The organism is Vibrio sp. T3Y01 (assembly GCF_013114525.1).
Classification (GTDB): domain Bacteria; phylum Pseudomonadota; class Gammaproteobacteria; order Enterobacterales; family Vibrionaceae; genus Vibrio; species Vibrio chagasii_B.
Genome location: NZ_VTXJ01000005.1, coordinates 57,672 through 115,342 on the forward strand (window position 1 = coordinate 57,672; position 57,671 = coordinate 115,342).

General features: G+C 44.5%; 48 protein-coding genes (2 of these 48 cut by a window edge). 29 read left to right on the forward strand and 19 right to left on the reverse strand.

What is annotated here, in order from left to right; all coding sequences use genetic code 11:
* On the forward strand, positions 1-1,160 hold the 3' portion of the coding sequence (locus F0232_RS07165; protein ID WP_105057407.1) for an AsmA family protein. Its footprint begins 967 nt before the window's first position; 1,160 of the gene's 2,127 nt are visible here — the last part of the coding sequence; the start codon falls outside the window, past its left edge; its stop codon occupies positions 1,158-1,160.
* 219 nt (positions 1,161-1,379) lie between these two features.
* On the opposite strand, the gene cobO is transcribed toward F0232_RS07165, so the two are convergent.
* Positions 1,380-1,985: a cob(I)yrinic acid a,c-diamide adenosyltransferase gene (gene cobO, locus F0232_RS07170; RefSeq protein WP_048610567.1), complete on the reverse strand. Its 606-nt coding sequence runs from the start codon at positions 1,983-1,985 to the stop codon at positions 1,380-1,382.
* Between the two features lie 84 nt (positions 1,986-2,069).
* Here cobO and F0232_RS07175 point away from each other — a divergent pair, with 84 nt between their 5' ends.
* Positions 2,070-2,519, forward strand: a complete 450-nt coding sequence (locus F0232_RS07175; protein ID WP_105057406.1) for a low molecular weight protein-tyrosine-phosphatase — start codon at positions 2,070-2,072, stop codon at positions 2,517-2,519.
* Positions 2,520-2,621: 102 nt separating this feature from the next.
* Here the strand turns inward: F0232_RS07175 and F0232_RS07180 are convergent, their stop codons facing one another.
* Together F0232_RS07180 and rne are read right to left on the reverse strand one after the other, a co-directional pair.
* Positions 2,622-4,169: a SulP family inorganic anion transporter gene (locus tag F0232_RS07180; protein WP_008220276.1), complete on the reverse strand. Its 1,548-nt coding sequence runs from the start codon at positions 4,167-4,169 to the stop codon at positions 2,622-2,624.
* A 258-nt stretch (positions 4,170-4,427) separates the two neighbouring features.
* On the reverse strand, positions 4,428-7,589 hold the full coding sequence (gene rne, locus F0232_RS07185) for a ribonuclease E (RefSeq protein ID WP_105057405.1): 3,162 nt from the start codon (positions 7,587-7,589) through the stop codon (positions 4,428-4,430).
* Positions 7,590-8,208: 619 nt separating this feature from the next.
* Here rne and rluC point away from each other — a divergent pair.
* The gene (gene rluC / locus F0232_RS07190; protein ID WP_105057404.1) at positions 8,209-9,153 is read left to right on the forward strand and encodes a 23S rRNA pseudouridine(955/2504/2580) synthase RluC; all 945 of its coding nucleotides are present in this window, start codon (positions 8,209-8,211) and stop codon (positions 9,151-9,153) included.
* Positions 9,154-9,423: 270 nt separating this feature from the next.
* On the opposite strand, the gene F0232_RS07195 is transcribed toward rluC, so the two are convergent.
* Positions 9,424-10,005 (reverse strand): nucleoside triphosphate pyrophosphatase, encoded by a 582-nt coding sequence (locus F0232_RS07195; protein WP_105057403.1) that lies wholly within the window; start codon positions 10,003-10,005, stop codon positions 9,424-9,426.
* A 149-nt stretch (positions 10,006-10,154) separates the two neighbouring features.
* On the opposite strand from F0232_RS07195, the gene yceD reads away from it, so the two are divergent.
* The 15 genes from yceD to F0232_RS07270 all read left to right on the forward strand — a co-directional run bounded on the left by yceD (position 10,155) and on the right by F0232_RS07270 (position 23,221).
* Entirely contained in the window at positions 10,155-10,682 is a 528-nt protein-coding gene (yceD, locus tag F0232_RS07200; protein WP_017062153.1) for a 23S rRNA accumulation protein YceD, read from the forward strand.
* 35 nt (positions 10,683-10,717) lie between these two features.
* The gene (gene rpmF / locus F0232_RS07205) at positions 10,718-10,888 is read left to right on the forward strand and encodes a 50S ribosomal protein L32 (RefSeq protein WP_004737376.1); all 171 of its coding nucleotides are present in this window, start codon (positions 10,718-10,720) and stop codon (positions 10,886-10,888) included.
* A 9-nt stretch (positions 10,889-10,897) separates the two neighbouring features.
* The gene (gene plsX / locus F0232_RS07210) at positions 10,898-11,923 is read left to right on the forward strand and encodes a phosphate acyltransferase PlsX (RefSeq protein WP_017062152.1); all 1,026 of its coding nucleotides are present in this window, start codon (positions 10,898-10,900) and stop codon (positions 11,921-11,923) included.
* Between the two features lie 5 nt (positions 11,924-11,928).
* A complete protein-coding gene (locus tag F0232_RS07215; protein ID WP_061033777.1) occupies positions 11,929-12,879 on the forward strand; it encodes a beta-ketoacyl-ACP synthase III in 951 nt (316 codons plus the stop codon).
* Between the two features lie 80 nt (positions 12,880-12,959).
* Positions 12,960-13,883 carry an ACP S-malonyltransferase gene (gene fabD, locus F0232_RS07220; RefSeq protein ID WP_105057402.1) on the forward strand — a complete coding sequence of 308 codons (924 nt, stop codon included), beginning with the start codon at positions 12,960-12,962 and terminating at the stop codon, positions 13,881-13,883.
* 24 nt (positions 13,884-13,907) lie between these two features.
* Positions 13,908-14,642 carry a 3-oxoacyl-ACP reductase FabG gene (fabG, locus tag F0232_RS07225; protein WP_004737380.1) on the forward strand — a complete coding sequence of 245 codons (735 nt, stop codon included), beginning with the start codon at positions 13,908-13,910 and terminating at the stop codon, positions 14,640-14,642.
* 166 nt (positions 14,643-14,808) lie between these two features.
* The gene (gene acpP, locus F0232_RS07230; protein WP_004737381.1) at positions 14,809-15,042 is read left to right on the forward strand and encodes an acyl carrier protein; all 234 of its coding nucleotides are present in this window, start codon (positions 14,809-14,811) and stop codon (positions 15,040-15,042) included.
* 93 nt (positions 15,043-15,135) lie between these two features.
* Positions 15,136-16,380, forward strand: a complete 1,245-nt coding sequence (gene fabF / locus F0232_RS07235; RefSeq protein WP_004737382.1) for a beta-ketoacyl-ACP synthase II — start codon at positions 15,136-15,138, stop codon at positions 16,378-16,380.
* 102 nt (positions 16,381-16,482) lie between these two features.
* Positions 16,483-17,325, forward strand: coding sequence for an aminodeoxychorismate lyase (gene pabC, locus F0232_RS07240; RefSeq protein ID WP_105057401.1), 843 nt, complete (start codon positions 16,483-16,485; stop codon positions 17,323-17,325).
* Positions 17,322-18,338: an endolytic transglycosylase MltG gene (gene mltG, locus F0232_RS07245; protein ID WP_061033774.1), complete on the forward strand. Its 1,017-nt coding sequence runs from the start codon at positions 17,322-17,324 to the stop codon at positions 18,336-18,338. The genes pabC and mltG overlap by 4 nt, the downstream gene beginning before the upstream one ends.
* A 10-nt stretch (positions 18,339-18,348) precedes the next feature.
* Positions 18,349-18,981, forward strand: coding sequence for a dTMP kinase (gene tmk, locus F0232_RS07250; RefSeq protein WP_061033773.1), 633 nt, complete (start codon positions 18,349-18,351; stop codon positions 18,979-18,981).
* A gap of 6 nt (positions 18,982-18,987) precedes the next feature.
* Positions 18,988-19,953 (forward strand): DNA polymerase III subunit delta', encoded by a 966-nt coding sequence (locus F0232_RS07255; protein ID WP_061033772.1) that lies wholly within the window; start codon positions 18,988-18,990, stop codon positions 19,951-19,953.
* Positions 19,944-20,711 carry a TatD family hydrolase gene (locus F0232_RS07260; RefSeq protein WP_061033771.1) on the forward strand — a complete coding sequence of 256 codons (768 nt, stop codon included), beginning with the start codon at positions 19,944-19,946 and terminating at the stop codon, positions 20,709-20,711. The genes F0232_RS07255 and F0232_RS07260 overlap by 10 nt, the downstream gene beginning before the upstream one ends.
* 444 nt (positions 20,712-21,155) lie before the next feature.
* Positions 21,156-22,586 (forward strand): PTS glucose transporter subunit IIBC, encoded by a 1,431-nt coding sequence (gene ptsG, locus F0232_RS07265; protein ID WP_008223640.1) that lies wholly within the window; start codon positions 21,156-21,158, stop codon positions 22,584-22,586.
* A 230-nt stretch (positions 22,587-22,816) separates the two neighbouring features.
* A complete protein-coding gene (locus F0232_RS07270; RefSeq protein WP_105057400.1) occupies positions 22,817-23,221 on the forward strand; it encodes a hypothetical protein in 405 nt (134 codons plus the stop codon).
* 92 nt (positions 23,222-23,313) lie between these two features.
* On the opposite strand, the gene F0232_RS07275 is transcribed toward F0232_RS07270, so the two are convergent.
* Positions 23,314-23,907 (reverse strand): hypothetical protein, encoded by a 594-nt coding sequence (locus F0232_RS07275; RefSeq protein WP_105057399.1) that lies wholly within the window; start codon positions 23,905-23,907, stop codon positions 23,314-23,316.
* A 145-nt stretch (positions 23,908-24,052) separates the two neighbouring features.
* On the opposite strand from F0232_RS07275, the gene F0232_RS07280 reads away from it, so the two are divergent.
* Together F0232_RS07280 and F0232_RS07285 are read left to right on the forward strand one after the other, a co-directional pair.
* Positions 24,053-24,142, forward strand: coding sequence for a YnhF family membrane protein (locus tag F0232_RS07280; RefSeq protein WP_105057857.1), 90 nt, complete (start codon positions 24,053-24,055; stop codon positions 24,140-24,142).
* A gap of 41 nt (positions 24,143-24,183) precedes the next feature.
* The gene (locus F0232_RS07285) at positions 24,184-25,398 is read left to right on the forward strand and encodes a patatin family protein (RefSeq protein ID WP_105057398.1); all 1,215 of its coding nucleotides are present in this window, start codon (positions 24,184-24,186) and stop codon (positions 25,396-25,398) included.
* Positions 25,399-25,549: 151 nt separating this feature from the next.
* Here F0232_RS07285 and pyk read toward each other — a convergent pair whose 3' ends face one another.
* Entirely contained in the window at positions 25,550-26,995 is a 1,446-nt protein-coding gene (gene pyk / locus F0232_RS07290; protein WP_004737392.1) for a pyruvate kinase, read from the reverse strand.
* Between the two features lie 319 nt (positions 26,996-27,314).
* On the opposite strand from pyk, the gene F0232_RS07295 reads away from it, so the two are divergent.
* Entirely contained in the window at positions 27,315-28,532 is a 1,218-nt protein-coding gene (locus tag F0232_RS07295) for an ROK family protein (protein ID WP_061033767.1), read from the forward strand.
* 165 nt (positions 28,533-28,697) lie between these two features.
* Positions 28,698-29,639, forward strand: coding sequence for a chemotaxis protein CheV (locus F0232_RS07300; RefSeq protein ID WP_061033766.1), 942 nt, complete (start codon positions 28,698-28,700; stop codon positions 29,637-29,639).
* A gap of 312 nt (positions 29,640-29,951) precedes the next feature.
* Here F0232_RS07300 and F0232_RS07305 read toward each other — a convergent pair whose 3' ends face one another.
* The 4 genes from F0232_RS07305 to F0232_RS07320 form a co-directional block, all read right to left on the reverse strand.
* Complete coding sequence (locus F0232_RS07305) at positions 29,952-33,044, reverse strand: error-prone DNA polymerase (RefSeq protein ID WP_105057397.1); 3,093 nt, start codon at positions 33,042-33,044, stop codon at positions 29,952-29,954.
* A 116-nt stretch (positions 33,045-33,160) separates the two neighbouring features.
* Positions 33,161-34,633: a DNA polymerase Y family protein gene (locus F0232_RS07310; RefSeq protein WP_105057396.1), complete on the reverse strand. Its 1,473-nt coding sequence runs from the start codon at positions 34,631-34,633 to the stop codon at positions 33,161-33,163.
* 3 nt (positions 34,634-34,636) lie between these two features.
* Positions 34,637-35,344, reverse strand: a complete 708-nt coding sequence (imuA, locus tag F0232_RS07315) for a translesion DNA synthesis-associated protein ImuA (protein WP_105057395.1) — start codon at positions 35,342-35,344, stop codon at positions 34,637-34,639.
* A gap of 152 nt (positions 35,345-35,496) precedes the next feature.
* Complete coding sequence (locus tag F0232_RS07320) at positions 35,497-36,237, reverse strand: YciK family oxidoreductase (protein ID WP_017629695.1); 741 nt, start codon at positions 36,235-36,237, stop codon at positions 35,497-35,499.
* 137 nt (positions 36,238-36,374) lie between these two features.
* On the opposite strand from F0232_RS07320, the gene sohB reads away from it, so the two are divergent.
* A complete protein-coding gene (sohB, locus tag F0232_RS07325) occupies positions 36,375-37,442 on the forward strand; it encodes a protease SohB (protein WP_061034189.1) in 1,068 nt (355 codons plus the stop codon).
* Positions 37,443-37,617: 175 nt separating this feature from the next.
* Here sohB and F0232_RS07330 read toward each other — a convergent pair whose 3' ends face one another.
* The 3 genes from F0232_RS07330 to F0232_RS07340 form a co-directional block, all read right to left on the reverse strand.
* Positions 37,618-39,177: a SpoVR family protein gene (locus F0232_RS07330; protein WP_061034190.1), complete on the reverse strand. Its 1,560-nt coding sequence runs from the start codon at positions 39,175-39,177 to the stop codon at positions 37,618-37,620.
* 11 nt (positions 39,178-39,188) lie between these two features.
* Entirely contained in the window at positions 39,189-40,460 is a 1,272-nt protein-coding gene (locus F0232_RS07335) for a YeaH/YhbH family protein (protein WP_004737401.1), read from the reverse strand.
* Positions 40,461-40,561: 101 nt separating this feature from the next.
* Positions 40,562-42,496, reverse strand: coding sequence for a PrkA family serine protein kinase (locus F0232_RS07340; protein ID WP_004737402.1), 1,935 nt, complete (start codon positions 42,494-42,496; stop codon positions 40,562-40,564).
* A 396-nt stretch (positions 42,497-42,892) separates the two neighbouring features.
* Between F0232_RS07340 and F0232_RS07345 the strand changes: the two genes are divergently transcribed.
* Positions 42,893-43,606 (forward strand): MipA/OmpV family protein, encoded by a 714-nt coding sequence (locus tag F0232_RS07345; RefSeq protein WP_105057394.1) that lies wholly within the window; start codon positions 42,893-42,895, stop codon positions 43,604-43,606.
* A gap of 144 nt (positions 43,607-43,750) precedes the next feature.
* On the opposite strand, the gene F0232_RS07350 is transcribed toward F0232_RS07345, so the two are convergent.
* From F0232_RS07350 to F0232_RS07375, 6 genes are all read right to left on the reverse strand, one after another.
* Positions 43,751-44,320 (reverse strand): outer membrane protein, encoded by a 570-nt coding sequence (locus F0232_RS07350; RefSeq protein ID WP_061034192.1) that lies wholly within the window; start codon positions 44,318-44,320, stop codon positions 43,751-43,753.
* A 396-nt stretch (positions 44,321-44,716) separates the two neighbouring features.
* Positions 44,717-45,217 (reverse strand): YfbU family protein, encoded by a 501-nt coding sequence (locus F0232_RS07355; RefSeq protein ID WP_061034193.1) that lies wholly within the window; start codon positions 45,215-45,217, stop codon positions 44,717-44,719.
* A gap of 220 nt (positions 45,218-45,437) precedes the next feature.
* Positions 45,438-46,178, reverse strand: coding sequence for a pyruvate formate lyase 1-activating protein (pflA, locus tag F0232_RS07360; RefSeq protein ID WP_061034194.1), 741 nt, complete (start codon positions 46,176-46,178; stop codon positions 45,438-45,440).
* Between the two features lie 163 nt (positions 46,179-46,341).
* Complete coding sequence (locus F0232_RS07365) at positions 46,342-47,343, reverse strand: lipid A deacylase LpxR family protein (RefSeq protein ID WP_061034195.1); 1,002 nt, start codon at positions 47,341-47,343, stop codon at positions 46,342-46,344.
* A 201-nt stretch (positions 47,344-47,544) separates the two neighbouring features.
* Positions 47,545-49,821 carry a formate C-acetyltransferase gene (gene pflB, locus F0232_RS07370; RefSeq protein WP_061034197.1) on the reverse strand — a complete coding sequence of 759 codons (2,277 nt, stop codon included), beginning with the start codon at positions 49,819-49,821 and terminating at the stop codon, positions 47,545-47,547.
* 307 nt (positions 49,822-50,128) lie between these two features.
* Complete coding sequence (locus F0232_RS07375; RefSeq protein ID WP_008220142.1) at positions 50,129-51,670, reverse strand: DUF3360 family protein; 1,542 nt, start codon at positions 51,668-51,670, stop codon at positions 50,129-50,131.
* Between the two features lie 783 nt (positions 51,671-52,453).
* Between F0232_RS07375 and F0232_RS07380 the strand changes: the two genes are divergently transcribed.
* The 5 genes from F0232_RS07380 to F0232_RS07400 form a co-directional block, all read left to right on the forward strand.
* The gene (locus F0232_RS07380; protein ID WP_061034198.1) at positions 52,454-53,224 is read left to right on the forward strand and encodes an ABC transporter ATP-binding protein; all 771 of its coding nucleotides are present in this window, start codon (positions 52,454-52,456) and stop codon (positions 53,222-53,224) included.
* 136 nt (positions 53,225-53,360) lie between these two features.
* Positions 53,361-54,131, forward strand: a complete 771-nt coding sequence (locus F0232_RS07385; RefSeq protein WP_004737411.1) for an ABC transporter substrate-binding protein — start codon at positions 53,361-53,363, stop codon at positions 54,129-54,131.
* A gap of 79 nt (positions 54,132-54,210) precedes the next feature.
* A complete protein-coding gene (locus F0232_RS07390) occupies positions 54,211-54,951 on the forward strand; it encodes an ABC transporter permease (protein ID WP_008220137.1) in 741 nt (246 codons plus the stop codon).
* Positions 54,952-54,953: 2 nt separating this feature from the next.
* Positions 54,954-55,631, forward strand: coding sequence for an ABC transporter permease (locus F0232_RS07395; protein WP_102426428.1), 678 nt, complete (start codon positions 54,954-54,956; stop codon positions 55,629-55,631).
* A 220-nt stretch (positions 55,632-55,851) separates the two neighbouring features.
* Positions 55,852-57,671, forward strand: the 5' portion of a protein-coding gene (locus F0232_RS07400) for an ImpA family metalloprotease (protein WP_171750736.1). Its footprint extends 1,030 nt past the window's final position; only the first 1,820 of its 2,850 coding nucleotides appear in the window; it begins with the start codon at positions 55,852-55,854; its stop codon lies beyond the right edge, outside the window.

The window sequence follows — 57,671 nt, forward strand, 5'->3', positions numbered from 1 at the left end:
CAATGAAAGTCGACATGCTGTCTGACTTAAGCTTCGATCTGAACAAGAGCCACCTGAGCTTTGTGTTAGAGAAGCTACAAGCTAACGCTATTGCATTAGACGGTAAAGCAGACGTAACCCTATCTGAAATACCAAAGGTTCGTTTCTCTCTTCATAGCCCGAATATTGATTTAGATGAATTCCTAGGCTTAGGCAATACAACAGAAACCGCGAGCACAGCGCCTTCTGGTTCTGCTGGTGGCTCAACGTCAAACTCAGGTAGTTCAGCTCCTGCTCAAGAAGTGGAACCTGATCTGTCGGCTCTGAAAACGTTAGACGTGAAAGGTGACATCACGATTGATAAGTTCAAGGCGAACAACGCGAAGATGCAGAATGTTAAAACGGCATTTTCGGTTAACCGTGGTATCGCAGAGCTAACCTCATTCACCTCGAATCTTTACCAAGGTTCTATTTCTGCTACTGCAAAGTTAGACGCTCGTAAAACACCGGCGACTTACACGGCTAAGAAGAAAATTAAAGGCGTGAAAGTACAACCGTTACTGGTTGATGTTGCAGATAACGATATGCTGGAAGGTACCGGTAATATTGATGTCAACGTGAAAGGTAAGAGTCTGACTCCGACGGGTATCAAGAAAAACCTAGTCGGTACTATCGCGATTAACTTTGAAGATGGTGCAGTTAACGGCATCAACGTAGCTCAACTGATTCGAGAAAACTACGCTAAGATCAAGGGCGAGAAAGTTGAAAGCACAAATGAAGCTCAAAAAACGGACTTCAGTGCAATGAAAGCGACGCTGAAAGTGGATAAAGGTTGGGTTTCAACGAACGACTTATCAGCACAGTCGCCATTGTTACGTGTAACCGGTCAAGGTAAAGCGAACTTCATCAATGAAACCGTAGACTTCCTTGTTCGTACATCGATTGTGGGTTCACTTGAAGGTCAGGGCGGTAAGAGCATCGACGATCTGAAAGATGTGACGATCCCAATTAAGGTAACTGGCCAGTGGGCTGACCCGAAATTCGCACTTGTTTTTGATGATGTGTTGAAGCAGAAAGCACAGAAAGAAATTGACCGTGGTGTGAACAAGCTAACGGACAAGATCAAAGACGAGAAAACCAAAGAAGCCGTTGATGGTTTATTGAAAGGTTTCTTTAACTAAACGTTTTTAACTCGTATATAAAAGAAGCGCCATTCCTATTGTAGGAGTGGCGCTTTTGTTTGGGTGCTTATAATACTTTCGAGAGATTCCCTATGACACTCGTCCCTCGTTCTAGGGAATGACGATCGGTTTCGTCCTTTGTTCAAGGGCGTGACAGTCTAGTGGTCGTCATCCTTGAGAGGGAAGAATGACCGAGTCGTGATCTCTGGTTGAATGCTATTACCAATCCACGCCTTGAAGCGCTTTTACACCAGATTCGAAAGCGTGTTTAACGTTACGAACTTCAGACACGGTATCGGCCATGTCCGTTAAAGTGCGGTGCGCCCCACGACCAGTAATGATCACGGATTGCATTTTCGGACGATTATTCAGAGCTTCTACCACTTCATCCAGTTCAATGTAGCCGTAACTCACCATGTAAGTCAGCTCATCAAACAGAATTACATCAATCGACTCATCGGCTAGCATACGCTGACACTCTTTCCACACGCGCTGTGCGGCTTCGATATCTTGAGCCTTGTTTTGCGTTTCCCAAGTAAAGCCAGTACCCATCACTTGGAACTCTACATCAAGCTTTTGAAGAACGTTCTTTTCACCGTTATCCCAAGTTCCTTTTACAAACTGAGCAACGGCACACTTCTTACCATGACCAACGGCACGTGTAATCGTACCAAAACCGGATGTTGATTTACCTTTACCGTTACCAGTGATGACCAGCAATAGGCCTTTTACTTCTTGTGCTGCAGCGACACGAGCATCGACTTGTTCTTTTACTTTCTGTTGTCTTGCTTTGTGGCGTTGTTCTTTGTTGTCTTCAGTCGACATAACAAATCCTTTTAAGTTGTGATTGCGCCTATCATAGCCTAACTTAACGATAGCAAAAACCATCGGAAGAACAGGTGATTACGGATGAAAAAGATACTCGTGGTTTGTATGGGGAATATTTGTCGCTCGCCAACAGGTGAAGCGGTATTACGAAAGAAGGCACAGCAGCTCAATATTGATGTTCTAGTCGACTCTGCAGGGACGATTGGTTTCCATCAAGGCAATCCGCCGGATTCACGCTCTAAAGCGGCAGGAGAGAAGCGAGGCTATAGCTTTAAAGGCATTACTTCACGAAAAGTCGTCGCAAATGATTTTGAAGAGTTTGACTTAATACTCGCGGCAGATAGAGCTAACTTGACCGACTTAATGAGCCAATGTCCGGCACATTTGCAATACAAACTGTCGTTGTTTCTAAGCTTTGGTGAATCGCAGTATCAAGAGGTTCCTGATCCGTATTATGGAGAGGGTGATGGGTTCGAACTGGTTTTGGATTTAATCGAAGAGTCTAGCGAAGCGATATTAAGGTCGATTTGATATCGAGGATATAAAAGCAGTAGAACGCTTGCACGCGAAGTATAAAAAAGGCCGACATTGAATGTCGGCCTCTCTATATCTAGCGTAAAGTGATGCTTAGGATTACTTAGACATTACTTTGTAGATTGGGTCTTCAGCTACGTTAGCTTCTACTAAGCTGCCTGCTTTGTGCAGCATAGCAACACAGTCTTGGCTTAGGTGACGAAGGTGCAGCGTTTTACCTTGTGCTGCGTAACGCTCAGCAATGGTATCAATTGCTTCAATAGCTGAGTGGTCGGTTACGCGAGAGTTCGCGAAATCAACGATTACATCTTGTGGATCTTCATGAGCGTCAAATAACTCAAGGAAGTTCGCTGTTGAACCGAAGAAGATTGGACCGTTTACTTTGTACTCTTTTGAACCCGCTTCGTTGATGCAAGTATCTGCGTAGATGTGCTTAGCATGCTGCCATGCAAACATCAGTGCAGATGCAATAACACCCACAAATACAGCAACCGCTAGGTCAGTCATTACTGTCACAACCGTAACAAGAACGATAACGAAGAAGTCTTGCTTAGGTACGCGACGTGCAAGCTTGAAGGTTGCCCATTCGAATGTACCAATAACAACCATGAACATCACACCAACTAGCGCCGCTAGCGGGATCATTTCGATAAGTGCTGAACCGAATAGGATGAACATTAGCAATGCCACAGCAGCAACGATGCCCGATAGACGACCACGGCCACCAGAGTTTACGTTGATCATTGACTGACCAATCATCGCACAACCACCCATCGCGCCAAATACTGAACACGTCACGTTAGCCATACCTTGACCAACACATTCACGGTTAGATTGACCACGAGTGTTCGTCATCTCGTCTAGTACTGTTAGCGTTAGTAGTGATTCGATTAGACCAATCGCTGCAAGGATCACTGCGTAAGGCAGGATGATGTATAGCGTTTCTAGGTTAAACGGTACTGCTGGAATAGAAAAAGTCGGTAGAGAACCCGCCAGCGTTGCTGCTTCGTCACCAGACATAGTACGTAGGAAATCAACAACAGTACGAGTTTCAAGATCAAGACCTACAACCAATGCCGTCACCGTTACGATAGCAACCAATGAAGATGGTACTGCTGTCGTCAGTTTTGGTAGGAAGTGGATGATCGCCATAGTTAGTGCCACTAGGCCTAACATCAGAGTCATCTGGTCGCTTGGTAGCCAAGTTAATGCACCTGTTAGATCCGGTGCTTTGAATTGACCAAGTTGAGCTAGGAAAATAACGATAGCTAAGCCGTTCACGAAACCAATCATTACTGGGTGTGGAACGATGCGGATAAATTTACCTAGCTTGAAGACACCTGCTGCAATTTGCAGAAGGCCAGCTAGCATAATTGCCGCGAATAGGTATTGAACACCATGAGTTGCAACTAGGCTTACCATTACAACAGCCATTGCGCCAGTCGCACCAGAAATCATGCCTGGGCGGCCGCCGAAGATTGAAGTGATAAGACCTACGATGAATGCTGCGTACAGACCAACCATTGGGTCAACGCCAGCAACAAAGGCGAATGCTACAGCTTCAGGTACCAGAGCAAGTGCTACGGTAAGGCCTGACAGTACGTCATTCTTTACAGAGTGCTTAGAAAATTGTGGGAATTCGAACATGTGTGCTCAGCTATGCTTAAAATGGATTTACCGACACGAGTGTATTGCGTAGCTAAACAGTGATGAAAAAGAGCGGCAATAGCTAAGTGTCGAAAAGATAAGTGCGCGAATGCTACCCAAAATTGTGACTAAGTTCAAGGTAGAACCCAATTTTGAGTAATATATCTATTAATTTTTATTCGATTAGCAGATAAGAAAAAGGCTGCTTAAATAAGCAGCCTTTGATTCGATTTTCTAATGATTACTCAGTAGTAAACACTAGTAGTTTGGCTTAGTCATGCCTGCGCCAGCTTTGTTTGACGCTACCTGACTACCTGCACCTTTTGGTACAAAACGTTCAGTGCGGAACGGTGCTGCAACCACTTCAATCTCTTTGATCTCTTGAGGACCAGGAGCTTTAGTCATTGGTGAGCCCGCTTGCTTCTTCGCAACTGTTGCTTTTGGCATTTCTGCTTTTGCAACAGGCGCTTCTTCAACTTTCACTTCAGCTTTCGGTGCTTCAACGACTTTTGCTGGTTCAACGACAGCCGTTTCAGCTTCAACTGCTGGTGCTTCAGCAACTGCTTCCTCAGTTTTCACAGTCTCAACTGGTGCTTCAACTACTGGAGTTTCAACGACAGGTGCCTCAACTTTCGCTTCGGCAACCACTGGAGCTTCTTCAACAACAGCAGGAGCTTCAGTGACTTGAGCTTCAGCAACTGGTGCCTGAGTTACTGCAGTCTCTTCACGGCGGATAATCACTTTACCCATTGCCAGTTCAGGACATGCAAAACCGCCTGCCATTACAACGCTGCTTTGTGGAGCTGCCTCTTGAGCGACATTTTGCTCTTGAGTATTAACCACTGTTTGCGTTTCAACTGCTACTTCAGCCACTTCAGGTTTTGCCTGTTTGTGATGAGGTTTTGGAATGAAGCGAGGCATCACTTTACCCATAGCCATCTCTGGAGAAGCTACACCACCTTTACGTAGGCGGAATGGGTTAGGGCGACGATCACGACCGCGACGACGACGTTGACCACTTGCACGTAGGTGACGTGGAGAACGACGGTTACGACGTTGTTTCGGTTCTTCCTGTTCAGATTGCTCGCCATTTGCTTGAGTTGCTTCAACTTGCTCTGCAACTTTTTGCTCTTGCGCTACTGATTTGTTTTTCGCTGCTGCTTGCTCTTTAGAAACAGATGGTGCTTTTTGTTCCTTAGTTGAGTTTTCAGCCGCGTCTGCTTGAGCTTGCTGGTCTTTAACACGAACTTGCTTGTTCAGCTTACGACGTTGGCGACGCTCTTTGATCTTAGCAGCTTTCGCTTCAGGCTTAGCCTTTGGCGCATCTGACTTACCAGCTTGTGCGTCTGCCGCTAGCTGTAGGCCTTCTTCTGCTAATTTAGATGGTGCTTGCTCTTCGCGTTGCTTCTGCTCGTCACGCTGCTTGTTTCGGCGATCTTGCTTAGGCTTACGAGGTTGACGATTTTGCTGTGGAGCTGCATCTTTCTGCTCTTCAGGCTTCTCATCACGTGCAGGCTTGCGACGGCGTTTGTTGTCACGGTTATCGTTACGGTTGTCACCACGCTCACCACGTTGGTTACGGCGGCGGTTATCGTTACGGTCACGGCGTTGACGGTTTCCGTTGCGGTTGTTTTTAGGCTTCTCTTCAGTTTGTTTCTCTTCTTGCTTCTCTTCTTGAGTTGAAGAGCCAAATAGGAAACTACCGATAGCCTTAAAGAAGCGACCAATTAGGCCTGATTCTTGTGCTACTGGCTCAGCTTTCTTCTCTTGTGCCGCTTTTGGTGCTGGCGCTGGAGTCGGTGCTGATTGAGCTGGAGCAGCGAAGCCTTTCAGAGCTGGCTCTTCGATCTTCTTAGGACGAATTGCTTGTTCTGCAGGTTCTTTGCTTTCAGCTTCTTTCAGAGCATCTAGCTTCTTAGGAAGTAGGTAAGAAAGTAGATCGAACTCTTCGCCTTCACGAACACGGATAACCTCAAAGTGCGGTGTTTCCATGTCAGAGTTAGGAACAACAGTGATCTTAACTTCTTGGTTCTTCTCGATGTGGTTTACTGAGCGACGTTTTTCGTTCAGAAGGTAAGATGCGATAGGTACAGGCACAACAGCAAGTACTTGTGCTGTGTTGTCTTTCAGAGCTTCTTCTTCAATCAAACGTAGAACAGACAGTGCTAGAGATTCGTTATCACGAACAACACCAGTACCTGTACAACGAGGACAAATGTGGTGGCTTGCTTCTGCTAGTGATGGGCTCAAACGTTGACGAGACATCTCTAGAAGACCAAAGCGAGAAATACGGCCAATTTGTACACGAGCACGGTCTAGACGAACGGCATCACGTAGGCGGCTTTCAACTTCGCGTTGGTGGCGAACCGGAGTCATATCGATAAAGTCGATAACAACAAGACCACCTAGATCACGTAGACGTAATTGACGTGCAATTTCATCGGCTGCTTCTAGGTTAGTGTTAAGTGCTGTCTCTTCGATATCGCCGCCCTTTGTTGCACGAGCTGAGTTGATATCGATAGAAGTTAGCGCTTCTGTTGGATCGATTACGATAGAACCACCAGATGGAAGACGAACTTCACGTTGGAAAGCCGATTCGATCTGGCTTTCAATCTGGTAGTGACTGAATAGTGGTACTTCACCATCGTACTTCTTAACGCGATTCATGAAATCTGGGCGTATTAGTTGAATGTGCGCTTGAGCACGTTCAAAAATAGTGTTGCTGTCGATTAGAATCTCGCCGATGTCACGACGTAGGTAGTCACGAATTGCGCGAACAATAACGTTACTTTCTTGGTGAATTAGGAAAGGAGCTGCATTTGAATCTGAAGCTTGCTTGATAGCGCCCCAGTGATTCAATAGAACATTTAGGTCCCACTCTAGCTCTTCTGCGCTTTTGCCAACGCCCGCTGTACGCACGATTAAGCCCATACCTTGAGGAAGCTCAAGAGTGCTCAATGCTGCTTTCAGTTGGGTGCGCTCATCACCTTCGATACGACGAGAAATACCGCCTGCACGAGGGTTGTTTGGCATAAGAACTAAGTAACTACCTGCCAAAGAGATGAAAGTTGTCAGTGCAGCACCTTTGCTACCACGTTCTTCTTTCTCTACTTGTACGATTACTTCTTGGCCTTCTTTTAGCACTTCTTTAATGCTAGGACGGCCTTGGTATGTATAACCTTCAGGGAAGTATTCGCGGGCAATTTCTTTAAGAGGGAGGAAACCGTGACGTTCTGCGCCGTAATCAACGAATGCCGCTTCTAGGCTTGGTTCAATACGGGTAATACGTCCTTTGTAGATATTCGCTTTCTTTGACTCATGACCTGGACTTTCGATATCTAGATCGAATAGTCGCTGGCCGTCAACCAAAGCGACACGCAACTCTTCTTTTTGAGTTGCGTTAATTAACATTCTTTTCATTTAGAAATACTCGTTGTCTTTTCTTATTTTCATCATTGTTCTTATCGCTTTATTTCGTTTCTCATGGTGCCAGATCCCATGGCTTTATCGGTGCAGCCTCCCGGCTGGAGAGGGATGCTCTGGGGCACGTCAGTCATCATAGGGAGTTAGCCTATGATCCGCGATGTGGCGGTGAATACTCAACATGAGCGTACGTGAGTAGAGCGATAAGGGGACTCAGTTGACTGTGTCTTACGCCAATTGCAGCACTGTCTAATCTGAGTTATCTACTCATTTACTTGCTTATGAACGATTGTCTGTTTAAATTTTAGTCAAACCGTTGATAGCAGCTGTGAACTATAGCAGTGGTCGGTAAACACAGCAATCTGCTTTGTCGGAATGCTGTAAAAAAAACAGTTTTTGTTTGTGTTTTGATAGCTCTAACTCACTGTCTATAAATAATTTATCAATTGATATTTTAATTTGCAGGAATCTTGGTGCTTTTTTGTTCGAAGAATCAAAGAAATATAGAACTTCAGCGACCATTTGGTGGTAGATGATCAAGAATTAAGAGTAAATTAGTTCAGAATAGACCTAAGAAAATCTCAATTATCAAAAGTGACAGTGATACAATAGCGCAATGAGCGAAATTAGAACCCAAGTCCAATTTGTCGATATTGACGAAGATATGGCTGGTCAGCGTATTGATAACTTCTTACGCAACCAATTAAAAAACATCCCGAAAAGCATGATTTACCGAATCGTGCGTAAAGGCGAAGTCCGCGTAAACAAAAAACGCATCAAGGCTGAGTACAAACTAAAAGCTGGTGATTTAGTTCGTATCCCGCCAGTTACCATTGAAGAGAAAGTCGAAGAGAACGTGCCAAGCACGAAACTCAACAAGGTTTCAGAATTGGAACAGTGCATCATTTATGAAGATGATCACATGTTAATTCTTAACAAACCGTCTGGCACTGCTGTTCATGGTGGTAGCGGATTAAAGTTTGGCGCGATTGAAGCATTACGTGCTCTTCGCCCTGATGCTCGTTTTCTTGAATTAGTGCACCGTATTGATAGAGATACCTCTGGCATTTTGCTTGTTGCTAAGAAGCGCTCGGCGCTAAGACACCTTCAAGCACAGTTCCGTGAAAAAACGGTTCAAAAGTACTACTTCGCTTTAGTTATGGGCGAATGGAAGAACAGCTGTAAAGTCGTCAATGCACCTTTGTTAAAAAATGAAGTGAATAGCATTGTACGAGTGAACCCGAATGGTAAAGCTTCTGAAACCCGCTTTAAGGTTTTAGAAAAATTCCAAGAAGCGACGTTGATTCAAGCTAGTCCAATTACAGGCCGTACACACCAAATTCGTGTGCACGCTCAGTATACAGGTCACCCAATTGCTTGGGATGATCGCTACGGTGATCGTCGTTTTGACGCTTACACGGGCAAGGTTGGTCTTGATCGTCTGTTCCTACATGCAGCAAACATCAAGTTCACACACCCAGGTAGTGAAGAGAAGATGGATATCTCGGCGCCAATGGAAAGAAGGCTAGAGAAAGCCCTAACTGGTTTACGTAAGCTTTAAGAAGATACGAGATACGAGATACGAAGGTATAGAGTGCCTCTAAATTTGTTCTTCAGTATCCATAAATGAGAAAGGTTGACGAATATCGTCAACCTTTGTTGTTTTCATCTGTTGTAGAAAATCTCCAAGTTGCTCGTTCCTCGCTCTTGAGGATGACGACTTAAAATCACGTTCTATATCATTAGCTGGTTAGATAAAATTGCGTGTTCCGTCATTCCCTAGACTGACGAAGGAAGGAGTAGGGAATCTCTAACAAAGAGAGCGCATCCGTTACAGCACACTCATTCCTTGCGCTTCTAACATATCGACGAGATCGATCAGCGGTAAGCCGATCAAAGTATTCGGATCTTTTCCTTCCATCTCTTTAAACAACGCGATGCCTAACCCTTCACACATAAAACTGCCCGCGCAGTAATAAGGTTGTTCTTTCTCGACATAACTAATGATTTGCTGCTCGGTTAAATCGCGGAAATGCACAACAAAGGTGTCGAGACGCGTGTCAGCTTTATTGGTTTCGTTGTTCCAAACCGAAAGCCCAGTATAAAAAGTAATGCTCTTGCCGCTTTGACGAGATAACTGCTCGATCGCTTTTTCTCGAGTATGAGGCTTACCTATGATCTCTCCATCAATCACACAAACCTGATCAGAACCAATGACTAAGCTAGGTTGCTCCACAGCACAAGACTTAGCTTTGGTCTCAGCAAGGCGCATCACCAACTGTTGTGGCGTCTCTTCTGAAAGCGGCGTTTCATCGCAGTCTGGCTTGGCTGTAATGAAGCTTAACTGTAGTTTTTTGAGGATCTCTTGCCTAAATGGTGATGTAGAGGCTAAAACTAGTTGGTAATTTCTCATTTTAATTTACAATTCAAGGAAGCATTTATCTCAGGATAACGTAACTTGTCCTGCTATTCATAATGCTCTGAATAGGAAAGGCAGGAAAGTACATTTTTTTTGCCATTTCCTTTGACTAAACACGATTTGGAAGATAAGATTCGCGCCCTATGCAAAAGGAAAAAATACCGCGTACAGTTGATCCGGCAAGAACGGCTCAAAAACGACTCGATATGGATGGTATCATTCAGGTCAGTCTTTTGAAGCGTTTAACTGAAGCAACTGAAGGCGTAAAACGTGACGCGCAAGTCTCAATGTCATTTGGGCTTGATGAACAACGATTAGTCGTTATCTCTGGTAAAGCTAACGTCGAAGTCGATTTAGAGTGTCAACGTTGTAATGAGGTTTTCGCACATGAGTGCGATGTCCAATTTACTTATACTCCTGTTTACAGTGAGAAAAGTGAAGAGGAAGCACCGGAAGAGTACGATTTGGTAGATCTGAACGAGTACGGTGAGTTAGACCTGATTCAATTAGTTGAAGACGAGTTCATCCTTGGATTGCCACAAATAGCAATGCACGACGATGCGAAATGTAGCGTTAACTCAAATAACTTGGTGTTTGGTGAACTTCCTGAAGAAATTGAGGAAGACAAAAAGCCGAATCCATTTGATGTTTTAAAAAGCTTAAAGAAGTAATTGCTTCTTTAAGAATTTACATAGGAGTAGGGTCAATGGCCGTACAAAAGAGCAAGAAATCACGTTCAATGCGTGGCATGCGTCGTTCACACGATGCGCTAACTACAGCTGCACTTTCTGTAGACGCAACTTCAGGTGAAACTCACCTACGTCACAACGTGACTGCCGAAGGTTTCTACCGCGGCAAAAAGGTTATCAACAAGTAAGGTTGACCTTTGCAAAATCTAACCGTTGCGCTTGATGCAATGGGCGGGGACTTCGGTCCTCGTGTAACAGTGCCTGCCGCCGTGCAGGCACTGTCGTATTTCCCAGAGCTAAAAGTCATTCTAATAGGTGATCGAAACGCGATCACATCTCAATTATCTTCATTAGGTCGAATGCCTGATTCTCGTTTGAGTATCCAGCATTGTGATCGAGTCATTTCCAATTCTGAAAAACCTTCACTAGCCTTACGTAATAGTCAGGGTAGCTCTATGCGTGCCGCTATCGATCTGGTTGCCGAATCACAGGCTGATGCTTGTGTGAGTGGTGGTAACACTGGCGCACTGATGGCTTTGTCCCGTTTCCGACTTAAGCTCCTTCCTGGTATTGATAGGCCTGCATTGGTTTCAGCTTTGCCTACCGCCTCAGGAAATCGCACATGGATGCTTGATTTAGGGGCAAATGTGTCTAGTGATGCAGATTCGCTTTTCCAATTTGCTGTAATGGGCAGTGCATTAGCGGAACAACATTTAGGCCGCGCTCCACGTGTCGCTATTTTAAATATCGGTGCCGAAGAAATTAAAGGTAATGACCTTGTAAAACGATGCGCTGAAATGTTGTCGAATACTCAGTCTGTGAACTTCATAGGCTATATTGAAGGTAATCAACTCCTGCAAGATGCTGCTGATGTCGTCGTATGTGATGGTTTTGTGGGCAATGTCTGCTTAAAAACGTGCGAAGGTACGGCTCAGCTCTTTATTGATAAGCTAAAAACGCGCATGATGGCTTCAACAATAAAGGGTTGGATAGCCAGAATGTTGTTTTCTGAGCTATTTACTGAATTAAAAACCTTGAACCCCGACCAGTATAACGGCGCAAGTTTGTTAGGATTGCGCGGCATTGTCATTAAAAGTCATGGAAGTGCTGATGTATCTGCAGTTGTCAACGCGATTGGCGAGGCAGTACACGAGGTCAAACGACAAGTCCCCAGCCGCATTAGCGATCGTTTGGAAGCGGTTTTACTCGAGAGGCATTATTAGTCTTCATGTATAGCAAAATTTTAGGTACTGGCAGCTACTTGCCATCTCAGGTGCGTACTAACGCAGACTTAGAGAAAATGGTAGAGACTAGCGATGAGTGGATCGTTGCTAGAACAGGTATTAAAGAGCGTCGTATTTCAGCGGAGAACGAAACCGTTGCAGATATGGCGTTTTACGCTGCTGAAAATGCCATTGAAATGGCGGGTATCGACAAAGAAGATATTGATTTAATCATCGTTGCGACCACCAGTAGTAGCCACACATTCCCGTCTTCGGCGTGTCAAGTACAAGGTAAGCTTGGTATTAAAGGCTGCCCTGCGTTTGATTTGGCTGCAGCGTGTTCTGGTTTTGTCTATGCTTTGTCTGTTGCTGATCAGCACATCAAATCAGGCATGTGTAAGAACGTTTTGGTGATTGGTGCCGATGCACTGTCAAAAACCTGTGATCCGACTGACCGCTCTACGATCATCTTATTTGGTGATGCAGCAGGCGCGGTGGTTGTAGGCGCAAGCGAAGAGCCAGGTATTTTGTCGACTCACATTTACTCTGATGGTAAATACGGTGAGCTACTAAGCCTTGAAGTACCAGAGCGTGGCGGTGATGCGGATAAATGGCTGCACATGGCGGGCAACGAAGTATTCAAAGTGGCGGTAACTCAGCTATCTAAGCTGGTTAAAGACACATTAGCTGCAAATAACATGGATAAGTCAGAGCTTGATTGGTTAGTTCCACACCAAGCGAACTACCGTATTATTTCAGCAACGGCGAAAAAGCTGACAATGTCACTTGATCAAGTGGTGATTACCCTTGATAAGCACGGCAACACGTCAGCGGCTACCGTACCAACAGCCTTAGATGAGGCTGTTCGTGACGGACGAATTAAACGCGGCCAAACGCTTCTATTGGAAGCATTTGGCGGTGGCTTCACTTGGGGTTCTGCGTTAGTTAAATTCTAACCCTAAGCGAAAACCTACAAACAAGGCACATAACTTATGTGCCTTATTCAATTTTTTGCTTTGCTTAAAGGAAAATTACAATGAGCAAGTTTGCTATCGTATTCCCAGGCCAAGGCTCTCAAGCTATCGGTATGCTTGCAGACCTAGGCGAACAGTATGATGTTGTTAAACAAACATTTGCTGAAGCTTCAGAAGCACTTGGTTACGATCTATGGGCATTAGTTCAAGATGGCCCAGTAGAAAATCTAAATGAAACTTTCCGCACTCAACCGGCTCTACTAACAGCGTCTGTTGCAATTTGGCGTGTATGGCAAGAGCTTGGCATAGAGCAACCTGCAAACTTAGCGGGTCACAGCTTAGGTGAATATTCTGCACTAGTATGTGCTGGCGTTATCGACTTTAAAGAAGCGATCAAGCTAGTTGAACTACGTGGCCAGCTAATGCAAGAAGCGGTTCCTGCAGGCGTTGGTGCAATGTACGCAATCATCGGTCTAGATGATGAAGCGATTGCTAAAGCGTGTGAAGAAGCGGCACAGGGTGAAGTTGTTTCTCCAGTGAACTTCAACTCTCCTGGCCAAGTTGTTATCGCGGGTAACAAAGCGGCAGTAGAGCGTGCTGGTGCACTATGTAAAGAAGCGGGCGCTAAGCGTGCACTTCCTCTACCAGTATCTGTACCGTCTCACTGTGCGCTAATGAAACCTGCAGCAGACAAGCTAGCGGTAGCTCTAGAAGCTCTAGAATTCAACACGCCAGCATTGCCTGTTATCAACAACGTTGATGTTGTTGCTGAAACAGACCCTGCAAAAATTAAAGATGCGCTTGTTCGTCAACTTTACAGCCCAGTTCGTTGGACTGAAGGCGTACAAGCGATGAACGAGCAAGGCGTTGAGAAGCTACTTGAATTAGGTCCTGGTAAAGTTCTTACTGGCCTAACAAAACGAATCGTAAAAACTATGACAGCTGCTGCAGTTAATGACACTGCATCACTAGAAGCTGCTAAGTAATAACCACTTAATAGAGAAGTTATGATGAATTTAGAAGGCAAAGTTGCACTAGTTACAGGCGCAAGCCGTGGTATCGGTCGTGCAATCGCTGAACTTTTAGTTGAGCGTGGTGCTAAAGTTATCGGTACTGCTACATCTGAAGGCGGCGCTGCTGCAATCAGTGAGTACCTTGGCGAGAACGGTAAAGGTCTTGCTCTTAACGTAACTGATGTTGACTCAATTGCTGCTACACTGAAAACCATCAACGATGAATTCGGTGCGATTGACATTCTAGTTAACAACGCAGGTATCACTCGTGACAACCTACTAATGCGTATGAAAGACGACGAATGGAATGACATCATCGACACTAACCTAACACCTATCTTCCGCATGTCTAAAGCTGTACTGCGTGGCATGATGAAGAAGCGTGAAGGTCGTATCGTTAACGTTGGTTCTGTAGTGGGTACTATGGGTAACGCTGGTCAAGCAAACTACGCAGCAGCTAAAGCTGGCGTAATTGGCTTTACTAAATCAATGGCTCGTGAAGTTGCGTCTCGTGGCGTTACAGTGAACACTGTTGCTCCTGGTTTCATCGAAACTGACATGACTAAAGCGCTAAATGATGACCAACGTGCAGCAACTTTGGCGAATGTACCAGCAGGTCGACTAGGTGACCCTCGCGAAATCGCTGAAGCTGTGGTATTTTTGGCGTCGCCTGCGGCAGCTTATATCACAGGTGAAACACTTCACGTCAATGGCGGTATGTACATGGTTTAAATTATGTGCAACATTTGTGCATGATTTAAGTCAAGATCATACGTAATTTCGGTTAAAATCGTGAAAATTGTGGTTTGACCAGAAAAGTTGACCTTGCAACTTTCAATAGATTGAATAAACTACGGAAAACATCGCATAAAGCGAACTCTGTAAAGGAAAAGAAAAAATGAGCAACCTCGAAGAACGCGTAAAGAAAATCATTGTTGAACAGCTAGGTGTAGACGAAGCTGAAGTTAAAAACGAAGCTTCTTTCGTTGATGACCTAGGTGCAGATTCTCTAGACACAGTTGAGCTAGTAATGGCTCTAGAAGAAGAATTCGACACTGAAATCCCAGATGAAGAAGCTGAGAAAATTACTACTGTTCAAGCAGCTATCGATTACGTAACTAGCGCTCAGTAATAATCTCTCCCAGGCGGTCACCTCGACCGCCTGTGTTTTCTCTAACTCATCTATCCTCATCTTAAATCACCTCAATCTCCGGAGTGTAAAATCGTGTCCAAGCGTCGTGTAGTTGTCACTGGCATGGGTATGTTGTCACCGGTAGGCAACACTGTAGAATCTTCTTGGAAAGCCCTGCTAGCTGGTCAAAGTGGTATCGTGAATATCGAGCACTTTGATGCAACCAATTTCTCAACTCGTTTTGCAGGTCTAGTTAAAGACTTTAACTGCGAAGAGTACATGTCTAAAAAAGATGCTCGTAAAATGGATCTATTCATCCAATACGGCGTCGCAGCAGGTGTTCAGGCACTTGATGATTCTGGTCTAACTGTTACTGATGAGAACGCACCACGTATTGGTGTGGCTATCGGTTCTGGTATCGGTGGTCTTGGTTTGATCGAAGCAGGTCACCAAGCGCTTACTGAAAAAGGCCCTCGTAAAATTAGCCCATTCTTTGTTCCGTCAACGATCGTGAACATGATTGCTGGTCACATGTCTATCATGCGTGGTCTACGCGGTCCTAACATCGCTATTTCTACTGCATGTACAACTGGCCTACATAACATTGGTCACGCGGCACGTATGATTGCATACGGCGATGCTGACGCAATGCTAGCGGGTGGTGCTGAAAAAGCATCTACACCACTAGGTATGGGTGGTTTTGGTGCAGCTAAAGCACTATCTACTCGCAACGACGAGCCTCAAAAAGCTTCTCGTCCATGGGACAAAGGCCGTGACGGCTTCGTTCTTGGTGACGGTGCTGGCATGATGGTTCTAGAAGAGTACGAACACGCTAAAGCTCGTGGCGCTAAGATTTACTGTGAGCTAGTTGGCTTCGGTATGTCGGGTGACGCTTACCACATGACATCTCCAAGTGAAGATGGTTCTGGTGGCGCACTAGCAATGGAAGCGGCTATGCGTGATGCTGGCATTACTGGTGAACAAATCGGTTATGTTAACGCACACGGTACATCGACTCCTGCAGGCGACGTAGCAGAAGTTAAGGGCATCAAACGTGCTCTTGGCGAAGCTGGTAGCAAGCAAGTATTGGTTTCTTCTACGAAATCAATGACAGGTCACCTTCTAGGTGCCGCTGGTTCTGCTGAAGCTATCATCACGGCTATGTCTCTGGTTGACCAAATTGTTCCACCAACAATCAACCTAGATGATCCTGAAGAAGGCTTAGACATTGACTTAGTACCTCACACTGCTCGTAAAGTTAGCAACATGGAATATGCTGCATGTAACTCTTTCGGTTTCGGTGGCACAAACGGCTGTTTGATCTTCAAAAAGATTTAATCATCTTATAAAAGACCTAAACGTCGTAGATAGTCATAATTAGACTTGTTTTTAAACGGCTTGATGCTTAGCATTGAGCCGTTTCTTTTTATGGGGAAAAACATGTTTTGGGTTGACGGACAAAGCCAGCAAACTATCGACATCTTAGATCGTTCGTTTCAATACGGAGACGGCTGTTTTACGACAATGCTTGTCCAAAATGGTCAGATCCAGCATTTTCAGGACCATCAACAGCGTGTCGATGAATGTCTAAAAGCGTTACGTATTTCTGCATTAGATTGGAATGTGGTTAACGTTTGGCTCAATAGCGCAATTCAACACATCCAAAACTGCCACCTCGAAAGTGCAAATAAGTTCAATAGTAGAAAAGCCGGAATAAAGCTGCATGTTAGCCGCGGTGCTGGCGGCAGAGGCTACAGCACTAAGAACATTGCTAAGCCAACCATTACCATTAGTACGTTTGATTACCCAAGCCATTATGAGGCATGGCAAGATACCGGAGTTGAACTCGGGATTTGTCGCCAAGCTTTAGGGCTGAGTCCATTGCTTGCTGGTCACAAGCATAACAATCGTCTTGAGCAGGTACTGATGAAAGACGAGATAGATCAAGCTGGTGAAGTTGACGGTTTGGTTCTTGATATCTCTGGCAATGTGATTGAAACCACCATGGCCAATCTGTTTTGGCGCCAAGGTGAGGTGATTTGTACGCCTCAGCTAACCCAAAGTGGTGTAGCGGGAGTTATGCGTAAGCAAGTGTTAACTGCGCTGAACCAAACTGAACTTTCCGTTACTATTGGTGACTATTGCTTACCTCAACTCATGCAAGCTGATGAGGTTTTCATCACCAACTCCATTTTAGGGGTTGCCCCTGTTACCCGTATTAGTGAAACCCAATTCGACATTGGAACCGTTACTCGTAGCCTTCAAGGACAACTAAACTCGTGATCAAAAAGTTATTTATTTTTATTATCTTGTGCCTCATTGCAGCGGGCGCTGCCGGGTTCTATGTGTATAACCAAGCACAAGATAACCTGAAACAAGTTATTCAATTAGAAAAGCCGCAGGTAGTTACCGTTGCTTCAGGCAGCAGCTTTAACCGCGTGCTGGCTCAGTTAATCAATGAGGGCCTATTTGAGGCATCTCCTTATGAGAAATTAATCCGTAAGCTTCACCCTGAGCTTGTTGACGTAAAAGCGGGTACTTTCCTGCTAGAGCCGGGGTTAACGCTTGAGCAAGCGCTGCAAGTGCTTGTAGAGGGTAAAGAGCACCAGTTTACCATCACCTTTGTTGAAGGCAGTCGTTTCGACGAATGGCTCGTGCAGCTAAAAGACAATGAATTCATTCAACAGACGTTAGATGGTGTGTCTGAAAAAGAGATCGCTGAAAAGCTTGGCATTGAAAATGAGAAGCTAGAAGGTTTGTTCTTAGCGGAAACCTACCACTACACCTACGGCACAACCGATTTAGATTTGTTGAAGCGTGCCCATCGAGACCTAATGAACGTGGTGAACGATGAATGGGAAAACAGAGCGGATAAACTGCCTCTTAAGTCACCTTATGAAGCTCTGATTCTGGCTTCTATTATTGAGAAAGAGACGGCCGTAGCTTCAGAGCGTGAACGTGTGTCGTCTGTATTCGTTAACCGCTTAAACAAGCGTATGCGTCTACAAACGGATCCGACGGTGATTTACGGAATGGGCGATAGCTATGATGGCAACATCCGTAAGAAAGATTTAAGAACCCCAACGCCATACAACACATACACTATGAGTGGCCTGCCGCCAACGCCGATTGCCATGGCAGGTCGAGCGTCAATTAATGCGGCTCTGAATCCAGAAAAGAGCAATTACCTCTATTTTGTCGCGAGTGGCACAGGTGGGCACGTATTTTCAAAGAGTTTGGCTGAGCACAACCGTGCAGTACGAGCTTACTTAAAACAATTAAGAAAAAACAAATAAAGAACGAATTATGAATCAGTCGAAATTTATCGTGGTTGAAGGCCTTGAAGGTGCGGGTAAAAGTACAGCTATCAATGCCATTGTTGAGACATTGAAAGCTTCTGGTGTTGAAGAGCTAGTAAACACTCGTGAACCAGGCGGTACTGTTCTGGCAGAAAAGATGCGTTCACTGGTCAAAGAAGAGCACGAAGGCGAACAGCTTCAAGACATGACTGAGTTACTGCTGATGTACGCTGCACGTGTTCAATTAGTCGAAAACGTGATTAAGCCTGCTTTAGATAGCGGTAAATGGGTATTGGGTGATCGTCATGATATGTCTTCTCAAGCGTATCAAGGTGGTGGTCGCCAGATCGCGCGTACGACAATGGAATCATTGAAAGCAACCACACTAGGCGATTTTAAGCCGGATCTAACTCTATACTTGGACTTAGACCCTAGAGTAGGGCTTGAGCGTGCACGTGGCCGTGGTGAGCTCGATAGAATTGAAAAGATGGATATCTCTTTCTTCGATCGCACGCGTGAACGTTACCTTGAGATCGCTGCGCAAGATGAGTCGGTTCTTGTGATCAATGCAGAGCAAGAGATAGAACAAGTAGCCGCGGATATTAAGCAAGCGCTTAGTACGTGGCTAGACCAACAGTAGGTAGTCATGGCGGAAGTGTATTCTTGGCTCACACCAGTTTGGAGTGAGTGGAAAAAAAGCCTCGATGCTGAGCGTTTTCCTAATTCGGTGATTGTTAATGCGCCGGAAGGGTTGGGCGTTGACGCTCTCATTAGCCAACTTACCGATGCATTAATGTGCACAAACTATGAAAGTGAGGCGTGTGGTTTTTGCCATAGCTGTGAGTTAATGAAGTCGGGCAGTCATCCCGATTTTCATGTCATCTCGCCAGAGAAAGAAGGCAAATCGATCACGGTTGATCAAGTTCGTGCTAGTAATCGCTGGGCTCAAGAGTCATCCCAGTTGGGCGGTTTACGCGTTATCTTGCTTGAGCCTGCTGAAGCGATGAACGAGTCGGCTTCTAATGCTCTTTTGAAAACTCTCGAAGAGCCATCAAGCCAGTGTATTTTCATTTTATCGACTCGTAACAGTAATCGATTAATGCCAACCATCATCAGTCGCTGTCAGCAGTTCAATGTGGTGAGCCCACAATTGGAAGCGGGCTCAGCATGGCTAGATGGAGAAGTGGGTAAGGCCGTTCCTGCGTATATTTTGGCACTTAACGACAATGCTCCGTTGAAAGCGAAAGCGATGTTTGAAGAGGGCGGTATTGACGCTTCCGAGAAAGTGTTCGACGGTTTCGTTAATATCATCAAAGGCACTCAACCTGACATGCTAAAGTTCTCGACAGAGCTTAGCAAAGACCCTTTGATTCAATTGGGTTGGTTATGGCACTTATTGTCTGACGTACAGAAGCTGCATTTTGGCTTAGCGAATACGGCTATCACTCCCAGCGCTAATGCGCTGCGTGAGGTGATGTCTTATCAAAGCGCCTATACTGCAGCACATAAACTGTTGATATTGACTGAGCAGTTGAAGCAACACCCTGGGCTCAATACGGAGCTACTCATAATGAATTGGCTGATAGCCACTTGCGAGGAAACATGTTCGTAGATTCCCACTGTCATTTAGATAAGCTGGATTACCAAGATTTACACACCAGTGTAGAAGATGTCGTGAACAAAGCAAAAGCAGCGAATGTTGACCAACTACTTTCTGTAGGTGTGACACTAGATTCGTTTGAAAACATGCTCGAAATGATTGCACCGTTTGATAACGTTAACGCGTCTTGTGGCGTTCACCCTCTTGATGTTGAGAGTGACTTTAGTTTAGAAAGAATGCGTGAATACGCGAGCAATTCTAAAGTCGTTGCCATCGGTGAAACTGGCCTTGATTACCATTACCAGCCTGAAACGGCTGAACTGCAGCAACTGCGATTTAAACAGCATGTTGAACTAGCGGTTGAACTGAACAAGCCTTTGATCATACATACCCGTAATGCGCGTGAAGATACACTTGCTATTCTTCGTGATGGTGGTGCAGAGAAGTGTGGTGGTGTAATCCACTGCTTTACCGAAGATCAGGCATTTGCTGAAGCGGCCATGGAGCTGGGCTTTTATATCTCAATTTCAGGTATTGTGACCTTTAAGCAGGCAACAGAGCTTAAAGAGGTCGTTAAGAGTCTGCCGTTAGATAGGCTACTGATTGAAACGGATTCTCCATACTTAGCACCGATCCCATATCGTGGAAAGCAGAATCAACCTGCATATGTTGTGGAAGTGGCGGCCTACATCGCGCAATTAAAAGGTGTATCGATGAAAGAGGTTGCTGAACAAACGACCAAAAATTACCAAAAACTTTTTTTGCGATAAAAAACTAACTAAACAAATAAAAGGGAGCGAAAGCTCCCTTTTTGTGTTTTTGATCACCAAAAATACGTTTTTTTTTAATGTTTACGAATTATGTTGAACTTGAGAGCGTGAATTATAACATTTGTAATTTTGTTACTAAAAATAACATTCCCTCTTATTTTATTTACCCAGTAAAATAATAATGACTTGTAAAAATGCTCTTAAATTTCAATCGTTTATTTTATTGTAAACCATTGCATTTCTAGATTTGACATGTGATCCAAGACGTGTTTTGAAACTAAATTTCGTAAGTCACTAGAAAGTTAGTTCTGCATCAATATATATTTAGCGGCAGAAAATATAATGCAATACATGGTTACATTTTCACTGGGTGCTAACATATAGGCTACGGGGGTGTGCCGTTAGAACCCATATAATTATTTTATCTTTATCAGGAGCATAAACATGTTTAAGAACCTTTTTGCTAGCCTGCAAAAAGTTGGTAAGTCTCTGATGCTTCCAGTATCAGTTTTACCAGTTGCGGGTATTTTGCTAGGTGTCGGTGCAGCAGATCTTCCTTTCATTCCAGAAATTGTTTCAAACCTTATGGAGCAAGCTGGTGGTTCAGTATTCGGTCAAATGGCACTACTGTTCGCAGTAGGTGTTGCACTTGGCTTTACTAACAACGATGGCGTGGCTGGTCTAGCTGCAATCGTTGGTTACGGCATCATGACTGCTACACTAGGCGTAATGGCTGGTGTAATGGGCGTTGATAAAATCGATACTGGTGTACTAGGTGGTATCCTAGTCGGTGGTGTTGCTGCTTGGGCATTCAACCGTTTCTTCCGTATTCAACTTCCTGAGTACCTTGGCTTCTTCGCTGGTAAGCGTGCTGTGCCAATCATCACAGGTTTTTCTGCGATCGGTCTAGCAATTCTACTATCTGTAGTATGGCCTCCAGTTGGTGGCGCTATCTCTGCGTTCTCTGATTGGGCTGCTCACCAAAACCCACAAGTGGCGTTTGGTATCTACGGTATCGTTGAGCGTTCTCTAATTCCATTTGGTCTTCACCACGTATGGAACGTACCTTTCTTCTTCGAAGCTGGTACTTGTGTAAACGCTGCTGGCGAAACTCAAAACGGTGTTCTTACTTGTTACCTAGTTGCTGATGACGCATCTCGTGCAGCGGGCAATGGCTTCGGTCAGCTAGCTGGTGGTTACATGTTCAAGATGTTCGGTCTTCCTGCTGCTGCAATCGCAATTGCACACTCAGCTAAGCCTGAAAACCGCGCTAAAGTAATGGGTATCATGGCTTCTGCTGCGTTAACTTCATTCTTAACGGGTATCACTGAACCAATTGAATTCTCATTCCTATTCGTTGCTCCTGTTCTGTACGCAATCCACGCTCTACTAGCTGGCTCTGCTTACGTTCTTGCGAACACTCTAGGTTTTGTACACGGTACATCTTTCTCACACGGTCTAATCGACTTCCTAGTTCTATCTGGCAACGCGTCTAAGATGGGTCTAATGGTTGTATGTGGCATTGCTTACGCTGCAATCTACTACATCGTATTCCGCACTGTGATTAAAGCTCTAGACCTTAAAACTCCTGGTCGTGAAGACGAGTCAGAAGAAGAAGCAGTTGCGACTGGTTCTGAACTTGCTGGTGAGCTAGTTGCTGCATTCGGCGGTAAAGCGAACATCACTGGTCTTGACGCTTGTATCACTCGTCTACGTGTTGCAGTTGCTGATACAGCAGTTGTTGACCAAGACAAGCTGAAGAAACTAGGTGCTGCAGGTGTTGTAGTAGTAGCGGGTGGCGTACAAGCTATCTTCGGTACTAAATCTGACAACCTGAAAACAGACATGGATGAGTGGATCCGTAACAACGGTTAATTCACTGATTCAATAAATTGAAAGGAGGCCGAAAGGCCTCCTTTTTTGTTTTCTACTGTTTAGCTATGTTTCATCAAACTTATTCTTTTGTCTCTCAGTTATTTACCATTCATTTGAAATTACTCTCCTATGGATATCACCTTTGATGGCCTGCTATCTTTAACCTTATGATGACAAATGGTGTCGGTATTTAATTAACCTACCGTTTTTTGAAACAGTTTGAGAATACTATGAAACATCGTTGCTTGATTGGCCTTATGTGCGGCAGCCTTGCCTCGTTAGCTCACGCTTCTGAAGCTCCTGCGTTAGAAGTTGGTCTAGCCGTTGACCAAGATCTGAGTGCCGTTGTTGAGTTTGACCAGAAATACCGTGTTACTATTGGTAATGACGGCGCTGCATTTGATTACATCTGGAAGCGAGGTCAGTTCGAGACTGAAGCTCCGTTGAGCTGGTACGTCGGCGCGGGTGCTTGGGCTGAATGGAATGACGACTTTGGCTTACGCTTGCCGTTAGGCGTTAAAGTGAACTTCTACGAAGGTTGGAATGCTTACGCACAGGTTCACCCTGAACTTGATATGTACAAAGGTGTGGAGTTGCAACTAGGCGGTGCTCTGGGTGTGACCTATAAGTTCTAAAGTTGAACTGAAAAATACGATACAACGAAAAGCCAGCAAATTAGCTGGCTTTTTCATTTTTCCAATACTCACTTTTATCGCATTTACGTCATCTAGAAAGTAAAACTTAATCCAACATTGGCTTGGAATTGGTTCATCCAGTCTGTATCAAAGCGAATAATGCAGTCTTGGCCATTGCTTGGAATGTTGCATACGCCGGTTGTGTCGTTATCTACGACGGTACCTAACCAACGAACTTGGGTATTGAGCGCTAAGCGGTCAATAAACTTATATTCTAAACCGCCAAAAATCGACGTCGAGAAACCGTATTTATCTTTCGCCCAGTTCACATCAACATAAGAGGCGCCCAGTCCTAAGCCTAGGTACCCTGACAGAACCGAAGATGCAGGGTAGTAAATGCTACTTTGAAAGTGCAGGTATTGGATTGAAGAGCTTAGGTTAAGCGTTTCCAGCTCTGAGCTTTGATTCGAGTAAAAGAAGCCAATACGTCCTTTCTCAAGCGGCGTTTCAATGGCAAAGGTGTAATTTTCAGATCCTTTCATGTCATAGTTTTTACCATCTTGATCTTCAACACTCCCTCCGGCGGTATAACCAACCATTGGAGTAATAATGATCTCCGGTGAGGCATAAACACTCGAAACCGAGAAAAGTGCAACCAACGTCATCATATTTGCTATGTTATTCATGAGTATATCCTTATCCATACACTTACTAATTGTGATGGTTACATCAATATCGTGCGACTAATTTCGACGATTCTTGAAGATACTTCACACACCTGATAGTACTTAAATAGTGACTCAACAAATTAATAATAAGCCAGAGGTGTCTATGGAACATAATCTGAAAAATGCCCTACAAATTACAGCGTTCATCTACGTAATCATTCTTTCATTTGGCTTTATTGCGATCGGTAGTTAATACCATTTATTGCGAGGCTGAGTTTTGATACTCAGGAAATAATGAATAGTGGGTTCGTAACCAATATTGATACCGCAATAGACTTAGATTATTACGCTAAGTTTATTGCTGGTAAAACAGCACTGGTCGCTCAAGGTGGCGGACAGAGAAGTATTTTTACCTCAGGCGTTCTTGACGCTTTTCTCCTCTCTAATTTTGACCCCTTCGATGAATTTTTCGGTACCTCGGCAGGTGCGCTTAACTTATGTGCCTATTTGTGTCGTGATAAAGGCTTAGGGCGCTCTTTTGTCCTTGACCTGACCACCTCTCCAGAGTTCTTCAATCTGTTCTCTTACATACGGCACAGGAAGAATTTAGGGCTTGAGTGGGCCTTGGAGCAAATCATGGCTTACCCCTACAAGCTCGACCTTGATTTAGGGCGGCAAACCTTAGGTGAGCGGCACTTCTATGCGGCGGTAACGGGTTCTAAAGATTTACGAGATCACTACTTCCCTCTGTTGGGAGACGATTGGTATAAGGTGATGATAGCAACTTGTGCCATTCCTCGTTTGTACAATGATGAGATCTTGATTGGTGATAGTGCTTATGTGGATGGCGGCGTGTCTGCCTCTATTCCCGTTCAAGAGGCGTGGCGTAGGCAGGCTCGTTCAATTGTTGTGATTCGTACAGAACCTGTAACGGATGAAGAGGGGAGACCGCTAGTTCAAGCTCCGCAGCAGCAACAGAAAATTCAAGCACCTAAACCGGTAACTGCCGAGGAGCTGGAGTGGTTCCGAGAATCGTTCGATAGTGTTCAAGGCCATTGGCAACAAAAAGTGGAGCAATGGAAAACTGACTGGACCTCTTTCTTCCAGCAGCAGATCCTACGCTCTAAAGAACAGAAGCGTGACCGTGGGCATTTAGATTTGCTTAATGGTGGTCGATGGTTGTTTGGCGCTGATGATATTTACCGTTTAAGCCATTTAATTGGTGATAAGTTTGATTCTGGGTTGGCTGACATGTTGATGGTGCACTATCAAACTTACTCGTTGACTCAAGACTTTTTGAATTCTCCTCCAGACGATGCCTTTGTGGTGCAGATCGCGCCAAGTAGATCGTTAAAATCGAGCTCTTTAATGAGTGACAGAGAAGATTTGCTCCATGATTACGAACTGGGTTTAGAGGCCGGCTACCGATTCGTTGAAACTTATACCACAACGGAAAACGCTCGCAGTTCGCATATGCCCCAACTGGCAAGCGTTGTTATTGATAAATAATGCGGGCGGAATGCTATAGCTAGCCTCGTGGTGTGCACATATAGCTCGTCATGTACTGAAATGAAAAAGGGTTATTGAACTTGGTTCGATAACCCTTTTACTTTTATCTCATGTTGTCGCTGCTTATTGGCTTTATCCGCTGCGCTGAGAGTTAAGTGACAGGTAGGATTCTCATACAGTTAGTTGAGCCAGCCACGTCCATGATATCGCCTTGGGTAATGATCACGAGATCACCAAACTTGAGGTGTCCTTTCTCTTTTAGGCAAGCAAGTGTCGATAGTGCAATGTCAAAGCTGTCTTTGGCTTCTGTCTCAAAGTAGATAGGGGTTACGCCTCGATACAAGGTACAACGGTTTAGCGTTCCTTCGTTACGAGACAAAGCGTAGATAGGCATGTCAGCACTTAAGCGAGACATCATCAAAGCAGTGCGCCCAGACTCAGTCAGCGTGACTACACCTTTAATGCCTTCCATGTGGTTGGCAGAGTAGATGGTTGCCATTGATACTGTTTCTTCTGCTGTCACGAAAGTGCGGTCAATTCGGTAGTTGGACTGATTGACGTTTGCCATTTTCTCGGCACCAACACACACTTCTGCCATCGATTTTACCGTCTCTACTGGGTATTGCCCGGCAGCGGTTTCACCTGACAGCATTACCGCATCTGTACCATCAAGCACAGCGTTCGCGACATCCATTACTTCAGCACGGGTAGGCATTGGAGCGGAGATCATTGATTCCATCATCTGAGTTGCAGTAATGATAGTGCGATTAAGGGCCCTAGCACGGCGTATAAGCTGTTTTTGTACACCGACTAACTCTGGGTCCCCAATTTCTACTCCGAGGTCACCACGAGCCACCATGACCACATCTGAAGCCATTATGATGTCATCCATGTTTTCAACGGTCGATACCGTCTCTGCTCGTTCAACTTTGGCGACCAAGTGAGCTTCTAAGCCTGCTTCACGCGCAAGTTGGCGAGCGTAGTGCATGTCTTCGCCGTTACGAGGGAAAGAGACAGCGAGGTAATCGACTTGGATTTGGGCGGCGGTGACGATGTCTCGTTTGTCTTTGTCGGTTAGCGCTTCTGCAGAAAGCCCACCGCCTTTTTTGTTGATGCCCTTGTTGTTGGATAGCGGGCCGCCAATGATGACTTCGGTATGAACGCGACAACCTTCGACCTTGGTGACTTTGAGTTGCACACGTCCATCATCAAGTAACAGAATGTCGCCGGCTGAGACATCATTCGGCAGCTCTTTATAGTCGAGGCCAACGGCTTGCTGGTCGCCCTCACCTAAACCTAGGCTGCTGTCTAGAGTGAATTCATCACCAACAGCCAGTTGAATCTTTCCATCTCTGAATGTCGACACACGAATCTTGGGACCTTGAAGGTCGCCGAGGATAGCGATTTGTGTCCCCAGTTTTTTTGCGATTGCTCTGACTTTTTCTGCACGTTGTATATGGTCGTCGCTGCTGCCGTGGGAGAAGTTCATACGAACAATATTGGCACCGGCTTTGATGATCTCTTCAAGCACGTTACCTTTATCGGTAGAAGGGCCTAGCGTTGTGACGATTTTCGTTTTTCTTAATTCAGCTGTCATGAATACTCCTAGAGTGAGGCCAGTAATCTTTTTAAAAGACTGAATTAAGTATATGCATTAATTGATAATTTATTGGGAGCTAGGAGGATATTTCTTGATTTGCCTTTAATTATTGAATTCAGGACTCAAACGCGATGTTTTATTCTAAAAATTAAGTCGTAAATTATCGATGTGAGTGTTAATTTTCCTCGAACTATTTGACTCGATACACAAAGATTCATGTATATACGTGATACTGGTCACGGCGATATACCAAGTGACTTCACAATTACTTCGCAAAGTAAAAAAATTATCCCGTTGATGATTTCTGGAGCGTAAAATGTACATGGCTCAACCGGGCCATATTGATCATATCAAACAGGTCAATGCTGGTCGTGTATATAAACTAATTGACCTTAAAGGTCCTATTTCTCGTATCGATCTGTCCAAACAAAGTGAGTTGGCTCCGGCGAGTATTACCAAAATAACCCGTGAACTCATGGAAGCTCACCTTATCCACGAGACGACGGTTCAAGAAGCTACGACTCGCGGACGTCCTGCTGTTGGTTTGCAAACCAACAATGAAGGTTGGCAATTCTTGTCGATGCGTCTTGGACGCGGGTATCTTACTATCGCGCTTCATGAACTGGGCGGCGATGTGCTTATCGATACGAAGATCGACATTCACGAACGCGACCAAGATGATGTACTTGCGCGTCTTCTTCATGAAATCGACGAATTCTTTCAAACTTATGCTGAGCAGCTCGACAGGGTAACCAGTATCGCGGTCACGCTTCCAGGCCTTGTGAATTCAGAGCAGGGTATTGTGTTGCAAATGCCGCATTACAATGTCGAAAACTTAGCTTTGGGTCCTGAGATCTACAAAGAAACGGGCTTGCCGGTTTTTATTGCCAATGATACTCGCGCGTGGGCGCTGGCTGAGAAGTTGTTTGGTAATTCTCAAGATAATGACAACTCTGTCTTAATCTCTATTCACCACGGTTTAGGTGCCGGGATTATTCTTGATGGCCGAGTTCTGCAAGGTCGTCACGGTAACATCGGTGAATTGGGTCATATCCAGATCGATAAGGAAGGCAAACTTTGCCATTGTGGTAATCGAGGCTGTTTAGAAACGGTCGCGAGTTCACAGGCGATTCGTGAACAAGTGAAAGAGCGCCTAGCCAATGGTGAAGAATCCACGCTTACCGTTTTTGAAGATGTCACGATTGAACAAATCTGTGCTGCTGCGGCTGATGGTGACCCACTGGCTGTCGAAGTGATTGAGCAGTTAGGCCGTTACTTAGGTTCAGCGATTGCCATTGTGATTAACCTGTTTAACCCAGAGAAAATCTTAGTCGGTGGTGTTATCAACCAAGCTAAGAGCGTTCTGTACCCGGCGATTCAAAAGTGTATCGAAGAGCAGAGCTTATCGGTTTACCATCAAGATTTAGAGCTGGTGGAATCTCGATTCTACAAGCAAGCAACCATGCCAGGTGCTGCACTTATTAAGCAGGCTCTCTACGACGGTCAGTTGCTAATGAAAGTTATTGAAGGTTAACTCTTTTCTCTTCTTTTAGTCTTCCCCGATCCTTTCCATGTACTTAAGCTTCGTATAACAACATTTGTTGTACTTAGTTTAAGCATTCTGTGCATTAGCGCTTTGCTTTAACCCATTGAAGTAGGCTATTGTAGCCACAGTTATTATTTGTCACTAAGGTGTTGTATGTCTGGCGTTTTAAATTCGGTTGATCAGAGAACGAAACTGGTTGGTGAAAACCGTCTGGAACTCTTGTTATTCAGCTTAAATAGTCGCCAATTATTTGCGATTAACGTATTTAAAGTTAAAGAAGTGCTAAAAGTGCCGGTGCTTACTCGCTTACCGGGCTCCCACCACCATATTACAGGGGTGGCTTCTTTACGTGGTGAATCAGTACCTGTGATTGATCTGCGAAGTGCGATTGGCTTTCCGCCGTCACGTGCAGAGTCTCAAGAAAGTAACTTGATCATTACGGAGTACAACCGAACTGTACAAGGTTTCTTGGTTGGACAGGTGCGTAATATCGTTAATACAACATGGACTGAAATCCAGCCGCCACCAAAGACAACAGGTCGTGCAAACTACCTAACCGCTATCACGCATATTCAAGAAGAAGATCAGCACAAAATCGTTGAGATCATCGATGTTGAAAAGGTGCTAGCTGAGATCATCGATTACGATGTGTCGATCTCTGAAGGTGTGTTAGATGAGCAGTTAGCTCAAGAGATGATTGGCCGAAACGTACTTATCGTTGATGACTCTTCAACGGCACGTAACCAGATTAAAGGCACTTTGTCGCAGCTTGGATTAAACATCATTGAGTGTTGTGATGGCTTAGAAGCTCTGAACTTACTCAAGGGTTGGTGTGATGAGGGGAAAGACATCAATCAAGAAATTCTGTTGATGATCACCGACGCCGAAATGCCTGAAATGGACGGTTATAAGCTGACACACGAAGTACGAACTGACCCAAGAATGCATGACTTGTTTATTACGCTAAATACTTCATTAAGTGGAAGTTTTAATGAAGCAATGGTCGAAAAAGTAGGGTGTAACCGCTTCATTTCTAAGTTCCAACCGGACTTGTTGGTTGAGGTAACGCAGGAGCGTATGCGACAGATTTTGTAAATTATACCGACAGGTGGTTTGTTTTGAGTGACCTTATGGAAAACGTTTGCTATTATTGATGCAGTATATTAATCGTCACAAAATATGCTCAACTACTCACGTAACTTTTCACGCACAATTTAAGGTAGTTCCTCTTAATGATATGGTTGACGTCTAAAGTTGTTATGACTTTAAGCTTATTACTATATAGGGAATTTAAGAAAAGACGTACGGAAGCTGACGTTGAGGTATAACTCAACAATTTGAAATAAAGGGAAGCAGGCGCTTCCCTTTTTCGTTTTATTTACCGATATAAAACAGTAATTTTAGTTGTTAGTGAAAGTCTCGCGATTTGGTTTTTAAGCCAACAATCTCATCGGTAATATCGATAAGCTTACCTGCAATCACATGTACCACTTCACCTTCTTTTTCTAGGATGCCTTGCACCTTTAACGCCTTGGCTGTGAGATACGCTTGCTGTTGAGCGCGCGCCGTTGCTCCCCATACCACCACATTAATATTGCCCGTATTATCTTCCAGTGTGACAAAGGTGACGCCTGCTGCGGTTCCGGGGGATTGCTTACCCGTTACAAGCCCAACAACGGTGACCATGGATTTGTGTCGTTGTTGTTTTAAGTCTTTCATATGAGTGAATCGACCTAGTCGGTTAGCTTCTTCCAGTAACGTGATGGGGTGCTTATTCAAAGAGATCCCAACACTGGTGAAGTCCTCAAGTAAATCCTGCATCTCACTGGGTTGTTGCAATCTTTGTTCGTCATTACCTTTTTCAAAGCTGTCATCGATTTGACTAAACAAGGGTAGATCAGAGGCCGAGTCCATAATCGCCCAGCGAGTTTGAAAGCGGTCACCTGAAACGTTGTGAAGCGCATTTGCTGAGGCAAGTAGCTCAATGTCTTTCTTGTTGATTGATAACTGTTTTACCTGGCTAGGGTGGCGATAACCCGAGCTCGGCCGGTTAGCTAACACACTCTGGATACCATGTTCACTCAAGCCTTTGATTTGTCTCATCCCTAAACGTATGGCTAAACCATTTTGTTGAGAGACAACGGTGTGGTTGTCTTGAGAGGCATTCACGCATACTGGGAGTATCGCCACATTGTGTCGCTGAGCATCTTGTACCAATTGCGATGGGCTGTAGAACCCCATAGGTTGGCTATTCAGTAAGGAGGCGTAGAAGCACTCAGGGTAATAGCATTTTAACCAAGCTGAACAATACGCGAGTACTGCAAACGAAGCGGAATGACTCTCCGGGAAGCCGTACTCACCAAAGCCACATATCTGTTTAAAGATTTGCTCGGCAAACTCAATGTCATAGCCTCGCTTTTGCATGCCTTCAATGAGCTTGTTTTTAAATTTAAATACGTTGCCGTTTTTCTTCCAAGCGGCCATCGCACGTCTGAGCTGATCCGCCTCACCACCTGTAAACCCTGCAGCGACCATAGCGAGCTTTATCACTTGCTCTTGGAATATAGGCACACCCATAGTGCGCGATAGAACGGATTCAACCTCTTTCGAGGGATAGCTGATTGGCTCAATACCATCACGGCGCTTGAGATAAGGGTGCACCATGTCACCTTGAATAGGACCTGGGCGTACGATAGCGATTTGAATCACCAAGTCGTAGTACGTCCTTGGCTTGAGCCTTGGAAGCATGCTCATTTGAGCTCGTGACTCAATCTGGAATATGCCAACGGTGTCTGCTCGTTGAATCATGCCATAAACTTGAGGATCATCTTTAAGGCGAGTGATCTCTGCGATCGTTAACGAGCGACCATGGATACGCTTGATCAGGTCGAAGCATTTTCGAATGGCAGACAGCATACCAAGTGCAAGTACATCAACTTTAAGCAGCCCCAGAGTTTCAAGGTCATCCTTATCCCATTGAATAATTGTGCGATCGTGCATTGCGGCGTTCTCGACTGGAACCAATTCATACAAGGGGCCTGAAGAGATCACGAAGCCGCCCACATGTTGAGATAGGTGGCGTGGAAAGCCGATGATTTCATTAACTAAATGGATAAACTGCTGACCTTTTAAAGAGTCAGGTTGTAGCCCTAATAGAGTGAGTTGAGCCTGCCAGCCTAGGCTTTTATCTCTTCGGTTGGTGTTCTTAATGAAGTAATCAAGCTGGGTTTCTTGCAGCCCCAATGCTTTACCTACATCCCTTACTGCACTTTTGAAGCGATAAGAAATGACCGTAGCAGCAAGCGCAGCACGTTCTCTACCGTATTTTTGATAGATGTACTGGATGATTTCTTCGCGGCGTTCATGCTCAAAGTCGACATCAATATCGGGCGGCTCATCACGCTCTTTACTGATGAAGCGTTCGAACAGTACTGAGATCTGCCTTGGGTCGACAGAGGTGATCTCTAGGCAGTAACAAACCACGGAATTGGCCGCTGAACCTCGACCTTGATAAAGAATGCCTTGGCTTTTGGCAAACATGACGATGTCGTGGATCGTCAGGAAGAAGAAAGGGTAGTCGAGCTCGTCAATAAGCCCTAACTCTTTATCGATGATCTGTTGAATGTCACTAGGGATGCCTTGTGGGAAGCGAGCTTGTTTGCCTTTCTCGACCAACATGCGCAGATAACTCATGGGAGTTTCACCTTGAGGTATCAGCTCACTTGGGTATTCGTATCGCAAGCTATCCAAATCAAAGTCACACAGTTCAGCGATGCGATTGCTCTCCTCTAGCCACTCTGTTTTAAAGATATGCGAGAGCTTATTGATGCTTCGCAAACAGCGCTCGGCATTCGCCAGTAAGTGACTGCCTACTTCGGTAATGGGCTTTTGGTATTTAATCGCAGTGAGTGAGTGCTGTAAGGGCAAGCGATTAGCATTGTGCATCAACACGCCGCCACAAGCTGTCATTGGTAGGTGATGATGATGTGACAGCTCCACACAGTAATCGATGTACTGCTGATCGGTCTGTTTTAGGTGTCGTTGCAATCCAATCCACAATCGACCTGAGTGATGTTGTGAAAGCCACTGTCCCCAATGGGCGTCTTCAGCTTTCTGTTGAGGCAGCCATAGAATGAAGCAGTGCTTAGCCGACATTATATCCCACTCAGAAAGCTGATAATGTCCTTTGCTGCTGCGGCGTCTTGCGTTAGTAATAATACGGCACAGCTCAGCATAGGCCTTTCTATTTGGGCACAGTAAAACCACTTGGCACTCTTCATTTAGCCAAAACATGCTCCCGACAATCTGTTTGAGCGACAGTTCATGTTGCTTGATTGCAGAGTGAACCTTAACGATGCCTGCTACTGAGCACTCGTCGGTGACCGCAAGTGCTTTGTAACGTAAAAAGTCGGCCTGTAAAACCAGCTCTTCCGCGTGTGAAGCTCCCTCAAGAAAGGAGTAATTACTTTGGCAGAAAAGCTCTGAGTATTGCTGAGACATAACGTAATCTCACTTAATCATTGCGAGTAAACATGATTGAAAAAGGGGCTTTTAAATTGAGTCAATGGTGCAGGTTGGCGATTCAACTCTTTATTGGTTAGCTGAGTAAGTGTTGATTAGCTGAATAAGCCGTGTAAGAACCACTGTTTATCTGGTGTTCTAAATACCCACAACCATCGCCCGTTTTCACTGTGAGCAATAAAATAGTCACGAATGATTTTCTCGCCATCCCACCATCCAGAAACAATCCGCTCAGGCCCCTGAGATAAGATGACGTTCTCGGTTAAGGCCTCTGGCTCTGGCAGTAAAATGCTGGGCCTGAGTCGCTGCTGACCTGTGCTGAGAGTGGGTGTTGTTTGTTCCACAACCTCAACGGTGGCTTTTTTCTTTGCTACGGTTTTACTCAGGGTTGGAAGCGAGTAGCGATTGGCTTTTTCTGGCCTAGGATCCTGCTGTATTTTCGGTGTTTGAATGCATGCCTGTCCGAGCTTTGCCTGTAACAGTGACAGTAGATCTAACGCTGCAAGTGTTCCGGTATTACCATCAAAAAGATCATGGTAGGCCGTTTGAGGCTCACCATGACGAGCTAACGAGAGAGTAAGCGCTTGAACGGGGGCTGTGAGCTTGAGTGACTCTAAGGTGAGATGGGTAAGGTTAGCCCACTTTTCAGCAAGGTAATCCCCCTGTGCTGAATAGAAAGAGACTGGGTGGTCGTCTTTACCCCTAAGGTGCAGAGTCAGTGTTAGCTCAAACGCGACTCTGTCACGTAGCCTCAAAAAGCACTCCAGTTGATCCAATAATTTCAGCAGTGGCTTTTCGATAAATAGAATGTTCTCTATATCAAACAACAGCTCCAGATATTGCTGGAAGCTTTCTGGTGGATGATAGAAATCAATAGGGTGCTTGAATTGCCCATTGAGGCGACCAACATAATTGACCAAGTCGATATCAAAGCGACGTGCGACTTCTTGCAAAGGCAGCTTCAATAGCTCTTCAACGATATTAATACCGACACGATTTAAGCGCTCAACTTGCTTAGGTGGTAGCTCGCTAGAACTCAATGCTTGTTGGTTAACCCAAGCCTTCATCTGTTGAACATTGTCTGTTACTTGATTGATCGCTTGTTTGCCCAGAAGGATCGCAGAAAGCGGTGAGTAGCCTGTGGCAAAACTGAACTTAATGTTGAGAGCTTCAATATGGCTTTTGAGTTCATGCCAGTAGTTATCCAGCCCATCGTAAAGCGATAGCATGTTAGAAGCTTTAATCAACAAGCCATTGGGTGGCAACAGAGTCATGTCGGAAGTCACCAGGTACGCCCATTGAGCTATCTCTTTCAGTTTGTTTTTCTCAAGCTCAATGCTGTATGGGTGAACGTGTAAGTGATGGCAAAGTGCCGCCGCTGACCCTAGCCCCATACCCAGTGTGATGCCTGATTCCAGCGCGACTTGATTAGCTTGCAGTACACGATGATCTTTTTCATCCACGATGATAATAGGTTGCTCGTGTGATTCTTCCTTTGAGCTCGATTCACTTGAGTTAAACAAGGTATCCAATTGCAGAGATGGAAAGTGCAGATACAGCCACAGCATACGCTAGCCTTGTTTCGCAATAGGAAAAGCCAGCACAGTATTATCAGACAAGACACGGTGTGAACTGTCGATGCTGATGACTTTCTCTGTCAGTAACGGCCAATGGTGAGTCATGTCGAGGATAAAGCTGCCATACGACCAGCTGCCTTTTCTTTTTGTTACCTCAACCTTTAACCCCTGAGCATGAGAAGAGAGCTTCATGCTTAAAGAAACGGGTAGGGATAATTGATTATGGCTGGTGGCTTTAAAATGAAACTGTAGGCATTTACCGGTTTCACTTGCTGCTTGTAAGCGTTTGGTTTGGTGGATTTCGAGATCGGCTCCCCATAACAATACAGAATGGCAAGCACCACTCTTGAGGCATTGCTCAGCAGCCCATAATGCATCGAGATCACGTTGAGGCTCGATCACCAAGATGTTATCAAGTTCGACTCCTTGGCTACTAAAAAACTCGGCACAGATCTTCCCTGGCGGGTTAATGAATATGGCCAGTTTTTGCGAGTTTTGTTGAGATAAATAGGGCGTGAGTAGGCGTAGTTCACCGATCCCTTGTTGTGATTCAACTTCAATAACGCCGTGCGTCGGAAAGCCACCATCAAGCTGTTTGTCCAATTGCGGATAGCCTGTTGAAGTGGTACTTCCTAGCGTTGTTGATTGTAGCCCTTTCCAGATTAGCTGGCGGTCTTGTAAGTTTTTTATGAGTTCATGCATAATTAAATACCTGTATATTTATACAGTATATTTAATCGTGAAAAAGATGCAAAGCAAAATGACGAAAATTAGTAGAAGTAAGTGTTAGATGCTTGATTTAGATAAAAAAAGCCGCTATTAAAGCGACTTTTTACGATTGGTTATAATATCAACTACTTAGGTTGAGCGTCGATACATTGGCCATTAATGTCTGTCACACTTGGGTTCATTAAGTGTAAGTACAGTGGGATGATATCCAGTGGCGTTTTTAGCTTGTTTGCATCTTCACCTGGGTATGCTTTTGCGCGCATGCGTGTTTGAGTGCCACCCGGGTTGATCGCATTAACGCGGATGTTAGTGTCTTCAAGCTCATCCGCTAGGATTTGCATCATACCTTCGGTAGCAAACTTAGAGATCGCGTAAGTGCCCCAGAATGCACGGCCAGAGTGGCCAACGGTAGAAGAGGTAAATACGATACGACCTGCTTCCGCTTTCTTAAGAGCTGGCAGAAGTGCTTGAGTCATCAAGAATTCAGACTTCACATTGATCTGCATAACATCATCAAAAGTCTCTTCATCAATCTGCTCAAACGGGCTCAGAGTACCGAGAACGCCAGCGTTATGAAGTAGACCATCTAAACGACCGAACTGTGACTCAATGGTTTCAGCCATATCAATGTAGTTCTGCTTTGTCGCGCCTTTTAGATCTAATGGGATGATCGCAGGCTGTGGGTAACCAGCACTTTCGATTTCATCGTAAATAAATTCAAGGTTTTTAACATTGCGGCCTAGCAGAATAACTGTCGCGCCATGTTGAGCGAAGCTTAGTGCTGCTTGGCGTCCAATACCGGCACCAGCACCAGTAACCAAAATTACTTTATCTTTGAGGGCATCTGTAGAGATTGGGTAATCCACTGTGCTTATCCTTCTTTCTTTTATTATGTTCGCCATTCCATTGATGTTTAATCACACAGATAACCGCAGGAATGATGAGAAATTCTTGGTAATCGTGACAAGATGGTTACAATACACTAATTCATACATTAGGGGATATGACATTGGAATTTTTGTTGGACTACGGCTTGTTTTTAGCCAAGATTGCGACCGTTGTAATCGCCATCATCGCAATTTTAGTCATTGCTAAATCTGTGGGTGGAAAATCAAGCGCGATTAAAGGTGAGCTGGAAATCACGAACCTATCTGAACACCATAAACAGACAATCGAACAATTAGAGCACCATCTACACGATGATGCTTTCATCAAAGCCCGTGATAAAGCAGAAAAGAAAGCGGAAAAAGAGAAAGTAAAATCACGCGGTAAAGAAGTGAAAAAAGCAGTGAAAGAGGGTGAGCTTGATAGCAAGCGTGAACCACATCTATTCGTTCTTGATTTTAACGGCAGCATTGATGCGAAAGAAGTGGCTTCATTACGTGAAGAGGTAACGGCGGTTCTGGCTGTGGCTCGTGAAGGCGATGAGGTATTACTTAAGCTTGAATCTGGCGGTGGCATGGTTCACGGCTACGGTTTGGCGTCTTCTCAACTTGATCGTATCAAAGCAGCAGGTCTGCCTCTGACTATCTCGGTAGACAAAGTGGCGGCAAGCGGCGGCTACATGATGGCATGTATTGCAGACAAAATTGTGTCAGCGCCGTTCGCTATCGTTGGCTCTATTGGTGTGATTGCTCAACTGCCAAACTTTAACAAACTGCTTAAGAAACATGATATTGAGTTCGAACAGCTAACTGCAGGTGAGTACAAACGCACACTGACTATGTTTGGTGAGAACAGCGATAAAGCACGTGAGAAGTTTAAAGAAGAGCTAGAAGAGACACATGGTCTATTCAAAGACTTCATTCGCGACCACCGCCCTGCACTTGATCTTGATAAAGTAGCGACGGGCGAACACTGGTTTGGTACGCAAGCTCACGAACTTGGGCTGGTGGATGAGATCCGCACTTCTGATGACCTAGTCGTTGAAGCATGCAAAGACAAGACAGTGCTAGCGATTCACTATGTACAGAAGAAAAAGCTGTCAGACAAGCTCGCAGGTGTGGCAGGTAAATCTGCAGACAGCGTGCTGATGAAGCTGATTGAACGCGGTCAAAAGCCGATCGTTTAATAGTGTTCGTTTAAGACGCTAGAGCTCAAGAAGTAAGAGCCAAAAGAAGCTTAAAAGGAAAGCGCATAAGTCGATGACTTATGCGCTTTTTTGTTGCTCCACTTCCGAGCGGGTGACCACTATGTTGTAGGGGGAGCGGAGTCTTATACCCAGCACCGATTAACGGCGATGGGTATTAGATTTTTGCTCCGTAATCATTACGTTTCGGGCAAGTCGTCAGAATCTCTCTATGACCTGTGTCTTTGACCTCTTCTAAAATCACGTCGAAGCCCCATAAGCGATATAAGTGCTTCATCACTTCGTCGTAGCCTTTATCAAGAGGGATGCGGTCATGAGGGACATATTGGAGTGTCATTGAACGATCGCCGCGTACATCTACATTGAACACCTGAATGTTGGGTTCAAGGTTGCTGAGGTTGTATTGCGCGGCGAGCTTTTCACGGATCAGGCGGTAGCCCGGGTCATCATGAATCGCACTCACTTCAATGGTGTTTTTTCGGTCGTCATCGAGCACTGCGAACAGCTTAAAGTCTCGAATGATCTTCGGAGAAAGGTATTGGCTGATGAAGCTTTCATCTTTGAAGTTGTGCATCGCAAAGTGCACCGCCTCCAGCCAATCCGTTCCTGCCAATTCCGGGAACCACTCTCTGTCTTCATCAGTTGGCTCTTCACAGATACGACGGATGTCTCTAAACATCGCAAAGCCAAGCGCGTATGGGTTGATACCGCTGAAATAAGGGCTGTTATAGGCTGGTTGAGCGACTACGCTAGTATGGCTGTGTAGGAACTCTAAGATGAACTTATCACTTACTAGGCCTTCATCGTATAGATGGTTAAGAATGGTGTAGTGCCAGAAGGTTGCCCAGCCCTCATTCATTACCTGAGTCTGTTTCTGAGGGTAGAAATATTGGCTGACCTTACGAACAATACGTACACATTCACGCTGCCAAGGCTCCAGTAAAGGCGCATTCTTTTCAATGAAGTAAAGAATGTTCTCTTGTGGCTCACTTGGGAAACGTACCTTCTGCTCTTCCTCTTTGTCGCGGTTTTGTGGCACTGTGCGCCACAGTTCGTTGACTTGAGATTGCAGGTAAGCCTCACGTTCTTCTTGGCGAGCGGTTTCCTCCGCGATGGAGATCTTCTCTGGGCGTTTGTATCTGTCAACGCCGTAATTCATCAGAGCATGGCAAGAATCGAGCAGTTGTTCGACTTCTGAAACGCCGTATTTCTCTTCACAATCATTGATGTACTTTTTAGCAAACAGCAAGTAGTCGATGATTGAGCTAGCATCTGTCCATGTTTGGAACAGGTAATTTCCCTTGAAGAAAGAGTTATGGCCGTAACAAGCGTGTGCCATTACCAGCGCTTGCATCGTCACGGTATTCTCTTCCATTAGGTAGGCAATACAAGGATCTGAGTTGATCACGATTTCATACGCGAGCCCCATTTGACCATGCTTGTAGTTCTGTTCGGTTTGAATGAACTTCTTACCAAATGACCAGTGGTTGTAATTAATAGGCATACCGATACTCGAGTATGCATCCATCATCTGTTCAGAAGTGATCACTTCGATTTGGTTAGGGTAAGTGTCTAGTCGGTAATGCTGCGCCACACGCTTAATTTCAACGTGGTATCGCTCTAAGAGGTTGAACGTCCAATCTGGACCATCAGGCAGCATCTTGTCGTTGTTCTTTGGTGCAGCTTTTTTCTCTGCAACGTTTGATTTCGCTGTCATGGCAAGCCCCCTTACGCTGTCTCTTTCTGGAACAGTTCTCTAAACACAGGGAAGATATCATCCACTGTTTTGATGTTTTTCATGGCGAAGTTGTCGAAGCTCGCTTCTAACTTCTCATACTCGTGCCAGAGTGTTTGGTGTGAGCGACGCGTGATCTCGATGTACGAGTAGTATTGGCAAGTCGGCAGAAGCGTATTCACCAGTAACTCTTTACAGCGAGGCGAGTCATCTGCCCAGTTATCACCATCAGACGCTTGTGCCGCGTAGATATTCCACTCATTAGCCGGGTAACGATCAGCAACAATTTCTTTCATCAGTTTTAAGGCGCTCGATACAATGGTGCCACCGGTCTCTTGCGAGTAGAAAAACTCGTGCTCGTCGACTTCTTTGGCTTGAGTATGGTGACGAATAAACACCACATCGACATTTTCGTAGGTGCGATTAAGGAATAGATACAGCAGCACATAGAAACGTTTTGCGATGTCTTTAGTGGCTTGGTCCATCGAGCCAGACACATCCATCAAGCAGAACATCACCGCTTGGCTAGATGGAATAGGGCGTTTCTCGTAGTTTTTGTAACGTAAATCGAAGGTATCGATGAACGGCACGCTATCGATTTTCTTACGTAGCTCGGCGATCTCTTCCTTGATTCGAGCTTCTTCAAACGGTTGAGCGGGCTCGGTCATTTGAACTTGATCGAGCTGGTCCATTAGGGTTTTTAAATCGCGCTTTCTACCTGCCGTCATTGCGGTTCGGCGAGCAAGTGACTGTTGCAGTGAGCGAACAATCGCGATGTTGGATGGAATCCCCGCGCTTTGGTAACCAGAGCGGTGCGTTTTCCATTCGGTGATCTTGTTGACCTGATTTTTCTCTAGGTTAGGCAGGGCGAGATCTTCAAACAGAATGTCCAGGTACTCGTCTTTTGATATTTGGAAAGTAAACTCATCTTGGCCTTCGCCATCTGGGCTAGCATCCCCTTGGCCTGAGCCACCACCTTGACCACCACCTTTCGGGCGCTCGATTTTATCGCCGGTGATGAATTGATCATTACCAGGGTGCACGCGTTCTCTTACGCCACCTTGACCTTGGTGAAAGCTTGGTTCTTTGATGTCTTTATGAGGAATAGTGACGTCCTCACCAGTTTCAGTGTTGGTGATTGAGCGTCGGTTGACTGCATCGGCCACAGATTCTTTGATTTGCTCTTTATGGCGTCGTAAGAAGCGCTGTCTGTTTACAGCACTCTTATTCTTGCCATTGAGCCTCCGATCGATAAATTGTGCCATAAGAACTCCCTCTCAGCTGATGTCGCGATCCTACTTTTACACGGGTATAAGAGTTATTGGTTGGTACGAGCTGCCCACATGAGCAGCTCTATACCGTTTAGTTATGAGGATTTACGAACTCTTAGGTACCACTCAGATAGCAGTCTCACTTGTTTCTCGGTGTAGCCTTTTTCCATCATACGAGCAACGAAGTCGTCGTGCTTTTTCTGATCATCCGTAGAGGTCTTAGCGTTGAACGAGATAACAGGAAGCAGCTCTTCTGTGTTGGAGAACATTTTCTTCTCAATCACAGTGCGCAGTTTCTCGTAGCTGGTCCAAACTGGATTTTGACCGTTATTGTTCGCTTTGGCACGAAGCACAAAGTTCACAATCTCATTTCGGAAGTCTTTAGGGTTACTGATACCGGCTGTTTTCTCGATTTTCTCTAGCTCACCATTTAGAGAAGCACGGTCAAATAGCTGGCCTGTTTCTGGATCGCGGTACTCTTGGTCTTGGATCCAGAAGTCTGCGTAGGTTACATAGCGGTCGAAGATATTCTGACCGTACTCAGAGTAAGACTCTAGGTAAGCGGTTTGAATTTCTTTGCCGATGAACTCTACGTAGCGTGGCACTAGATATCCTTTCAAGAACTCAAGGTACTTCTCGGCGGTTTCTTGAGGGAATTGTTCACGTTCAATTTGTTGTTCAATCACGTAGAACAGGTGAACCGGGTTAGCGGCCACTTCGGCTTGGTCGAAGTTGAACACGCGAGATAGAATCTTAAAGGCGAAACGAGTCGATAGACCAGACATACCTTCGTCTACACCGGCGTAGTCGCGGTACTCTTGGTAACTCTTCGCTTTTGGATCGGTATCTTTAAGGGTTTCACCATCGTAAACGCGCATTTTCGAGAACAGGGATGAGTTCTCAGGCTCTTTCAGTCTCGATAGGATGCTGAATTGCGATAGCAGGTCGAGTGTGCTTGGTGAACACGGTGCATTCGACAGTTCACTGTGCTCAAGCAGTTTCTTGTAGATCTTAACTTCTTCAGAAACGCGCAGACAGTAAGGGACTTTTACAATGTACACACGGTCAAGGAAGGCTTCATTGTTCTTGTTATTGCGGAATGTCTGCCACTCGGATTCGTTCGAGTGAGCCAGAATCATACCGTCGAATGGCAGTGCAGAAAGCCCTTCAGTACCGTTGAAGTTACCTTCTTGAGTTGCTGTTAGTAGAGGGTGTAGTACCTTGATCGGTGCTTTGAACATCTCTACGAATTCCATCAGACCTTGGTTAGCTTTACATAGCGCACCAGAGTAGCTGTAGGCATCTGGATCATCTTGAGAGAAGTGTTCTAGTTTACGGATATCGACTTTACCAACTAGGGAAGAGATATCTTGGTTGTTTTCATCACCAGGCTCTGTCTTCGCGATCGCCACTTGGTCGAGGATAGAAGGGCGTAGCTTGATGACTTTGAATTTAGAAATGTCGCCGCCGAAATCATGCAGGCGTTTTGCAGCCCATGGAGACATAATCGAACGAAGATAGCGTTTTTCGATGCCATACTCGTTTTTCAGTAAGTCACCATCTTCATTGACGTCAAATAGACAGAATGGGTGGTCATTTACTGGGCTTCGTTCACCGTCAGCAGAAAGTACGTAGATAGGTAGCTTTTGCATCAGAGCTTTGAGTTTCTCAGCAAGCGATGATTTACCGCCGCCCACAGGACCCAGCAAGTAGAGGATCTGTTTGCGTTCTTCTAGGCCTTGCGCAGCATGTTTTAGATAAGAAACAATCTGTTCAATCGCGTCTTCCATGCCGTAAAAATCTTCGAATTCACGGTAACGAGATATAACTCGGTTAGAGAAAATGCGACTTAGTTGAGGGTCTTGCGCGGTGTCAATAACCTCAGGTTCGCCAATAGCCAGAAGTAAGCGCTCCGCAGCGTTGGCGTAAGCACTTTTGTCGTCTTTACACAGCGCCAAGAACTCTTGCAGTGTCAGCTCTTCTTCCTTGGCTGCTTCATAACGTGATTGATAGTGGTCAAATATACTCATAGTCACATTCCCCTTGTTAACCAGTCAAAACTGACGAGCGATTGAAAAATAGGCTCTCCCTACATTTTAAGGTTAGACCCGCTTCCACAATTTTGCTTAACAATTATGTATTTATTTACAATTTTGCGTGTTGAATGAGTCGCGAAAGCAGTCGGCAACTTGATGCGCGCAGATTCAAATAAATTTATATACGAAGGGTTTCGGCCTTTTGTTTTGTGTTTTTTAGCATTTTTGCAATTCCCACACTGTATTTATGTATATTAGAGGCATCACTGGGTTCTATTGATTTCATGGAATGAAGTACCATATAATGCGCGGCGTTATCAGAAATCGCTTAAAAAATAGGTAGAAACAGTGAAGAGTCTTTGGTTAAAAATCGCCATTGTTGGAACAACAATGTTCATGGCGACCGCTACGCACGCAAAAATATCACAATGGTCATTGGGTGTGGCTGCCTCTTATTCTCCTGCTGTGTACAAAGACACGCCGTCAAATCGCGCGGTTATTCCTATGATTGGCTATGAAGGTGAACACTTTTTCATGCGTGGATTCAGCGCTGGCTATCGTTTGTTACCAGCTGGCTCACCTCAGAATATTGTGTTTCGAGCGGTTTATGATCCAAGAACATTAAAGCCAGGTGACTCAGACAATGTGGATATTCAAAAACTAGATGAACGTAAAGCTTCGGTATTAGGTGGCGTCAGCTATCAAGTGATTACGCTGGTGGGTATGTTTGAGGCAACAGCGGGCTCAGACTTAGGCTTTAGGCACAACGGTATTTATGCTGAAGCGGCTTGGCGCCTGCCTATTCGCCGCAATGGCTGGGCGATTACGCCTTCGATTGGTTACGCTTACAACAGTGAACGCTTGAACAACCACTTGTACGGTGTGAGCTCAGCAGAAGCTGCAAGAACGAATCTAAACGAATTTGATGCTGACTGGGATGGCCAATACTTTATTGGTTTAGGTGGTTACTTATATGTAACACCGAATGTTCGAGTAACTGGTGGCGTTCGCTACACCAACCTAGAGGGCGATATCGAGAACAGTCCAATCTTAGAAAGCGGCATCAATATGGCGGCAAACGTCGGTGTTGCTTACGTTTTCTAGTTAAAGATAAGAAAACATAAAAGGGTTACTCATGATGAGTAGCCCTTTTATGTATGTGAAGTACAGCGCAGTTAACGTCAAAACACCAAAAATCGTTATTACGATTACCTGTGCAACGGCTGTAATGCTTTTTTATTTAATACCTCAGAAAGTAAAACCGGCTTGTAGGCCAAGAGTCCCCTCATTGATTAGGCTTACGCTACCGGAGTTGAAGTCGTAGAAATCGAAACCAACACGAGCCATAAACTTCGAGTTACCAAACATTGGTTGTATAGACTTAAACTCAGCACCGATGCCGTAAGTTGCGCCCCATTCGCTATTTGAGTACTTGCTATTCACTGAACCATCTTTATCAGTTCTCGTTGATTTAGAATTGAAGTTAGAGTACGCAAGACCAACCTTACCGTAGATAGCAAAAGACTCATCGAAGCTATATTTATAAACTGGGGCTAAAGACATTTTGAAGTGTTTCAAATTGCCTTTGTACTTAGTTAGGTCACCATGTACGTCCGACGTAACCTCATTGCTGTCGGAATCTATGTAATTCATTGTTGATTCAAGATAAAAATTGGTATCAAGAATCTGTGAGCCAGCAGTGAATTGTAGACCGGTATCGTCTTCGTTAATACCAACGCCACCAAGTGCGTACATGTCGTTAGCTGCGAAAGATGAAGTCGACAGAATGGCTAGTGATGCAAGGATGAATTTTCTCATTTTTATCGCTCTGGTTAATTAATTTCGGTGAGCATTCTAGCTACTTCTTTAAAATAAAAAACACCGTTCGAAATTGGGGTGGCGATTTTTAATTTGTATTAAATGTTTCGATGTAGAATTAATAAAGGTGAATGAGCTTATTACTTATAAGTCATAGGCTTATGCTCATTGGTTAATGGGCGATATCAGAGAAATTAATGGGAAACGGTTCGATGTTTAATATCTTATTTTCATGATTAATGTGTGTTTTCTGTATCTAAAGCACGCTTCATATCCACGTCGCTTAATAGTTCCCGTTTTCTCTCATTATATGCAGACATGAAAAAAGGGTTACTCGTGATGAGTAACCCTTTTTTGAAACGTTTTAAGCCAATCTGAGGCTTAACTTTTTATGCATTAAGCACTGAAGATTTGAGATAGCTCTGTCGCACATAGGTGGTACTGACGAGGGCAGTTGCGCCATGTTGTTAGCATGCGACGGTATTTGTCTAGCATTGGCATTTGGCTATTGAAGTGGTGATCCGCTTTGTCGAACTGAGGGTAAAGGCCTTCAGAGTCAACTAGGAAACGTACGTAGTGTACGATTTGCGCTTCAGATGCAATGTCGAAACCTAAGAACTGTAGGCGACGCTGATCAACTTCTTTACGCTCGTCTTCTGCAAGCATTTTGTTCGACTCTTGCATTGCATGGTACATCTCCATGATGTCGATGATTTCGCGACATTCTGCTTCAGTCAAACAACCAAACTCTTTGTTAAGCTCACGCATTTGGAGTTCGTAACCACGCTCTACAATCGTTTGTAGACGTTGATATTTAGCTGAGTTCTCAGGATCCATTTGAGACATTAGGTAGTATTGATTTGATAGAATTAGACGCTGAGCATTGGTCATTTCCATGGGAGAAGCCTCACTAAAAACTAAATGTTGTATTCTTTTGTTGAAGTAAGAGTAACAGCATTCCTACGAGTGGAAACATGATCTCAACACGGATTTAATATGATTTTTTGAATTGATAAACAAAAGTTGTAAAGAAAAGTGAAAGGATTGTTTGGCTCGAAAAAGAAAACGCCCCAATCGAAATTGAGGCGTTTGAAACAGGTTTTAAATACCGTTGGTATTAGTATTTTACGTTGGAGTGGTATTGGCTTAGAACCGCAACAATTTCATCCATTGTCTCTTTACTTGGCGGGTTTACGCCTTCAAGAGGGTAGTCCAAACCAAGAGCTTCCCATTTATGCGCACCCAGTTTGTGGTAAGGAAGCAGCTCTACTTTTTCGATGTTGTCCATGTCTTTAATGAACTCACCAAGTAGATGTGCATCTTCTGGTGTGTCTGTGTATCCAGGAACAATCACGTAACGAATCCAAGTCGTTTTACCAATCTTATGAAGGTAACGGGCAAAATCGAGAGTACGTTTGTTAGATACACCAATGAAATCATGATGAATTTCATCACGCATGTGTTTCAGATCGAGCATTACAAGGTCAGCTGCGTCTAAAACCTCATCAACAACGTCAGTATGCTTACGAATATAGCCATTGGTATCAAGACAAGTATGGATACCTTCAGCCTTAGCAGCTAAGAAGAAGTCGCGGACAAACTCAGGTTGTAGCATCGCTTCGCCACCAGAACAGGTGATACCACCACCAGACGCTTTCATGAAGTGGCGATAAGATTTCGCTTCGTTGATGATTTCTTCTACAGTGACTTCTTTGCCATCATGCAGGTCCCATGTATCGCGGTTGTGACAGTACATACAACGCATTAAGCAGCCTTGAAGAAACACAATAAAGCGGATACCAGGGCCATCGACAGTACCACAAGATTCGAATGAGTGAATGCGACCAGTTGTAGACATGAGCTATTCTCGTAGAGGAATTTATGCCCCTTATTTTATTACAAAAACGGTACATAAAATAGGGTCAAATCGTAACGAGACCTTTAAAAATAAAGGCAATCACCACGGAAGATGATTGCCTTTATCAAACTTGAAAAGTAAACGTGAAAGCTTGAGTGATTCGCTAGAAGAACGCGAACATGGTAATGCCACCGGTGGTGTAGATAGACTCTTTCGCTTCTTTGTAATCTGGTGTTTTTGCGGTTAGTGCGAAGGATGCACCAACGTATTGGTTGTACCAAGCCACACCCAATACCGCTGTTGCTTGAAGGTTCTCTAGAGTTACGTCGTAGATAGCTGGATCTTCATTGTTTTTATTCGCGTATTCATCAACACCAGAGCGGTCACCTTCAATCGTTAAGTCATTGAAACGGTAACGACCTTCTAGGCCTGCATAGGTAAACCAGCCTGTGTTCGAAGCACCGATCATCCCGGGTTTAAATGGATTTTCGCTTGTGATATTAGCCGCACCAAAGTTACCACCTAGGTCAGTACCCCAACGGAACATAAAGCCTGATGAAATATCGCTTCTAAAGTTACCCACGTTGATTTCTGAAACGTTAGAGATCTCGAAGTCGGTATTCGCCAACGCTTGATTACGCATTAGGTTGAAATGACTTAGGTAACCAACGCTGCCTGCCCACTCATCATCCACTTGGTATTCCCAACCTAAAGGCTCATCTGATTTAGTGATCGAGTGAACCAGTTTTTGAGCATCTTCAGAAAGCGCTCGTTCACCGGTGGTACCAAACGTAATGTTAAAACGCTGAGCTTGTTGTGGGTTCAAACTTATGTAGTTGAGTTCTGTGTGTAAGTAACCTGCGTATGGGCGGTCGTTCGCTGATGGCGTTTCTAATTCGATATCAGAAGGGGTATACATTTTGTGGCCAAGGGTGACCTCCCATTTATCTAAAGAGCTCGCGCCCCAGTAAGATAGGCTTAATGGTTTTACCCAATCGTATGGCGTAATGCTTGATGATGTGTAACCCAGAAACAGTCCGTTGGTATAGTCTTGGTCAACGCCAAAAACTCCATCATTGTCTAATGCGAAAGTGACCGTAGAACGTTCAGACGCCAAAGATGAAAAAGAGAGAAGAAGCAGGGGTAAACAACGAAGGTATTTCATGGAGCAGTTACTCTTAAATTATGAACCGCGATATTACCGTAATTTGCACGAATTTGTGGAAAAAAAGTGAATGGAAAAGACCTTTTTTGTTCAATCTAACATTTAGGGAGAATGTTGGTGTTATTGGAATTAGCATCAGATATAAAAAAGCCCCGCACATTGGCGAGGCTAATTATTATTTACTGTCTATTGAGCGTGAGCTTATAGAGACTCAGTAAATGTACGTGCGATTACGTCAGCTTGTTGCTCTGCAGTTAGAGAGTTGAAGCGTACAGCGTAACCAGATACACGGATTGTTAGCTGAGGGTATTTCTCAGGGTGCTTAACTGCGTCTTCTAGAGTGTCGCGGTTAAGAACGTTCACGTTAAGGTGTTGACCACCTTCAATGCCAGCTTCGTGGTGGAAGTAACCATCCATTAGGCCTGCAAGGTTCGCTTTCTGACCTTCAGCATCTTTACCAAGAGCGTTAGGTACGATAGAGAACGTGTACGAGATACCATCTTGTGCATCAGCAAACGGTAGTTTACCTACAGACGTTAGTGACGCTACAGCACCTTTCTCATCACGACCGTGCATTGGGTTAGCACCAGGAGCGAAAGGAGCACCAGCACGACGACCGTCTGGAGTGTTACCTGTTTTCTTACCGTATACAACGTTTGATGTAATAGTAAGAACTGACTGTGTAGGGATAGAGTTACGGTAAGTCTTAAGCTTACGGATCTTGTTCATGAACGTAGAAACTAGTTCACAAGCGATATCATCTACACGAGCGTCGTTGTTACCGTATTTAGGGTAATCGCCTTCGATTTCGAAGTCAGTTGCGATGCCATCTTCGTCGCGGATTGGTTTAACAGTCGCGAACTTAATTGCAGATAGTGAGTCAGCTGCAACAGATAGACCAGCGATACCACAAGCCATAGTACGACGAACGTCACGGTCATGAAGAGCCATTAGAGACGCTTCGTAGCTGTACTTGTCGTGCATGTAGTGAATGCTGTTTAGTGCAGTCACGTATTGCTTAGCTAGCCAATCCATGAATGTGTCTAGGCGACCCATTACGTCATCGTAGTTAAGAACTTCGTCAGTGATCTTGTCAGAAACAGGACCTACTTGAAGTTTTAGCTTCTCATCTACACCGCCGTTGATTGCGTAAAGCATTGTTTTCGCAAGGTTAGCACGAGCACCGAAGAACTGCATTTGCTTACCAACGATCATTGGAGATACACAACAAGCGATAGCGTAATCATCAGACTCTAGGTCAGGACGCATTAGGTCATCATTTTCGTACTGGATAGAAGAAGTATCGATAGATACCTTCGCACAGAAACGCTTGAAGCCGTCAGGTAGTTGCTCAGACCAAAGAACAGTGATGTTTGGCTCTGGAGAAGGACCCATAGTGTATAGAGAGTTTAGGAAACGGAAGTTAGAACGCGTTACTAGCGTACGACCGTCAATACCCATACCACCCATAGACTCTGTTGCCCAGATTGGGTCGCCAGAGAATAGCTCATCGTACTCAGGAGTACGTAGGAAACGAACCATACGTAGCTTCATTACGAAGTGGTCGATCATTTCTTGAGCTTCAACTTCAGTGATCTTGCCTGCAGCGATATCACGCTCGATGTAGATGTCTAGGAAAGTCGAAGTACGACCTAGAGACATTGCAGCACCGTTTTGAGACTTAACAGCCGCTAGGTAAGCGAAGTAAGTCCATTGGATAGCTTCTTGAGCAGTTTGAGCTGGCTCAGAGATATCGAAGCCGTACTTAGCAGCCATCTCTTTGATTTGACCTAGAGCGCGGTGTTGCTCAGAGATCTCTTCGCGAAGTTGCATTGTTTCTGCTAGGTTTTCGCCGTTTTCGAATTGCTCTTGAAGAGAAGCAAATTGAGCTTGCTTGTCTTTCATTAGGAAGTCGATACCGTAAAGTGCAACACGACGGTAGTCACCAATGATACGACCACGGCCGTAAGCATCAGGAAGACCAGTCAGAACACCAGACTTACGACATTTTAGGATATCAGGAGTGTAGATATCGAAAACGCCAGCATTGTGTGTTTTGCGGTATTCTGAGTAGATTTTTGAAACCATTGGGTCAAGAGTTTCACCGTATGCTTTACAAGAACCTTCAACCATACGTACACCACCGTTAGGGATGATTGCACGTTTTAGTGGTTTCTCAGTTTGTAGACCAACGATAGTCTCAAGATCTTTCTCAATGTAACCTGCATCGTGAGCAGTAATGGTAGAGATAACAGAAGTATCGAAATCTACAGGTGCTTTAGTTGCGTTTTCCTGTTTGATACCTTCCATTACCGAAGCCCAAAGCTTGTTAGTTGCTTCAGTACCCTCAGAAACTAGGAAAGACTCGTCGCCTTCATACGGCGTGTAGTTCTTTTGAATGAAATCACGAACGTTTACTTCGCTTTGCCACTCACCTGCAGCAAAATCTTCCCAAGCTTTAGCAAATTGCTCTGCCATGACATACCTACCTTTTTAGTAGAAAAAACACGTACATTAACACTGTTGAGCCAGCGCCCCTCGTAAGGGTAGTACACTCTTATTAATAACAATATATATGAGCATATGTGCTTCATATGGTTATATATATTGTCACTACTTTTTATATGTTGTCTTTACTCTATGTAATCAAGACTACGCTAAAAAATTTCTGCAAACCTTAAACTAAATCAATAAATGCTAAAAAAAGTTGAAAAAATTTGAGTGGCAGGGGTTGCCACCCAAACTTTTTTTTAATCCGATTACTACTTTTGTGTAGTAAAGGAGATTATAGCCAAGCTTTTAGACCATATTGGCTTTCTAGCATACCAACTGCAAGCATTGCTACTAGACAAATAACCAAAACACCAACTGGGATAACAATCTTGTCTACAAATGATAGACGCTTAGCACGCTCTTTATCACCAATTAGGCCGTTGTTATCTAGAAGCATAGTCAGTGCCCATGCTAGTACAGGGTTAACGACCGCTGAACCAAAGATACAGATACCAGCTGCTTGAGAGTCTTTTGAATCTTTAACCATCTGCATACCCGCTTCAAGTAGAGGTAGAGATACACCTACAAGTAGCGCAACACGCATCACTGGTGGCCATACTGCTACGTCCATTGGGAAGCCAAGAATCGCAACAATAATACATAGAGAGCCAAGCAAGATTGCGCCGCCAGGGATTGGACGTTTCGCGATAGCCGCTGGGATCATGTAAGTACCCCAAGATGAAGTGATGTTACCACCACCAACTGCTGTACCTACCATTTGACGAACTGAACACATAGTCATTGTGTCATCTACGTCCATCAGTACTTTTTCAGACTTTTTCGGGTAGTTCAGTTCTTGGAAGATACGGTGACCTAGGAAGTCAGGTGACCACATTGCTACTGCTAGGATTGCAAATGGTAGAGAAGCGATGAAGTGCTCAACGTTTGGTAAACCAAGCATCCAACCTTCTTCAGTAGAACCCCACCAGTAGATTGGGTTTAGGTTTGGAATGCCTGTTTCAGTTACGAATTTGATATCGAAACCAGCACCAAGTACTAGAGCAATAGCTAGACCAGTGAAAGCACAAACAGGGATTGCTAACCAACGCTTGTTCACTTTCGCAAGGAATGCATATAGACCGATGGTAACGGCTAGAACAATCAAACCGATGTAACCCATGCTACCAGCAGCGACTGTGTCAGACTGAAGACCAACAGCCCAAGCTTGAATTGAGTTGATTTGGCTCATTGTTCCGGTTAGACCCAAGAAGATGAGCAAGCCACCCGCCGTACCTTCAGAGGTAAGGTTAACAAGTTTAGACCCACCTTTTAGGAAGCTTAGGATAAGACCGAAGACACCGATAAGGATTGCCAATGCAAGAGGGTGAGCACCAGCTAGAGCGATGGTACCAATAAGAGGAATCATTGGACCGTGGTTACCGGCAAGGTTAGCTTTAGGGTTAAAGAAACCAGAAGCAAGGATACAGAACAGCAGTGCAGGGATAAGCATTTCTACACGAGCTACTTCAATCGCAAAGTCTTTACCAAGGTTTACGTGATCCCAAGCTTGAGTTAGGCCTTCAGCCCAAGACATCATTACTGCAGAGTACATCGCGATGATACCAATGGTACCAGCCAGTGCAGGAACAAGGTCTTCTAGTTCAAAGCGGAAGTCACGGCCAGGAAGGTTTAGGCCAAAGCGGCGAGGCTTCATGATTTGAAGTTCGTGATCTAGATAATCTGAGCGGTTCTCAAATTCAGAAGCAGGGCGGTGTAGCTCTTTATAGCTTTTCTCTTCTACTTCAGAGTTCGCATTATTGACAACGTCTGACATAGATTCCTCATATTTTTATGTTAGTAATTCTAAAATTGAATTCTATAATTTCGCGTAATTGTGTTATTTCTTAGTTATAACTCATTAACATTATGTTGCACGGTTTTGATGTGCTTTATGCAGCTAAGTTAAAAGAAATGTATGGCATTTTTAATGCCTTATTGTGTGCTGAGGAGTCTAACAAGCTTACCCTTTAGGGTGATTGATCTTGATCACTTTATGAGTGTATGTGAAAGAAAGCTACAAAACGGAGCGATTCATTAACGTACCATTGATGAATCGTGTAATTTGTTTTCACAAATTGACGTTTACCTACCTTCTCGAGGTATTGCTTATAAAGGAAAGCGCTGAGTTGCTGATTCTTATTGAGTTATTTCACTTTTATCCCTCTTCAGCCAAACATTTACAATGTAATAACCATAAAATAATTGTGACTTATAGTACGTGCAGCATGCTTTTATTGGCGCTTTCTGGTTTCGTTGTAAATGACACTTCTTCGTTCACCAAAGTTGTTTTTCTTGTGAGACATTAGGCTACGAGAATCTCATTTTGGTTAACTTTATTTAAACAATGTAAGCATTGGATTTATAGCTTATTGATAGAAGTCATTCATAAAATTGAGGCGAAAACGCTACCTTTTGCATAATAAGTCAGAGTGAAGTGCTATTTATTCCAAATTATTAGGTTAATAATTTGTTGCATGTTAATCCGTGTGGTGCTAGTTTGTATCGCATGAAAAGGTCGGAGTACCTTGCATTTTCACAAACTTGGGAGAGAAAGCGCATGAAAGATGTACCGGCGCTGGACATAAAGGATCTACACAAAACGTTTGGTCAAAATGAAGTTTTAAAGGGAATTTCACTTTCTGCGCATAAAGGCGATGTGGTATCGATTATCGGATCTTCAGGATCGGGTAAAAGTACTTTCCTTAGATGTATCAACCTTCTAGAGACACCGACTGCAGGCGAAATTTGGGTTAATGGTGAATTAATTCAAATGAAAAATAATCGTCAAGGTGTGTCTGTTCCTGCTAATGAAAAACAAGTCCAACGAATCCGTTCTCGATTGGCGATGGTTTTTCAGGGGTTCAACCTTTGGTCTCATCTGACCGTTCTCGAAAATGTTATCGAAGCACCTGTTCATGTCTTAGGTGTACCTAAAGCACAAGCGATTGAAAATGCGGAGTTACTACTCAAGAAAGTAGGTCTGTATGAGCGTAAAGATTACTATCCGGGTCACTTATCTGGTGGACAACAACAACGTGCTGCGATTGCAAGAGCGTTAGCAGTAGACCCTGAGGTAATGCTGTTTGATGAACCAACATCAGCACTTGACCCTGAATTAGTAGGGGAAGTACTTGGTGTAATGCGCGATCTAGCAGAAGAAGGAAGAACCATGCTTGTGGTAACACATGAAATGGCTTTTGCTCGTGACGTATCAAACCATGTGATGTTCCTGCACCAAGGTCTAGTGGAAGAACAGGGCGATCCAGCTAAACTGTTTACGAACCCAGAGTCTGAGCGACTACAACAATTTATCTCTTCGATCTATTAATCAGAATTGAAATGCCGTTGCCAAGGTAAACAGCGACGGTGTGAACAATAAAACACAACAAATAAGTTAATAAGCAACAACAAACACAATATTAAAACTAGCAAAACATAAAAACCTAAATCACAGGAGTAGGGATATGAAAAAGTGGTTATTAGTCGCGGCACTTGCTGCAACTGCGGCAACAGGCGTAGCTCAAGCGAAAGAATGGAAAACAGTACGCTTTGGTATTGAAGGTGCTTACCCTCCATTTAGCTGGACAGAAGCAGATGGTTCACTGAAAGGCTTTGACGTGGACATGGCTAACGCACTTTGTACTGAAATGCAGGTGCAGTGTAAGATCGTTGCACAAGATTGGGATGGCATTATTCCTTCTCTACTTGCTCGTAAATATGATGCGATCATCGCGGCAATGTCTATCACTGAAGAACGTAAGAAGAAAATCGACTTCACTGGTAAATACGCACTTATCCCAAACAAGTTCATCGCTAAGAAAGGCGCAGGTCTTAACTTCGATGACTTAAGCGGTCAAAAAATTGCCGTTCAACGTGCAACAACTCACGATAAATACCTAACAGACAACTACGGCGACACGGTTGAAATCGTTCGTTACGGTTCTTTCGATGAAGCTTATCTTGATCTAGCAAATGGTCGTGTTGCAGCTGTACTTGGCGATGCTTCTGCTCTAGAAGAGGGTGTTCTGAACAAAGCGGGCGGTGAAGCGTATGAGTTTGTTGGTCCATCACTAACAGATCCTAAATGGTTCGGTGAAGGTTTTGGTATTGCTCTACGTAAGCAAGACAAAGACCTAACTAAGAAGCTAGATGCGGCAATCCTTTCTCTACGTGAAAAAGGCATCTACCAAGATATCGCGGCTAAGTACTTCAACTACGACGTATACGGTCAGTAATCTCTAGCGTCAATTCTTAAGGGAGAGGCAACCCTCTCCCTGTCTTACCAACTTTTTCGCAGTTCTGTTGGAATTCATTATGTTTGATTTACAAGGATATGAAGCGTCGATCCTGAAAGGGGCGGTGCTGACAATCGAAGTTGCCTTGCTGTCGCTAATTTTAGCTATGGTTCTTGGTATGCTAGGTGCCTTAGCAAAGCTTGCGCCTTATCGCTGGGCTCGTGCTATTGCAACCCTCTATACAACCGTCATTCGAGGCATCCCAGATCTCGTGTTGATGATGCTGATTTTCTTTGGTGGACAAATCCTTTTAAACAACAGTTTGTATTCCATCAATGAGTGGCTCAATGAGTGGTTCACATCCAGTGATCCTAACCATGAGTGGACTTCTTACTTACCTGATTATATTGATGTTAGCCCATTTGTTGCTGGTGTCTTGACCATAGGCTTCATCTTTGGTGCTTACATGGCAGAAACATTCCGTGGTGCGATCATGGCTGTGGATGCCGGTGAAATGGAAGCGGCAAAAGCTTACGGTATGAGCCCTGTAAAGGCGTTTCACCGCATACTGCTTCCGCAGATGATTCGTCATGCACTACCTGGTTTTGGTAACAACTGGTTGGTTTTACTTAAAACCACAGCTTTGGTTTCTATTATCGGCCTAGAAGACATGGTGCGTGTTAGCGCATTAGCGGCCGGTTCAACCAAAATGCCGTTTACCTTCTACATGACGGTGGCACTTATCTTCTTGTTCTTCACCAGCGTATCGACAGGTTTACTTAAACTTGTTGAACGTAAATTCAGCATCCACGCGAGGTAGTTATGGACTTTTCATTGATAATTGAAAGCCTGCCGATTTACCTTGGTGGTCTATGGACAACAGCTTGGATGGTGTGCGTCGCTTTGATTATTGGCTTGTTTGTTGCCATACCATTAGCTATAGCTCGTAACAGTCACAATATGTTGATTAATGCTCCTGCGTGGTCGTTTATCTATTTCTTCCGTGGCACACCATTACTGGTACAGCTTTATTTGATTTATTACGGCATGGATCAGTTCTTCCCAGTGAAAGACACACTATGGGAAAACGCATGGTTCTGTGCGTTGGTGGCATTCATCCTGAATACTTCTGCTTACACGGCTGAGATTATCCGTGGTGCAATTAACGGCTTACCTAAAGGTGAGGTGGAAGCGGCAAAAGCATACGGCATGAGTACACCGAAGACTTACCGTCGTATCATTTTACCAAGTGCTTTACGTCGTGCACTGCCGGCTTACAGTAACGAAGTTATCTTCATGCTTCACGGTTCAGCCGTTGCTGGTATCGTAACTATCATGGATTTAACAGGGGCAGCGCGTTTGGTTAACTCACGTTACTACGCTCCATTTGAATCCTTCCTAACCGCAGGTCTGTTCTATATGGCACTAACGTTTATCATCATCGCGATTTTCAAATTCGCAGAGAAACGTTTCCTAGCTTACTTAAGACCACTTAGTTAGTAGCATTCTGTATAGTTAACAAAACGGCGCTCATTGAGCGCCGTTTTTTTGTATCAGAAGAAAATTCAGTGATGGCCTTGGATAGGTTTATCTCGGAGAGCTATCGATTGTTCAAAACAGTTAACTTGCTTCAAATTGCGTTCACATATTCATTAGAATAATTGCTTTAGATTCAACTATAGATAGACTCGGCGAAATTTTGTTGTTGTATGGAATAATGATGAAAAAGAGTAGCTTACTGTCTAATTTTGTTGTTTTTGCTATCGCGATATCACTTTTAGGATGCGGCGGTGGTGGTAGCGGCGGTGAAAGTGTTCAAACTGGTTCTGGTGGTTCTGGTGGTTCTGGTGGTTCTGGTGGTTCTGGTGGTTCTGGTGGAGGAGGGAATGACGGTGATGGAAGCGGTGAGCCAGATATTACCCCAATCCCACAAACCGCTGTTCAAAAAGCCTTGTCAACTGGCAATGCTTCTTATGTTGTTAATTCCTCCGAGTTCATTGAGGCAAGCCAAGCGTTAGTTGCTCAATACAACGAAGATTACAATCAGATTAAACAAGCCTTATCTCAAAGCTCAGAAGGTGAGCCACTGCGTAATCTCCACTGGGATCCAACGCATGACACCGCCATTATTTTACCCACCTATGGCTTTAACGATGTCATTTTGAAAACAAACAAAGCGATGCAAGATGGCTACGCCGATCAAGAGTTGGCCATTGGGGTTGCGGGTTATACAGGGAGTAAAGGGCATTATGCTGCACTCGCGAGCAACCCTTTTAGAACGAAGCAACGTTTCCCCGATTCTGTTAATGAAGAAATGAACACTTGGTTGAAGAATTTGGTTACCTGGGTTTCAGGGACAGATGAGCCCAAAAAAGTCGTGTTAGCCCAGCTCGATCAGTCTTATTACTTCCCAGATGATCAAGCGACACGAAACTGGTTAACTGACAATGTTAATGCTTCTATGGTTACCAACGCTGATAACGCTTGTGATGGCAGTCAGTTAAGCCAGTGTCTTGAAGCCAATAACCCTGATTTGTTGATTTTGTCTCAAAAGCTGAATGCCGGAGATAGTATTGAAGATGTTATAGAAGGGGTACGTTTAGCGTTTAATAAAAACATTCCGGTGCTGTACTTGCATCTTGATGGCGGTATGACGGAATTAGGCAACGCCTTGTTTGCTGAAATGCACATGACTTATGTGGGTGATAACTATTGGCGTAAGCTTGGTCTGTCTAACTGGGACTCGACACAGCTCATTAATCAGATGCCGGACAATATTGTTCAACAACAAGCGCTTTTACAAAGACTGAAAGATGACAGCTTCACCGTTGACTTAAGCACCTGTGATGACAAATCTTGCCCTGATGAATCCAATATGGATGAAGAGTTCTATACCGCAGCAAACAGCATTCGCGCACATTTAACGTCGCTTGATAGTAAAAAAGTCGACCTGTTTGCAACGGATTATTACGAGTATGAAAAGCTGTTATTGCTACTTGCTGACCATTACCGTCAATATGTTCAGTACCCAATGGGTAAAGGCGTGACAGAGAGGGTTGATTTTCTTCGTTCTTATTACAGTGATTACGCAACATACAACAGTCGACTGTATAACGCGGCGCAACCAAGTTTAGGTAACTTTAGTACCAAGAGCTTTGATAATGTACCGCTCGTCACGAAAACCATTGCTTTGGAGTCTAAAAGAAGCTTCCGATCCGCTGGTTTGTATGCCTTGCCGGGTAAGACAATCAAGGTGACTCGCTTAGACAATAACGATGTGGCTACGTCTATTGCATTTAATACATTGCGCAGCGGCGCGACACACGAGTTTTCAGGCAATGACGGTTACGCTCGGCCAAAGTTTTTAACCTCGGTAACCTATCCAGTGAAACCGGGAGAGACGATTTCTCTTACTTCTGCTTATGGCGGAACACTACAGGTTCACTTTGATACCAATGATATTGACGTGGAACTGCGTTTTGAAAATGTCGCACAGCACCCTGTCTGGAGAAGTGAAGCTGACAACGACAGCTTTGTAGC

Coding starts and splice junctions, on each gene's coding strand:
- cobO (WP_048610567.1), bottom strand. CDS start 1,985: ATGTCGACTGAAGACAACAAAGAACAACGCCACAAAGCAAGACAACAG.
- F0232_RS07175 (WP_105057406.1), top strand. CDS start 2,070: ATGAAAAAGATACTCGTGGTTTGTATGGGGAATATTTGTCGCTCGCCA.
- F0232_RS07180 (WP_008220276.1), bottom strand. CDS start 4,169: ATGTTCGAATTCCCACAATTTTCTAAGCACTCTGTAAAGAATGACGTA.
- rne (WP_105057405.1), bottom strand. CDS start 7,589: ATGAAAAGAATGTTAATTAACGCAACTCAAAAAGAAGAGTTGCGTGTC.
- rluC (WP_105057404.1), top strand. CDS start 8,209: ATGAGCGAAATTAGAACCCAAGTCCAATTTGTCGATATTGACGAAGAT.
- F0232_RS07195 (WP_105057403.1), bottom strand. CDS start 10,005: ATGAGAAATTACCAACTAGTTTTAGCCTCTACATCACCATTTAGGCAA.
- yceD (WP_017062153.1), top strand. CDS start 10,155: ATGCAAAAGGAAAAAATACCGCGTACAGTTGATCCGGCAAGAACGGCT.
- rpmF (WP_004737376.1), top strand. CDS start 10,718: ATGGCCGTACAAAAGAGCAAGAAATCACGTTCAATGCGTGGCATGCGT.
- F0232_RS07215 (WP_061033777.1), top strand. CDS start 11,929: ATGTATAGCAAAATTTTAGGTACTGGCAGCTACTTGCCATCTCAGGTG.
- fabD (WP_105057402.1), top strand. CDS start 12,960: ATGAGCAAGTTTGCTATCGTATTCCCAGGCCAAGGCTCTCAAGCTATC.
- fabG (WP_004737380.1), top strand. CDS start 13,908: ATGAATTTAGAAGGCAAAGTTGCACTAGTTACAGGCGCAAGCCGTGGT.
- acpP (WP_004737381.1), top strand. CDS start 14,809: ATGAGCAACCTCGAAGAACGCGTAAAGAAAATCATTGTTGAACAGCTA.
- pabC (WP_105057401.1), top strand. CDS start 16,483: ATGTTTTGGGTTGACGGACAAAGCCAGCAAACTATCGACATCTTAGAT.
- tmk (WP_061033773.1), top strand. CDS start 18,349: ATGAATCAGTCGAAATTTATCGTGGTTGAAGGCCTTGAAGGTGCGGGT.
- F0232_RS07255 (WP_061033772.1), top strand. CDS start 18,988: ATGGCGGAAGTGTATTCTTGGCTCACACCAGTTTGGAGTGAGTGGAAA.
- F0232_RS07260 (WP_061033771.1), top strand. CDS start 19,944: ATGTTCGTAGATTCCCACTGTCATTTAGATAAGCTGGATTACCAAGAT.
- ptsG (WP_008223640.1), top strand. CDS start 21,156: ATGTTTAAGAACCTTTTTGCTAGCCTGCAAAAAGTTGGTAAGTCTCTG.
- F0232_RS07270 (WP_105057400.1), top strand. CDS start 22,817: ATGAAACATCGTTGCTTGATTGGCCTTATGTGCGGCAGCCTTGCCTCG.
- F0232_RS07275 (WP_105057399.1), bottom strand. CDS start 23,907: ATGAATAACATAGCAAATATGATGACGTTGGTTGCACTTTTCTCGGTT.
- F0232_RS07280 (WP_105057857.1), top strand. CDS start 24,053: ATGGAACATAATCTGAAAAATGCCCTACAAATTACAGCGTTCATCTAC.
- F0232_RS07285 (WP_105057398.1), top strand. CDS start 24,184: ATGAATAGTGGGTTCGTAACCAATATTGATACCGCAATAGACTTAGAT.
- pyk (WP_004737392.1), bottom strand. CDS start 26,995: ATGACAGCTGAATTAAGAAAAACGAAAATCGTCACAACGCTAGGCCCT.
- F0232_RS07295 (WP_061033767.1), top strand. CDS start 27,315: ATGTACATGGCTCAACCGGGCCATATTGATCATATCAAACAGGTCAAT.
- F0232_RS07300 (WP_061033766.1), top strand. CDS start 28,698: ATGTCTGGCGTTTTAAATTCGGTTGATCAGAGAACGAAACTGGTTGGT.
- F0232_RS07305 (WP_105057397.1), bottom strand. CDS start 33,044: ATGTCTCAGCAATACTCAGAGCTTTTCTGCCAAAGTAATTACTCCTTT.
- F0232_RS07310 (WP_105057396.1), bottom strand. CDS start 34,633: ATGCTGTGGCTGTATCTGCACTTTCCATCTCTGCAATTGGATACCTTG.
- imuA (WP_105057395.1), bottom strand. CDS start 35,344: ATGCATGAACTCATAAAAAACTTACAAGACCGCCAGCTAATCTGGAAA.
- sohB (WP_061034189.1), top strand. CDS start 36,375: ATGACATTGGAATTTTTGTTGGACTACGGCTTGTTTTTAGCCAAGATT.
- F0232_RS07330 (WP_061034190.1), bottom strand. CDS start 39,177: ATGACAGCGAAATCAAACGTTGCAGAGAAAAAAGCTGCACCAAAGAAC.
- F0232_RS07335 (WP_004737401.1), bottom strand. CDS start 40,460: ATGGCACAATTTATCGATCGGAGGCTCAATGGCAAGAATAAGAGTGCT.
- F0232_RS07340 (WP_004737402.1), bottom strand. CDS start 42,496: ATGAGTATATTTGACCACTATCAATCACGTTATGAAGCAGCCAAGGAA.
- F0232_RS07345 (WP_105057394.1), top strand. CDS start 42,893: ATGTTCATGGCGACCGCTACGCACGCAAAAATATCACAATGGTCATTG.
- F0232_RS07350 (WP_061034192.1), bottom strand. CDS start 44,320: ATGAGAAAATTCATCCTTGCATCACTAGCCATTCTGTCGACTTCATCT.
- F0232_RS07355 (WP_061034193.1), bottom strand. CDS start 45,217: ATGGAAATGACCAATGCTCAGCGTCTAATTCTATCAAATCAATACTAC.
- pflA (WP_061034194.1), bottom strand. CDS start 46,178: ATGTCTACAACTGGTCGCATTCACTCATTCGAATCTTGTGGTACTGTC.
- F0232_RS07365 (WP_061034195.1), bottom strand. CDS start 47,343: ATGAAATACCTTCGTTGTTTACCCCTGCTTCTTCTCTCTTTTTCATCT.
- pflB (WP_061034197.1), bottom strand. CDS start 49,821: ATGGCAGAGCAATTTGCTAAAGCTTGGGAAGATTTTGCTGCAGGTGAG.
- F0232_RS07375 (WP_008220142.1), bottom strand. CDS start 51,670: ATGTCAGACGTTGTCAATAATGCGAACTCTGAAGTAGAAGAGAAAAGC.
- F0232_RS07380 (WP_061034198.1), top strand. CDS start 52,454: ATGAAAGATGTACCGGCGCTGGACATAAAGGATCTACACAAAACGTTT.
- F0232_RS07385 (WP_004737411.1), top strand. CDS start 53,361: ATGAAAAAGTGGTTATTAGTCGCGGCACTTGCTGCAACTGCGGCAACA.
- F0232_RS07390 (WP_008220137.1), top strand. CDS start 54,211: ATGTTTGATTTACAAGGATATGAAGCGTCGATCCTGAAAGGGGCGGTG.
- F0232_RS07395 (WP_102426428.1), top strand. CDS start 54,954: ATGGACTTTTCATTGATAATTGAAAGCCTGCCGATTTACCTTGGTGGT.